The sequence below is a fragment of the Streptomyces mesophilus genome (assembly GCF_040300965.1).
Taxonomy (GTDB): Bacteria; Actinomycetota; Actinomycetes; order Streptomycetales; family Streptomycetaceae; genus Streptomyces; species Streptomyces mesophilus_A.
In genome coordinates this window covers 1-47,736 of sequence record NZ_JBEPEW010000058.1, presented here as the reverse complement: position 1 = coordinate 47,736, position 47,736 = coordinate 1, and the positions used below count along the sequence as shown (strand labels likewise).

45 protein-coding genes, 1 tRNA gene and 1 pseudogene are annotated in these 47,736 nt (G+C 69.9%); 29 read left to right on the top strand and 18 right to left on the bottom strand.

Going from position 1 to position 47,736, the window contains the following annotated elements:
- A pseudogene (locus tag ABT367_RS21160) lies at window positions 1–797 on the bottom strand (SCO7613 C-terminal domain-containing membrane protein); the annotation flags it as partial.
- 88 nt (window positions 798–885) lie between these two features.
- On the opposite strand from ABT367_RS21160, the gene ABT367_RS21155 reads away from it, so the two are divergent.
- Window positions 886–1,332 carry an SRPBCC family protein gene (locus ABT367_RS21155; RefSeq protein ID WP_352254621.1) on the top strand — a complete coding sequence of 149 codons (447 nt, stop codon included), beginning with the start codon at window positions 886–888 and terminating at the stop codon, window positions 1,330–1,332.
- A gap of 51 nt (window positions 1,333–1,383) precedes the next feature.
- Window positions 1,384–1,455: transfer RNA gene (locus ABT367_RS21150), tRNA-Val, on the top strand.
- A 52-nt stretch (window positions 1,456–1,507) separates the two neighbouring features.
- Here the strand turns inward: ABT367_RS21150 and ABT367_RS21145 are convergent.
- A complete protein-coding gene (locus ABT367_RS21145; RefSeq protein WP_352254620.1) occupies window positions 1,508–2,233 on the bottom strand; it encodes a 3'-5' exonuclease in 726 nt (241 codons plus the stop codon).
- A 219-nt stretch (window positions 2,234–2,452) separates the two neighbouring features.
- Here ABT367_RS21145 and ABT367_RS21140 point away from each other — a divergent pair, with 219 nt between their 5' ends.
- From ABT367_RS21140 to thrS, 3 genes are all read left to right on the top strand, one after another.
- Window positions 2,453–3,019, top strand: coding sequence for a DUF4365 domain-containing protein (locus tag ABT367_RS21140; RefSeq protein WP_352254619.1), 567 nt, complete (start codon window positions 2,453–2,455; stop codon window positions 3,017–3,019).
- Complete coding sequence (locus tag ABT367_RS21135) at window positions 3,016–4,236, top strand: hypothetical protein (RefSeq protein WP_352254618.1); 1,221 nt, start codon at window positions 3,016–3,018, stop codon at window positions 4,234–4,236. Before ABT367_RS21140 ends, ABT367_RS21135 begins: the two co-directional genes overlap by 4 nt.
- Window positions 4,237–4,351: 115 nt before the next feature.
- On the top strand, window positions 4,352–6,331 hold the full coding sequence (gene thrS / locus ABT367_RS21130; RefSeq protein ID WP_352254617.1) for a threonine--tRNA ligase: 1,980 nt from the start codon (window positions 4,352–4,354) through the stop codon (window positions 6,329–6,331).
- A gap of 98 nt (window positions 6,332–6,429) precedes the next feature.
- Here the strand turns inward: thrS and ABT367_RS21125 are convergent, their stop codons facing one another.
- Window positions 6,430–7,092 (bottom strand): potassium channel family protein, encoded by a 663-nt coding sequence (locus ABT367_RS21125; protein ID WP_352254616.1) that lies wholly within the window; start codon window positions 7,090–7,092, stop codon window positions 6,430–6,432.
- A gap of 67 nt (window positions 7,093–7,159) precedes the next feature.
- Between ABT367_RS21125 and ABT367_RS21120 the strand changes: the two genes are divergently transcribed.
- The gene (locus ABT367_RS21120; protein WP_352254615.1) at window positions 7,160–7,720 is read left to right on the top strand and encodes an HIT family protein; all 561 of its coding nucleotides are present in this window, start codon (window positions 7,160–7,162) and stop codon (window positions 7,718–7,720) included.
- Window positions 7,721–7,765: 45 nt separating this feature from the next.
- On the opposite strand, the gene ABT367_RS21115 is transcribed toward ABT367_RS21120, so the two are convergent.
- Window positions 7,766–9,442 (bottom strand): hypothetical protein, encoded by a 1,677-nt coding sequence (locus tag ABT367_RS21115; RefSeq protein WP_352254614.1) that lies wholly within the window; start codon window positions 9,440–9,442, stop codon window positions 7,766–7,768.
- A 229-nt stretch (window positions 9,443–9,671) separates the two neighbouring features.
- Window positions 9,672–11,879 (bottom strand): elongation factor G-like protein EF-G2, encoded by a 2,208-nt coding sequence (locus ABT367_RS21110; protein WP_352254613.1) that lies wholly within the window; start codon window positions 11,877–11,879, stop codon window positions 9,672–9,674.
- 285 nt (window positions 11,880–12,164) lie between these two features.
- On the opposite strand from ABT367_RS21110, the gene pgsA reads away from it, so the two are divergent.
- The 4 genes from pgsA to ABT367_RS21090 are packed head-to-tail and all read left to right on the top strand — an operon-like array spanning window position 12,165 to window position 15,297.
- On the top strand, window positions 12,165–12,890 hold the full coding sequence (gene pgsA, locus ABT367_RS21105) for a phosphatidylinositol phosphate synthase (protein ID WP_352254612.1): 726 nt from the start codon (window positions 12,165–12,167) through the stop codon (window positions 12,888–12,890).
- Window positions 12,890–13,819, top strand: coding sequence for a phosphatidylinositol mannoside acyltransferase (locus ABT367_RS21100; protein ID WP_352254611.1), 930 nt, complete (start codon window positions 12,890–12,892; stop codon window positions 13,817–13,819). The genes pgsA and ABT367_RS21100 overlap by 1 nt, the downstream gene beginning before the upstream one ends.
- Window positions 13,816–14,979, top strand: coding sequence for a glycosyltransferase family 4 protein (locus ABT367_RS21095; protein ID WP_352254610.1), 1,164 nt, complete (start codon window positions 13,816–13,818; stop codon window positions 14,977–14,979). Before ABT367_RS21100 ends, ABT367_RS21095 begins: the two co-directional genes overlap by 4 nt.
- A gap of 24 nt (window positions 14,980–15,003) precedes the next feature.
- Window positions 15,004–15,297 carry a DUF6980 family protein gene (locus ABT367_RS21090; RefSeq protein WP_352254609.1) on the top strand — a complete coding sequence of 98 codons (294 nt, stop codon included), beginning with the start codon at window positions 15,004–15,006 and terminating at the stop codon, window positions 15,295–15,297.
- 71 nt (window positions 15,298–15,368) lie between these two features.
- On the opposite strand, the gene ABT367_RS21085 is transcribed toward ABT367_RS21090, so the two are convergent.
- Entirely contained in the window at window positions 15,369–16,607 is a 1,239-nt protein-coding gene (locus ABT367_RS21085) for a thioesterase domain-containing protein (protein ID WP_352254608.1), read from the bottom strand.
- Window positions 16,608–16,680: 73 nt separating this feature from the next.
- Between ABT367_RS21085 and ABT367_RS21080 the strand changes: the two genes are divergently transcribed.
- The 12 genes from ABT367_RS21080 (at window position 16,681) to ABT367_RS21025 (ending at window position 29,119) form a co-directional block, all read left to right on the top strand.
- Complete coding sequence (locus ABT367_RS21080; protein WP_352254607.1) at window positions 16,681–17,226, top strand: hypothetical protein; 546 nt, start codon at window positions 16,681–16,683, stop codon at window positions 17,224–17,226.
- Window positions 17,227–17,381: 155 nt separating this feature from the next.
- Window positions 17,382–18,287 carry a pyridoxal 5'-phosphate synthase lyase subunit PdxS gene (gene pdxS, locus ABT367_RS21075; RefSeq protein WP_165330522.1) on the top strand — a complete coding sequence of 302 codons (906 nt, stop codon included), beginning with the start codon at window positions 17,382–17,384 and terminating at the stop codon, window positions 18,285–18,287.
- Between the two features lie 5 nt (window positions 18,288–18,292).
- Window positions 18,293–18,895, top strand: a complete 603-nt coding sequence (gene pdxT / locus ABT367_RS21070) for a pyridoxal 5'-phosphate synthase glutaminase subunit PdxT (protein WP_352254606.1) — start codon at window positions 18,293–18,295, stop codon at window positions 18,893–18,895.
- Window positions 18,896–18,943: 48 nt separating this feature from the next.
- A complete protein-coding gene (locus tag ABT367_RS21065; protein WP_352254605.1) occupies window positions 18,944–19,696 on the top strand; it encodes a YebC/PmpR family DNA-binding transcriptional regulator in 753 nt (250 codons plus the stop codon).
- Between the two features lie 120 nt (window positions 19,697–19,816).
- Entirely contained in the window at window positions 19,817–20,416 is a 600-nt protein-coding gene (gene ruvC / locus ABT367_RS21060; protein WP_352254604.1) for a crossover junction endodeoxyribonuclease RuvC, read from the top strand.
- Entirely contained in the window at window positions 20,413–21,021 is a 609-nt protein-coding gene (gene ruvA, locus ABT367_RS21055; RefSeq protein ID WP_199549808.1) for a Holliday junction branch migration protein RuvA, read from the top strand. Before ruvC ends, ruvA begins: the two co-directional genes overlap by 4 nt.
- Before the next feature lie 56 nt (window positions 21,022–21,077).
- The gene (gene ruvB / locus ABT367_RS21050) at window positions 21,078–22,157 is read left to right on the top strand and encodes a Holliday junction branch migration DNA helicase RuvB (RefSeq protein WP_352254603.1); all 1,080 of its coding nucleotides are present in this window, start codon (window positions 21,078–21,080) and stop codon (window positions 22,155–22,157) included.
- Window positions 22,158–22,320: 163 nt separating this feature from the next.
- On the top strand, window positions 22,321–22,779 hold the full coding sequence (gene yajC, locus ABT367_RS21045) for a preprotein translocase subunit YajC (protein WP_352254602.1): 459 nt from the start codon (window positions 22,321–22,323) through the stop codon (window positions 22,777–22,779).
- A 154-nt stretch (window positions 22,780–22,933) separates the two neighbouring features.
- Complete coding sequence (secD, locus tag ABT367_RS21040; RefSeq protein ID WP_352254601.1) at window positions 22,934–24,691, top strand: protein translocase subunit SecD; 1,758 nt, start codon at window positions 22,934–22,936, stop codon at window positions 24,689–24,691.
- A 1-nt stretch (window position 24,692) separates the two neighbouring features.
- Complete coding sequence (gene secF / locus ABT367_RS21035) at window positions 24,693–25,832, top strand: protein translocase subunit SecF (RefSeq protein ID WP_352254600.1); 1,140 nt, start codon at window positions 24,693–24,695, stop codon at window positions 25,830–25,832.
- Window positions 25,829–26,368, top strand: coding sequence for an adenine phosphoribosyltransferase (locus ABT367_RS21030; protein ID WP_165330531.1), 540 nt, complete (start codon window positions 25,829–25,831; stop codon window positions 26,366–26,368). Before secF ends, ABT367_RS21030 begins: the two co-directional genes overlap by 4 nt.
- Before the next feature lie 222 nt (window positions 26,369–26,590).
- The gene (locus tag ABT367_RS21025; RefSeq protein ID WP_352254599.1) at window positions 26,591–29,119 is read left to right on the top strand and encodes a RelA/SpoT family protein; all 2,529 of its coding nucleotides are present in this window, start codon (window positions 26,591–26,593) and stop codon (window positions 29,117–29,119) included.
- Window positions 29,120–29,191: 72 nt separating this feature from the next.
- On the opposite strand, the gene ABT367_RS21020 is transcribed toward ABT367_RS21025, so the two are convergent.
- Window positions 29,192–30,424, bottom strand: a complete 1,233-nt coding sequence (locus ABT367_RS21020) for a DUF349 domain-containing protein (RefSeq protein ID WP_352254598.1) — start codon at window positions 30,422–30,424, stop codon at window positions 29,192–29,194.
- A 153-nt stretch (window positions 30,425–30,577) separates the two neighbouring features.
- Window positions 30,578–31,369: a peptidylprolyl isomerase gene (locus ABT367_RS21015; protein ID WP_352254597.1), complete on the bottom strand. Its 792-nt coding sequence runs from the start codon at window positions 31,367–31,369 to the stop codon at window positions 30,578–30,580.
- 212 nt (window positions 31,370–31,581) lie between these two features.
- Here ABT367_RS21015 and ABT367_RS21010 point away from each other — a divergent pair, with 212 nt between their 5' ends.
- On the top strand, window positions 31,582–32,298 hold the full coding sequence (locus ABT367_RS21010) for an MBL fold metallo-hydrolase (RefSeq protein WP_352254596.1): 717 nt from the start codon (window positions 31,582–31,584) through the stop codon (window positions 32,296–32,298).
- A gap of 13 nt (window positions 32,299–32,311) precedes the next feature.
- Window positions 32,312–33,574 (top strand): histidine--tRNA ligase, encoded by a 1,263-nt coding sequence (hisS, locus tag ABT367_RS21005; protein ID WP_352254595.1) that lies wholly within the window; start codon window positions 32,312–32,314, stop codon window positions 33,572–33,574.
- Between the two features lie 93 nt (window positions 33,575–33,667).
- On the opposite strand, the gene ABT367_RS21000 is transcribed toward hisS, so the two are convergent.
- The 4 genes from ABT367_RS21000 to ABT367_RS20985 are packed head-to-tail and all read right to left on the bottom strand — an operon-like array spanning window position 33,668 to window position 37,198.
- The gene (locus tag ABT367_RS21000) at window positions 33,668–34,294 is read right to left on the bottom strand and encodes a response regulator transcription factor (protein WP_352254594.1); all 627 of its coding nucleotides are present in this window, start codon (window positions 34,292–34,294) and stop codon (window positions 33,668–33,670) included.
- Window positions 34,291–35,538 (bottom strand): sensor histidine kinase, encoded by a 1,248-nt coding sequence (locus ABT367_RS20995; RefSeq protein WP_352254593.1) that lies wholly within the window; start codon window positions 35,536–35,538, stop codon window positions 34,291–34,293. Before ABT367_RS20995 ends, ABT367_RS21000 begins: the two co-directional genes overlap by 4 nt.
- A complete protein-coding gene (locus ABT367_RS20990; protein WP_352254592.1) occupies window positions 35,496–36,338 on the bottom strand; it encodes an ABC transporter permease in 843 nt (280 codons plus the stop codon). Before ABT367_RS20990 ends, ABT367_RS20995 begins: the two co-directional genes overlap by 43 nt.
- The gene (locus tag ABT367_RS20985) at window positions 36,335–37,198 is read right to left on the bottom strand and encodes an ABC transporter ATP-binding protein (RefSeq protein WP_352254591.1); all 864 of its coding nucleotides are present in this window, start codon (window positions 37,196–37,198) and stop codon (window positions 36,335–36,337) included. Before ABT367_RS20985 ends, ABT367_RS20990 begins: the two co-directional genes overlap by 4 nt.
- A gap of 137 nt (window positions 37,199–37,335) precedes the next feature.
- Between ABT367_RS20985 and ABT367_RS20980 the strand changes: the two genes are divergently transcribed.
- Entirely contained in the window at window positions 37,336–37,986 is a 651-nt protein-coding gene (locus tag ABT367_RS20980; protein WP_352254590.1) for a vitamin K epoxide reductase family protein, read from the top strand.
- Between the two features lie 93 nt (window positions 37,987–38,079).
- Here the strand turns inward: ABT367_RS20980 and ABT367_RS20975 are convergent, their stop codons facing one another.
- The 3 genes from ABT367_RS20975 to ABT367_RS20965 form a co-directional block, all read right to left on the bottom strand.
- Window positions 38,080–38,349, bottom strand: coding sequence for a metal-sensitive transcriptional regulator (locus tag ABT367_RS20975; RefSeq protein WP_352254589.1), 270 nt, complete (start codon window positions 38,347–38,349; stop codon window positions 38,080–38,082).
- 24 nt (window positions 38,350–38,373) lie between these two features.
- Window positions 38,374–38,937 (bottom strand): rhodanese-like domain-containing protein, encoded by a 564-nt coding sequence (locus tag ABT367_RS20970; RefSeq protein WP_352254588.1) that lies wholly within the window; start codon window positions 38,935–38,937, stop codon window positions 38,374–38,376.
- Between the two features lie 147 nt (window positions 38,938–39,084).
- A complete protein-coding gene (locus ABT367_RS20965; RefSeq protein ID WP_352254587.1) occupies window positions 39,085–40,707 on the bottom strand; it encodes an FAD-dependent oxidoreductase in 1,623 nt (540 codons plus the stop codon).
- A gap of 127 nt (window positions 40,708–40,834) precedes the next feature.
- Here ABT367_RS20965 and ABT367_RS20960 point away from each other — a divergent pair, with 127 nt between their 5' ends.
- Both ABT367_RS20960 and ABT367_RS20955 read left to right on the top strand, forming a co-directional pair.
- On the top strand, window positions 40,835–42,214 hold the full coding sequence (locus tag ABT367_RS20960; protein WP_352254586.1) for a replication-associated recombination protein A: 1,380 nt from the start codon (window positions 40,835–40,837) through the stop codon (window positions 42,212–42,214).
- 27 nt (window positions 42,215–42,241) lie between these two features.
- Window positions 42,242–43,039 (top strand): HNH endonuclease family protein, encoded by a 798-nt coding sequence (locus ABT367_RS20955; protein WP_352254585.1) that lies wholly within the window; start codon window positions 42,242–42,244, stop codon window positions 43,037–43,039.
- A 6-nt stretch (window positions 43,040–43,045) separates the two neighbouring features.
- Here the strand turns inward: ABT367_RS20955 and ABT367_RS20950 are convergent, their stop codons facing one another.
- Window positions 43,046–43,987 carry an SMP-30/gluconolactonase/LRE family protein gene (locus ABT367_RS20950; protein ID WP_352254584.1) on the bottom strand — a complete coding sequence of 314 codons (942 nt, stop codon included), beginning with the start codon at window positions 43,985–43,987 and terminating at the stop codon, window positions 43,046–43,048.
- 111 nt (window positions 43,988–44,098) lie between these two features.
- Here ABT367_RS20950 and ABT367_RS20945 point away from each other — a divergent pair, with 111 nt between their 5' ends.
- Window positions 44,099–44,563: an Lrp/AsnC family transcriptional regulator gene (locus ABT367_RS20945; protein ID WP_352254583.1), complete on the top strand. Its 465-nt coding sequence runs from the start codon at window positions 44,099–44,101 to the stop codon at window positions 44,561–44,563.
- On the opposite strand, the gene ABT367_RS20940 is transcribed toward ABT367_RS20945, so the two are convergent.
- Window positions 44,544–45,233 carry a DUF2470 domain-containing protein gene (locus tag ABT367_RS20940; RefSeq protein ID WP_352254622.1) on the bottom strand — a complete coding sequence of 230 codons (690 nt, stop codon included), beginning with the start codon at window positions 45,231–45,233 and terminating at the stop codon, window positions 44,544–44,546. The genes ABT367_RS20945 and ABT367_RS20940 overlap by 20 nt on opposite strands.
- 224 nt (window positions 45,234–45,457) lie before the next feature.
- Here ABT367_RS20940 and rpsD point away from each other — a divergent pair, with 224 nt between their 5' ends.
- Window positions 45,458–46,072 carry a 30S ribosomal protein S4 gene (rpsD, locus tag ABT367_RS20935; protein ID WP_052577478.1) on the top strand — a complete coding sequence of 205 codons (615 nt, stop codon included), beginning with the start codon at window positions 45,458–45,460 and terminating at the stop codon, window positions 46,070–46,072.
- A 27-nt stretch (window positions 46,073–46,099) separates the two neighbouring features.
- On the opposite strand, the gene ABT367_RS20930 is transcribed toward rpsD, so the two are convergent.
- Window positions 46,100–47,736: ATP-binding protein (locus tag ABT367_RS20930; protein WP_352254582.1), on the bottom strand; the 1,637-nt coding region annotated here is incomplete at its 5' end.

Genomic DNA, 47,736 nt, shown 5'->3' with positions numbered 1-47,736 from the left:
GCGGCGTCCAGGATCAGGCCCGTGGCCGTGAGCAGGCCGAACAGGCCGACCGCCGCGGCACCCGCACCGGCCGTCACCCGTACCGGCATACGCGTGACATACAGCGCGGCCGTCGTGGACGCGGCCGAGGTCACGAGCAGGGCGGCGCTGAGCAGGTGCGGACCCGCATCCGATGACGCCCACCAGAGCAGCAGCGGGAGTTGGGCGGTGGCCACGCCCGCCGGAAGCGGCAGGTGAAGATCCCGTACGAGCAGGCCGTAGGCCGTCCAGAGCGCGGCGAGGAGGGCGCAGGCGGCGGCCGCGTAGGCGAGCGGGTCGGTGTCCGGCAAGGCGGCGGCGTGCAGGGCGTACGCGTCGAGGACCGTCAGGAGGAGGCCGACCGCCGCGATCACCTCGGCCGTCGCGGACAGACCGCGGCGCAGGAGGAGGACCGGCAGTGCCAGAGCGCCCGCGGTGATCGTGCCGAGTACCGCACTGCGCCCGCCGATCCCCATGGAGCCCCAGCTCACGAGGGTGAAGGCGATCGCCGCGATGGCCAGCAGGATGCCGCCCAGGGCCAGCAGGACGTTCTGCACGCCAGGGGCGGCGGTCTCGCGCGGACCCGCGGTCCCGGGCCGCCGTGCGTCCGGGCCCGTCGTGGCCGGCGTGCGCGCAGGCCAGGCCGGTGGCGTGCTCTGCTGCAGGACGCCGACCAGCCAGGCCCTGCGGGTCAGCAACTGGGCGCGGCGGGCGTCCAGTCGGGCCAGTTCGAGATCGAGGATGCGCAGTTCCTCGGCCGGCGGCGGAATGCTCGTCATGGCACGCAGTGTGGTCCGCGTCATACGGCCGCGGATGCGCTCAGGTACTCATCTCCCCCTGAGTACGTCCCGGGGCGACACTGGAGACATGGACTGGAGTCACTACCGCTTCCGGAGTGTCTGGGACCTGCCGGCGAGGCCGGACGCGGTGTTCCGGGTGCTCGAGGAGGTGGAGGCGTACCCCTCCTGGTGGCGCGAGATCCGCGAGACGATCCGGCACGACGAGGACACCGGGGTGGTGCGGATCCGGTCCTTCCTGCCGTACGAGCTGCTCGTCACTGTCCGCTCCGCACGGCGCGATCCCGAGGCCGGGGTGCTCGAAGTGGCGGCGAGCGGGGACCTGCAGGGGTGGGCCCGTTGGACCGTCTCCTCGTACAACGGCGGGTCGCGTGCCGTGTACGAGCAGGAAGTGCGGGTGCAGCGGGGCCTGATGCGGCGGTTCGCCGTGCCGGGGCGGCCGGTGTTCCTGCTCAACCACGCGCTGATGATGCGCAATGGGAGGCGCGGCCTGGTCGGATACCTGGGCCGACGGTGAGAACGGGTTTGAACCGGGGCCGTCCCGACCTGTATGGTTCAGTGCGTTCCCGGGCGATTAGCTCAGTGGGAGAGCGCTTCGTTCACACCGAAGAGGTCACTGGTTCGAACCCAGTATCGCCCACCCGGAAGAAGGCCGGTCCGTCATCGACGGACCGGCTTTTTCGTGTACGGGATCAGGCCGCGGCCGGCAGTTCCGGGCGCAGGGGCCAGGCCGGGTCCACCACCTCCACCGTGCCGCTGCGGGCGAACCAGGCCTGAAGGCCCCGGGCCTGGCCCGCGTGCCACACCGCCTGGAGCGAGTGCAGCTCGGCCGGGTTGAGGCGTTCGAGACGGGCCGCGAAGCGGCGGCCTATCGCGCGGATGACATCCAGGGAGGCCCGGGCGTCGGCGGCCGCGTCGTGCGCGCCCGTCAGCTCCACCTCGTAGTGCTCGCACAGATCGGTCAGGGTGCGACGGCCCTTGCGGTAGCGGTCCAGGTGCTTGTCGAGGACCCGCGGGTCGAGCACGCACAGCGGGTGGTTCTCCAGATAGCGGCCGAGCGACGACGCGCGGTGGCGGCGTAACTCGCGGTCCAGGAGCGTGAGATCGAACGGCGCGTTCATCACGACCAAGGGCCGTCCCGAGGCGTTGAGTTCGGCCAGCTCGCGGGCTATCTCCTCCATCACGGGGGAGGGCCAGCGGCCGTTGCGCTGCAGATGGTCGTCGGTCAGTCCGTGGACTTCCGTGGCGCCCGCGGGCACCGGTATGCCCGGGTTGACCAGCCAACGGGTCGTCCGTGCCCGGGCGCCCGCCGAGTCCTGGACGACGATCGCGGCGGACACGATGCGGTCGCTTTCCACGTCCACGCCGGTGGTTTCGGTGTCGAAGGCGGCCAGGGGTCCCTCGTACCAGCACGTCATAGTGATGCAACTCCCTGTTCACTCCTGGCAGATGATGCGCTACCCCTGCCCCGACCTGGTGATGCCCGGACCGTTTGCGGCGTATGCCGACCGGTCACAACACAAGTGACGGAAACGGGAGTTGACCGCCCGTCGCGGGAGAATCTCTACTTTTCGATCACTCCGGCTTTCCACGTGGGAGCCGGAGGCACCGGCCCCACCCCGGAAGGCTCGTCGATCATGGCGCTCGCGCAGCCCGAAAACAGTGGGCTGCTGCCCGAGCGGACTGCACCGCTGCGCGGCACCCTCGCCACCACCGCCTGCATGGAGACCCTGCAGGTGGGATATCTGCACGCCGTCGCCGCCGCCGCGGGGTGCTCGCTGTCGCAGCCCTTTCCGGACAACGGGATCGACTGGCACGTCAGTCACAGCGCGCCGGGGCACGCGATCGACGACGAGGTCACCATCAAGGTGCAGCTCAAGGCCACGTACCAGACAGCGCCCAACCCCCCTGGCTCCGCCTTCTCGTTCACGCTCGACAACGAGCATCTGGCGAAGCTGGCCCGTACCCCGGTGTCGGTGCACAAGATCCTGGTGGTGATGCTCGTGCCGCGTTCCCAGGAGGACTGGCTCAGAGCGAGCCACGACCGGCTCGATCTGCGGCACTGCTGCTACTGGGTCAACCTCGCCGGCCACCGGATCACCGGCAGGCGCCGCACGACCGTACGCATTCCGACGGCACGGATATTCGACGACCGGGCGCTCTGCGAGATCATGACGCGGGTCGGGACGGGAGGCAGGCCATGACGCCTTCGAGGCAGCACCGTCCGACCGATGAGCCGCTGAGGCCGCACCCGGTCGACGGGTTCGAAGCGGCCCCCGCTACGCGGGTAGATCCCGCCGTGCTCCGGGAGTTGCTCGACCGGCACGGCTGGCGGCGGCGCGGAGGCGCCGTCGGGCGCTATGCGCGTTGGACGCCGCCGGGTGGCTCTTCCGGTACGAGTCTGCTGGTCCCCGAGAGCCGGGCCTTCCCGGACAGTGAGGATCTCCTCGACGAGGCGCTGCTCGCGTTGTCGCGCAGCGCCGCTCCGTCCGCACGCGACGTACTCGTGGCGCTCGCGCTGCCGAGCGACGAGGTCCGCTGGTCGCGCGATGTGCCGGCCGGGCCCGCCGGTACCGCGCCCTGGGCGGTGGAGGAGGAACTGCGGGGCGCGGCGCGGAAGATGCTGATCGCCGGGGCGCTGGCCCTGCGCGGGCGCGCCGGGTACTACGGCGCCCGGCACCGCCGACCGGCCGCAGGATCGCTGCGTGAGCTCCTGGTCGGACCCGCGCCCGGCGGCCGTGAACTGACGGCGTTCGTGCCCGTCGAGACCGGCCGCGCCCTCGTCGTACGACTGCATCACGCGCTGTACGCGGCCAGGGAGGCCATCGACTATCAGCGGGCCACCGGCGGGATGGAGGCCTTCGACACCGCGATCGAGGCCGGGGTCAGCCAGGAGCTGACCGAGGCGGTCGTCGCGCTGGTGCGCGGCACGGAGGGGGCGCGGGTCACGTTCGCGTGGGCTCCGGCGGCCGGGGTGCCGGAAGGGTGTGCGCCACGGCCCGAGGCGGTGGAGTTCTCACCCGGTGATCTTCCGGTGCTGCGGGAGGCGGGGGCCCGGTTCCTGCGCGAGGAGCCCGCTCTGCCGGTACGGATCACCGGGACCGTCGTACGGATGCGGCGCAACGGGCCCCGCGGCACGGGCACGGTGCGGCTGCGGGTCATCGCGGGTGCGGACGTACCGCATGTGCGGCTGAGCCTGGACGAGGAGGCGTACCGGATCGCGGGCAGTGCGCATCTGGTCGGGCTGCCGATCCGGGTCAGCGGGCGCCTGGAGAGCCGGGGCGGGTTCCGGCGGCTGACCGGGGCGTCGGACGTGGTGCCGGTGCAGGTGGACGAGGCCGTACGGGACCGGATGATGAAGTCGCTGCAGGAGAACCTCGACTTCTTCGAGGAGGCGTGCAGCGGCGAGGACGGGGACTGAGCGCGGGGTGCGGGGGAGCGGGTAACCGTTTCGCGATCGGTGGGGTCGGCTCGGTACGATTCGATCTGCGTGGCCATTCGTACGGCGACGCGACCCCTTCAGCTAGGAGAGACCCGTGTCTGACGTCCGTGTGATCATCCAACGCGATTCCGAGCGGGAAGAACGCGTGGTGACTACGGGCGCTACGGCCGCGGAGCTCTTCGCCGGCGAGCGCACCATCGTCGCCGCCCGTGTCGCGGGCGAGCTCAAGGACCTCGCGTACGAGCTGCGCGACGGCGACGAGGTCGAGGCTGTCGAGATCTCCTCGAAGGACGGTCTGGACATCCTGCGGCACTCCACCGCGCACGTCATGGCGCAGGCCGTGCAGGAGCTGTTCCCCGAGGCGAAGCTCGGCATCGGCCCGCCCATCAAGGACGGCTTCTACTACGACTTCGACGTCAAGGAGCCCTTCACCCCCGAGGACCTCAAGCGCATCGAGAAGAAGATGCAGGAGATCCAGAAGCGGGGGCAGCGCTTCTCGCGCCGTGTCACCACCGACGAGGACGCGCGCGTCGAGCTCGCCGACGAGCCGTACAAGCTGGAGCTCATCGGCCTCAAGGGCAATGCCGCGCAGGCCGCCGACGGCGCCGACGCCGAGGTGGGCGCAGGCGAGCTGACCATCTACGACAACCTGGACGCCAAGACCGGTGACCTGTGCTGGAAGGACCTCTGCCGAGGCCCGCACCTGCCCACCACCCGTGTCATCCCCGCGTTCAAGCTGATGCGCTCGGCCGCCGCGTACTGGCGCGGCAGCGAGAAGAACCCGCAGCTGCAGCGGATCTACGGCACCGCCTGGCCCTCGAAGGAGGAGCTCAAGGGCTACCTGGAGTTCCTCGCCGAGGCCGAGAAGCGCGACCACCGCAAGCTCGGTGCGGAGCTCGACCTGTTCTCCTTCCCGGAGGAGCTTGGCCCCGGTCTCGCGGTCTTCCACCCCAAGGGCGGTGTGATCCGCAAGGTCATGGAGGACTACTCGCGGCGTGCCCACGAGACCTCCGGCTACGAGTTCGTGAACACCCCGCACATCTCGAAGGAGAAGCTCTTCGAGATCTCGGGCCACCTGCCGCACTACGCGGAGGGCATGTTCCCGCCCATCGAGTTCGACGAGCAGAACTACCGCCTCAAGGCGATGAACTGCCCGATGCACAACCTGATCTTCAAGTCCCGCGGCCGTTCGTACCGTGAACTGCCGCTGCGGCTCTTCGAGTTCGGCACCGTCTACCGGTACGAGAAGTCCGGCGTCGTGCACGGTCTGACCCGCTCGCGCGGCTTCACCCAGGACGACTCGCACATCTACTGCACCAAGGAGCAGATGCCGCAGGAGCTGGACACGCTTCTGACCTTCGTGCTCGATCTGCTGCGGGACTACGGTCTGACCGAGTTCGAGCTGGAGCTGTCCACCCGCGACGAGTCCGACAAGTTCATCGGCACGGACGAGGACTGGGCGGAGGCCACCGAGGCGCTGCGGCTCGCGGCCGAGAAGCAGAACCTTCCGCTGGTCGCCGACCCGGGTGGTGCCGCGTACTACGGGCCGAAGATCTCCGTGCAGGTCAAGGACGCGATCGGCCGGTCCTGGCAGATGTCGACCATCCAGGTCGACTTCAACCAGCCCAAGCGCTTCAACCTCGAGTACACCGCGGGCGACGGTTCGCGTCAGCAGCCGGTGATGATCCACCGGGCGCTGTTCGGCTCGATCGAGCGGTTCTTCGGCGTGCTGCTCGAGCACTACGCGGGTGCCTTCCCGGCGTGGCTCGCGCCCGTGCAGGCCGTCGGCATCCCGATCGGTGACGCGCACGTCTCCTACCTGGAGGACTTCGCGGCCAAGGCGCGCGAGAAGGGCCTGCGGGTCGAGGTGGACTCGTCCTCGGACCGTATGCAGAAGAAGATCCGCAACCAGCAGAAGGCCAAGGTGCCCTTCATGGTCATCGCGGGCGACGAGGACATGAACGCCGGTTCGGTGTCCTTCCGTTACCGCGACGGCTCGCAGGAGAACGGCATTCCGGTCGACGAGGCCATCGCGAAGATCGCGAAGGTGGTCGAGGAGCGGGCGCAGATCTGATTCCGATCTGCCGCTTTTGCTGTACGAGGCCCCGGGCGTGCTGCCCGGGGCCTCGTGCCGTTCCCGGGGTGTGCCTCGTGCCGTTCGCTGGATGCCGCTCAGCGCCGGCCGCGCTCTTCGCGCTTGTCGTCCTCCACCGTGAAGACCTGGATCAGCCACGACGAGAACGAACCCGTCACCGCGCCGAGCAGTCCGAGACCGCAGGCCATCATGCCCACCGCGACGAGGCGGCCGACGGGGGTGACCGGTGTCGTGTCCCCGTAGCCGACGGTGGACAGGGTGGTGCAGGTCCACCAGACCGCGTCGCCGAAGGTGCGGATGTTGGCACCCGGGGCCGCGTGCTCCTGGTGGTAGACCGCCAGCGCGCCGGCGAAGCCGAGCAGCACGGCCGACATCCCCGCGTAGACCATCACGCGTGCGTACAGGCTCAGGCGTGGTTCGCCATGTCGCAGCTGGACGGCCTCGTAGAGGCGCACCACCCGCAGGGGGCGCAGCAGGGGCAGCAGCATCACCAGGGTGTCCAGACCGTGGGTGCGGACGTACTTCAGGCCGAGCCCGCTCATCCGCCAGCGCACCGCGTAGTCCACCACGAACAGGGCCCAGCTGCCGAAGGCGACCACCAGGCAGATGTCGCGCCAGGGGTAAGACATGCCATGAGCCAGCACGCGGGCCGCGTACGCACCCAGGAAAAGGATCGAGGCGACGGCGAGGGGGATTTCGGTGCGCCTGCGCCAGCGCTCCTGAGGGCTGTCGTCTTCCATCCGGTCAGCTTCGCCGGAGCGGTCGGCGGTAGGGCCCCGGCGACACGCTCCGAACGGGCGAAGCCATATGCTGCACAGCATGACGAGTGAGCCGGAGCAGCAGATCGGAGTGGGGACCAAGGACGCGTTCCAGCGCCTGTGGACGCCCCATCGGATGGCCTATATCCAGGGCGAGAACAAGCCCACCGGCCCGGGTGCCGAGGACGGCTGTCCCTTCTGCTCGATTCCGGGGAAGTCCGACGAGGACGGCCTTGTCGTGGCGCGTGGCGAGCAGGTGTACGCGGTGCTGAACCTGTACCCGTACAACGGCGGCCATCTGATGGTCGTGCCCTACCGGCACGTCGCGGACTACACCGAGCTGACCGGCCCGGAGACCGCCGAACTCGGTGAGCTCACGAAGCAGGCGATGTCCGCGCTGCGTATCGCTTCGGGCGCGCACGGGTTCAACATCGGGATGAACCAGGGGACCGTGGCCGGCGCCGGTATCGCGGCCCACCTGCACCAGCACATCGTGCCGCGCTGGGGTGGCGACACCAACTTCATGCCGGTGGTCGGGCACACCAAGATCCTGCCGCAACTCCTCGCCGATACGCGCAAGATGCTGGCGGACGCCTGGCAGGTGGGCTGAACCCCCGCTCGGGCCCGGCCGCCGAAGCCGGGCCCGCCCTGACGGTCACGCGTCGTACACATCCGCCTTGCGCGGCGTCGGGTCCTGCACCAGTCCGCTGAGGATGAGGGAGCGGTTGTCCCAGCGCTCGGTGTCCACGCCGTTCTCCTGGAGCACCTTGAGCGCGGAGGCATGCACCACGCGCAGCACCGGCGTCGCCGTGCGCAGGGCGTCGTCGGCCATGAAACGGTGCCGCCACGGCTTGTCGGCCCACGCGTGCCGCAGACCGAAGGGCTCGGGCAGCACCAGCTTGCCGCCGAGGAAGTCGAGGATCGGCGGATACCAGGTGAAGGGCGCACGCGCCGCGAGCCGGACCACGTCGGTGGTGCTCACCAGCGGCTGCTTGACCTCCTTGGTCTCCCAGAACCTGACCGTCTTCGCGACTTCCTTGACCTTGGCCTTCGGCTTGGTGGTGAACAGGGCGTGCACCGGGCCCAGCGCATGCCCGGTGACCTCGATCCGCAGTGTGTGATGCAGCACGGTGACGGTGATCAGCATGGTGACCACCAACTGGCCGTCCCACAGCCGGAACTGCACGCCCAGATAGTGGCGGTCGCCGCTGCCGAACTGCTGCTCGTTGCAGATCCGCTGTATCTCATGGCCCTTGATCTGGTACGCCTCGACGTCGGTGCCCTTGGGGCGCGCGACCTCCTTGGCGTTCTCCCCGACGGGCGTGACGATCCAGTGGCGTATCGAAGGGGTGGGGAAACCGCCCGTGTGCAGTGGGCCGCGCTCCAGGAGCCGCAGCTGGTCGTGGATCGCGCGGATGACGTCCCAGCTGCGGAAGGGGTGGATCTCCGTGGCCGGTTCGCGTGGTGTCAGCTCCTCGGCGAGCTGCCAGCTGCCCCAGCGTGTGCCCATGCCGAGGATGCCTTTGGGGCCCGCGTAGAACACCGAGTTGGACTGCTGCTCGGCGGTGAGGTGGGCCAGGCCCTGGCGCAGGCGCTCGGCGGCCGTCTCGTTGGGGTTGGTGGGCACCGCCTCCGGGATCTTCGCGCCGATACCGCCGCCGGCGAGGAGGCTCTCCCAGCGCAGACGCAGGTCCTTGGCCGTGCGCTCGCATATCTGCTTGGCGAGCAGCCAGCCGATCACCGGCGCCACGATCATGGCACGCAGATAGAGACCGGCTATCCCCGTGAACGGCAGCCGGATCAGGAAGAGCAGCAGCAGGCCGCCGGCGCCCACGAGCACCGCCGTGGACAGCGCCTGGGCGCGCTTGTCCTTCTGGTCGCCGATCCACTTCCGGGCCTGGAAGATCAGCAGCCAGATCAGCAGTCCGGGCAGGAACAGTACGCCGAACACGCCCATCACCACGGTGAGTTGGGTGTCCCGCTGCTTGCGGATCCCGGTCGCGGCGAGACAGTGCTCGACCACTGCCTGCGGCTCGGTGCCGAAGGACTGGATCAGGGGCTTGCGTCCGCCGCCGAGCGTGCGCACCTGGACGGCCCGCGAGAAGGCCTCGCCCAAGTCCGGCTTGAAGAGCGACAACTTGCCCTTCTTTATCTCGGACTTGTGCCACTCGCTGTTCGCCTTGAGCAGCTCGTCGACATCGGTGTCCCGGTACGCGGCCGAGGCCAGGGCATGCGTCGCCGCGGTCTCGCCCGCGGCGCCCGAAAGAGGCACCTGGGCACCGGGCCTGAAATCGAAGGCCGAATCAAACTCGTTCGCCACTGCTGCCCCCATCGCCGCCTCGCTGCTTCTGCGGCCTTCCCGACTTCCCTGCTCGGCACACCTTTTGACTTGCCATCAGGTGGCGGTCCGCAGGTCGGATGCGCAGATCAACAATGTATCGGGCGGTGACAAGGGGTGTCCGGGCCTGTGGAAAACCTCTCTGCGGTTGTCCACAGGCTGCACGGACCGCCCGCGCCGAGAGGGGAACGGCGCGGGCGGCTGTCCACCGCCGGCCACGGCCTCAGCTCGAACTCTCCGCCTCCTCCCGCAACTTGGCGGCCTGCTGCGGCGGCATCGGCTCATGCCGCGCATAGCGCCGGCTGAAGCGCCCGGTTCCGTGCGAGAGCGAGCGCAGATCCACCGCGTACCGCCCGATCTCGATCTCCGGCACCTCGGCCCGTACGAGCGTGCGCCCGCCCGGCGACTGCTCGGTGCCGACCACGCGGCCGCGCCGACCGGACAGATCGCTCATCACGGCGCCCACATAGTCGTCCGCGACCAGGATCTGCACCTCGCTGACCGGTTCGAGGAGATGGATCGTCATCCCCGCCGCCGCCTCCCGCAAGGCCAGCGCGCCCGCCGTCTGGAACGCGGCGTCGGAGGAGTCCACCGAGTGCGCCTTGCCGTCCAGCAGCGTCACCCGTACGTCCACCAGCGGATATCCCAGCGCGACACCTCGGGTGGCCTGGGCCCGTATCCCCTTCTCGACGGACGGGATGAACTGCCGCGGCACCGCACCCCCCACGACCTTGTCGACGAACTCGATGCCCGCGCCGCCCGGCAGCGGCTCCACCTCGATCTCGCAGATCGCGAACTGACCGTGTCCGCCGGACTGCTTCACATGCCGTCCGCGCGCCGCCGCCTTGCCCGCGAAGGTCTCGCGCAGCGACACCTTGTGCGGGACGACGTCGACCTGCACACCGAACCGGTTGCGCAGCCGCTCGAGGGCGACATCGGCATGGGCCTCGCCCAGGCACCACAGGACCACCTGGTGGGTGTTCTGGTTCTGCTCGAGACGCATCGTCGGATCCTCGGCGACCAGCCGCGAAAGACCCTGCGAGAGCTTGTCCTCGTCCGGTTTGCTGTGCGCCTGGATGGCCAGTGGCAGCAGTGGGTCCGGCATGGTCCACGGCCGCATCAGGAGCGGCTCGTCCTTGTGGGACAGGGTGTCCCCGGTCTCGGCCCGGCTCAGCTTCGCCACACAGGCCAGGTCTCCCGCGATGGCCTTGGTGAGGGTGCGCTGCTGTTTGCCGAACGGCGAGGACAGGGCGCCGATCCGCTCGTCCACGTCATGGTCCTCATGTCCGCGGTCGGCCAGGCCGTGGCCCGAGACATGCACGGTCTCATCGGGACGCAAGGTCCCCGAGAAGATCCGTACGAGAGAGATCCGCCCCACATAGGGGTCGGAGGAGGTCTTCACGACCTCGGCGACGAGCGGGCCCTCCGGATCGCACGCGGCCACCTCGCGCGGCGCTCCGGACGGGGTGGTCACCTCGGGGGCCGGGCGCTCCAGGGGAGTGGGGAAGCCACCCGTGATCAGCTCGAGGAGCTCCACCGTGCCCAGGCCCTGCTTGGAGCCCTCGGCCGCGGGCGCCGCGGCGAGCACCGGGTGGAAGATGCCGCGGGCCACCGCGGTCTCCAGGTCCCCCACGAGGGTCTTGAAGTCGATCTCCTCACCGCCCAGATAGCGGTCCATCAGGGATTCGTCCTCGCTCTCGGCGATGATCCCCTCGATGAGCCGGTTGCGGGCCTCCTCGATCAGCGGTAATTCGTCACCGGACGGCGGGCGCTCCTTGCGCTCGCCGGAGGAGTAGTCGAAGACCTTCTGCGAGAGCAGCCCGATCAGCCCGTGCACGGGCGCGTGCCCATCGGCACCCGCCTCGCCGTGCAGTGGCAGGTAGAGCGGCAGTACGGCATCGGGGTCGTCGCCGCCGAAGGTCTCGGCGCAGGCCCGGGTCATCTGCTCGAAGTCGGCCCGTGCGGCCTCCAGGTGCGTGATGACGATGGCCCGTGGCATCCCGACGGCCGCGCACTCGTCCCACACCATGCGGGTGGCGCCCGAGATGCCCTCCGTTCCCTCCGCTGCCGAGACAACGAAAAGGGCCGCGTCCGCTGCTCGCAGACCGGCCCGCAGTTCCCCGACGAAATCCGCGTATCCCGGAGTGTCGAGGAGGTTGATCTTGATCCCGCCCCATTCGACGGGTACGAGGGACAGCTGGACCGAGCGTTGCTGGCGATGCTCGATCTCGTCGTAGTCGGAGACGGTGCCGCCGTCCTCCACACGGCCCGCCCTGTTCACCGCCCCCGCGCTGAGTGCGAGGGCCTCCACCAGAGTCGTCTTGCCGCAGCCGCTGTGGCCGACCAGCACCACATTCCGTACGGACGCGGGGTGGTCGGCCGTCAGAGCCCTGCCGGCGGCCCCAGGGTGTGCATTTGCCTTGTCGCCCATGCCTTGCCTCCCGGTTTTCTTGCACGGTGAGGAGAAGGGCGCGGACACGCGGAAACCGCGTGCTGGATCAGGCTCGAATGGGCCGGCGGCTTCGGCGACGCCCGCGGTGCCTTCGAGCTTTCCACTCAGGTCTTCCTGCGTCCATACGTCGTACGTGATCGCCCGGGTGCGCGTGCGACCGGGGCTCCGCGGGTGGAGCGGGCCGCCCCGTGACTACGATGGGCCAGCCGGTGGCCGCAGGGGCCGCGCGGCCCGCCACCCCCCTTGGGAAGAGGCTCGAAGGCCATGCTGAACAAGTACGCGCGTGCGTTCTTCACGCGTGTTCTCACGCCGTTCGCCGCGTTTCTGCTCCGCAGGGGGGTCAGCCCCGACGCGGTCACCCTGATCGGGACGGCCGGTGTGGTGGCGGGTGCGCTGTGGTTCTTCCCGCGCGGGGAGTTCTTCTGGGGCACCATCGTCATCACCCTGTTCGTGTTCTCCGACCTGGTGGACGGGAACATGGCGCGCCAGGCCGGCATCTCGAGCCGCTGGGGCGCGTTCCTCGACTCGACGCTCGACCGGGTCGCCGACGGTGCGATCTTCGGCGGCTTCGCACTCTGGTACGCGGGCAAGGGCGACGACAACATCCTGTGCGCGGTCGCCATCTTCTGTCTGGCGAGCGGCCAGGTGGTCTCGTACACGAAGGCACGTGGTGAATCGATCGGCCTGCCCGTCGCGGTGAACGGCCTGATCGAGCGCGCCGAGCGTCTGGTGATCTCGCTGGTCGCGGCCGGCCTCGCGGGTCTGCACGCGTTCGGCGTGCCGGGGATCGACGTCCTGCTGCCGATCGCGCTGTGGATCGTGGCCGTCGGCAGCCTGGTCACGCTCGGCCAGCGGGTCGTGACGGTACGCCGGGAGTCGGCGGAGGCGGACGCCGCGGCGGCCGATGCCTCCGTACAGGAGAGTGCGGCCCTGCAGGAGAGCACGGCACCGGAGAACGAAAACGCGGCACGGGGGAGCGAGACGGCCTGATGAGCAAGACGACGGAGAAGCTGACGGACGCGCTGTACGGGCTCGGCTGGGGGACGGTCAAGAAGCTCCCGGAGCCTGTCGCGGTCCGCCTGGGCCGGACCATCGCCGACATCGCGTGGAAGAAGCGCGGCAAGGGGGTGCAGCGGCTCGAGGCCAACTACGCGCGGGTGGTCCCGGACGCGAGCCCCGAGCGGCTCGCCCAGCTGTCCAAGGCGGGCATGCGCTCGTACATGCGGTACTGGATGGAGTCCTTCCGGCTGCCGGCCTGGCCCGAGGAGCGCATCCGCGGCGGCCTCGACCTCAAGGACGTCCACTACATGACCGACGCCCTTGCCTCCGACAAGGGCGTGGTCCTCGCGCTCCCGCACCTGGCCAACTGGGACCTGGCCGGCGCCTGGCTCACCACCGAGATGGAGACGCCTTTCACGACCGTGCAGGAGCGGCTCAAGCCGGAGTCCCTGTACGACCGGTTCGTGGCGTACCGCAGCAGTCTCGGCATGGAGGTCCTGCCGCACACCGGAGGCGCCGCCTTCGGGACCCTCGCCCGGCGGCTGCGCGCGGGAGGTGCGGTGTGCCTGGTCGCGGACCGCGATCTGTCCGCGTCCGGTGTCGAGGTGAAGTTCTTCGGCGAGACCGCGCGGATGCCCGCCGGGCCGGCGATGCTCGCCCAGCAGACGGGTGCGCTGCTGCTGCCGGTGACGCTCTGGTACGACGACACGGCTGTCATGAAGGGCCGTATCCACGCGCCCGTCGAAGTCCCCGAGACAGGTACCCGGGCCGAGAAGACGTCCTCGATGACGCAGGCCCTGGCGGACGCTTTCGCCACGGGTATCGCCGAGCACCCGGAGGACTGGCACATGCTGCAGCGGCTGTGGCTCTCGGACCTCGACCCCGAGAAGGCTCCACGCCCCGAGAAGGGCACTCAGTGAAGATCGGCATCGTCTGTCCGTACTCCTGGGACGTGCCGGGCGGCGTCCAGTTCCACATCCGCGACCTCGCCGAGCATCTGATCCGGCTCGGTCACGAGGTGTCGGTGCTCGCCCCGGCCGACGACGACACCCCGCTGCCGCCCTACGTGGTGTCGGCGGGCCGTGCCGTTCCCGTGCCGTACAACGGGTCGGTGGCGCGGCTCAGCTTCGGATTCCTGTCGGCGGCCCGGGTGCGCAGATGGCTGCACGACGGCACCTTCGACGTGATCCACATCCACGAGCCGGCCTCGCCCTCGCTCGGGCTGCTCACCTGCTGGGCGGCGCAGGGGCCGATCGTCGCGACCTTCCACACGTCCACCGCCCGGTCGCGGGCCATGGTCGCCGCGTATCCGATCCTGCAGCACGCGCTCGAGAAGATCAGCGCGCGGATCGCGGTCAGCGAGTACGCGCGCCGCACGCTGGTCGAGCACCTCGGCGGTGACGCGGTGGTCATCCCCAACGGGGTCGACGTGGACTTCTTCGCGCGGGCCGAGCCCAAGGCGGAGTGGCAGGGCGGGACGCTCGGCTTCATCGGCCGGATCGACGAGCCCCGCAAGGGACTTCCCGTCCTGATGAAGGCGCTGCCCAAGATCCTGGCGGAGCTGCCCGACACCCGGCTCCTCGTCGCGGGGCGTGGCGATGAGGAGGAGGCCGTGGCCTCGCTGCCGGCCGAGATGCGCTCGCGCGTCGAGTTCCTCGGCATGGTCAGCGACGAGGACAAGGCGCGGCTGCTGCGCAGCGTCGACGTGTACGTCGCCCCGAACACCGGCGGTGAGAGCTTCGGCATCATCCTCGTCGAGGCCCTGTCCGCGGGCGCACCGGTGCTCGCCTCCGACCTGGACGCGTTCGCGCAGGTCCTGGACCAGGGCGGCGCGGGCGAACTGTTCGCCAACGAGGACGCGGAGGCACTGGCCACGGCCGCGGTGAAGCTCCTCGGCGACGCCAACCGCCGCGCCGAGCTCAGCGAACGGGGCAGCGCCCACGTCCGCCGCTTCGACTGGTCGACGGTCGGCGCGGACATCCTCGCTGTGTACGAGACGGTCACGGACGGCACGACCTCGGTCGCGGCGGACGAACGGTCGACGGGGCTGCGTGCACGGTTCGCGCGGGCGCGGGACTGAGCGGTGCGGCACTGCTGTACGGCCATGTCCCGTCAGCTCGCGCACCAGTGCCAGGTGCATCCGGACCCGTACGCCTGCCCTGATGCGCTCGTGGGCTTCAACGCGAAGTTCGCCGAGTACGGCCTGATCATCCACGACGGCGGCCAGTCGAGCAGCACGATCGCCTTCTGCCCGTGGTGTGGAGCCCGGCTGCCGGCCTCCCAGCGCGACCGCTGGTTCGACGAGTTGGAGCAGGCCGGCATCGACCCTTGGCAGGACGAGATCCCGCCCGAGTTCGAGGACGGGCGCTGGATGCAACCCGTCCCAGGGGACGGCTAGCGGGCTGCCGCAGGTTCGCCGCCTAATGGGAGCGACTGCCGAGCCGGCTCACTTCGGCGCGAGCGGCGGCCTCACTTCGGCGTGAGCAGCGGCCAGACCTCGATGTCCGACTGTTCGCCCCAGACCGGGTCGCCGTGCCCGTAGCCCGGGACGACCTGGAACGTGACGTGGCGGTTGCCGTTGCGGCGGATCAGGTGCGCGCCCAAGGGGTGGTCGCCGCGGCCGAGTTCCATGTTGATCCAGACGACCTCGGCGCGGATCCGGTCCCAGGCGATGCGGTACGTGGCGTCGTCGCCGGCCCAGATCGCGCACAGGTCGCGCAGCAGGGCGTGCGGGACGAGGCCGCTGCCCAGGTCCCCGGTGGCCTCGCCCCACACCGGCAGCGGGCTGTGCGCGAGCGTGAAGCGGTCCTCGGCGGGGGAGGCCCCGAAGGTGTACGTGCCTGCGGCGTGGCCCTGGCGGTAGATCCAATTGGCCGGTCCCGGAAGGGTGTTGGTGCGGATCAAGGCGTAGTGGGCGAGACCGGCGTTCGTGAAGCGGGTCGTGGGATCGACGGGGCGCGGCACCGGGCTCGCCCCGTCCGGGTCGGACAGCGCGCGGGCGAGCAGGCCCTCGAGCCCTGGGTCGTTGGCGTACGAGCCCTGGTCGATCAGGGACTGGAACGCGTCGCGCGCCTGCCCGGCCCGCACAGCCGGTTCCCCTTCGTAGGGGCCGGTGGTGTCCAGGAGGACGACCCGCTCGAGACGCCTGCCGTCCCCGCGGCCTGCCAGGTCCAGCGCGAGCGCCGCGCCCGCCGAGTGGCCGATGAGCTGGTACGGGAGCCGGAGCGCCGCGTCCACGGCGTCGATCACGCGGCGGGCGTCCACGCGGTGCGCGGCCAGGCCCCATCCGGCGCCGATGTCGGCGGCCGTGGCGAGGTCCTCGCGCGGAGTGATGCCGATGACCAGGTGGCCGAGGCGGCGCAGATGGTGGGCGAGGTTGCGCTCGCGCGGGGTGAAGAAGTTCGCCGTGAAGTTCAGGCCGCCGCCGGGCAGCAGATAGGCGAGCGAACGCGGCCGCTGTGCCGTGTCGGCGACCACGTCCACGGCGTAGGGCACGCCGTCGTCCTCGATCAGGAACCTGGTGCGGGTCCAGCCGATGCCGCGGTCGACGACCGTGGGTGCGGCGCCCAGCGCATCGGCCATCGCACCGAGCCCAGCGGCCATCTCTCCGTGCACACCGCCGGATTGACCGGCGGCCGCCGTCCCGCTCCCCAACGCCGCCGTCGCCATGCCCACCGCGCCTGCGGCCAGCACCTGCCGCCTGTCCATGGAACCCCCCTGAAGTCGTCCGGGCCGTCCGGCGTGAAAGAGCGACGCCCTGGTCCCGGTAGCCTTTCCGCCCGTGACCGTAACGCTGATCTGGATCGCCGTAGCCCTGTTCGCCATCGGCTTGTATCTGAGCTGGACCGCCGGGCGCCTCGACCGGCTGCACGCCCGGATCGACGCGGCACGGGCGGCACTTGACGCCCAGCTCCTGCGCCGGGCCTCGGTCGCACAGGAGCTGGCCACGTCCAACGTGCTCGATCCGGCGGCCTCGATCGTCCTGTACGAGGCCGCGCACGCCGCGCGCCAGGCCGAGGAGGAACAGCGGGAGGTCGCCGAGAGCGATCTCAGCCAGGCGCTGCGCGCCGTGTTCGGGGACACCGACCAGGTCGAGGCGGTGCGCGAGGCGCCCGGTGGTGAAGAGGCGGCGGAGGAGCTGGCCCAGGCGGTCCGCAGGGTGCCGATGGCGCGGCGCTTCCACAACGACGCCGTACGCGCGGCCCGGGCGCTGCGGCGCCACCGCAAGGTGCGGCTGTTCCGTCTCGCGGGGCACGCGCCCTTCCCGCTGGCCTTCGAGATGGACGACGAACCGCCCACCGCGCTGGCGGACCGGCCCGGGTCCTAGGCCCCGTGCCACTGAGGGCCTAGGTCCCTGACCAGGCAGTACGTGGCCCTCGTACGGAAAAATGAGCCACCGGCTACCCATTGGCCCTTGTTGTGGACTGCTCCAGGGAGTTGCCTGTAGTCACACCGTCTTCCTTCACTCCAGTGAGGTCATCCGTGGCTACCAACACCCCCGAAACCCCCGCCACCGGCACCGCCCGCGTCAAGCGCGGCATGGCCGAGCAGCTCAAGGGCGGCGTCATCATGGACGTGGTCAACGCCGAGCAGGCGAAGATCGCCGAGGACGCGGGTGCCGTGGCCGTCATGGCCCTGGAGCGGGTGCCGGCCGACATCCGCAAGGACGGCGGCGTGGCCCGTATGTCCGACCCGAACATGATCGAAGAGATCATCGAGGCCGTCTCCATCCCGGTCATGGCCAAGTCCCGCATCGGCCACTTCGTCGAGGCGCAGATCCTGCAGTCGCTCGGCGTCGACTACATCGACGAGTCCGAGGTCCTCACCCCGGCCGACGAGGTCAACCACAGCGACAAGTTCGCGTTCACGACCCCGTTCGTCTGCGGCGCCACCAACCTGGGCGAGGCGCTGCGCCGTATCGCCGAGGGCGCGGCCATGATCCGCTCCAAGGGCGAGGCCGGCACCGGCAACGTCGTCGAGGCCGTCCGCCACATGCGCCAGATCAAGAACGAGATCGCGCGCCTTCGCGGCTACGACAACAACGAGCTGTACGCCGCCGCCAAGGAGCTGCGCGCCCCGTACGAGCTGGTCAAGGAGGTCGCCGAGCTCGGCAAGCTCCCCGTCGTGCTGTTCTCCGCCGGTGGCGTGGCCACCCCGGCCGACGCCGCTCTGATGCGTCAGCTCGGCGCCGAGGGCGTCTTCGTCGGCTCCGGCATCTTCAAGTCGGGCGACCCGGCCAAGCGCGCCGCCGCCATCGTGAAGGCCACCACCTTCTACGACGACCCGAAGATCATCGCGGACGCCTCCCGCAACCTGGGCGAGGCCATGGTCGGCATCAACTGCGACACCCTGCCCGAGACCGAGCGCTACGCGAACCGGGGCTGGTAGTCCCCATGGCAACCACTCCTGTCATCGGCGTCCTTGCTCTTCAGGGCGACGTACGGGAGCACCTCATCGCCCTGGCCGCGGCGGATGCCGTGGCCAGGGCGGTGCGGCGCCCCGAGGAGCTCGCCGAGGTCGACGCCCTGGTCATCCCGGGCGGCGAGTCGACCACGATCTCCAAACTGGCCGTCCTCTTCGGCCTGTTGGAGCCCCTGCGTGAGCGCGTACGCGGCGGGATGCCCGTCTACGGCACCTGCGCCGGCCTGATTCTGCTCGCCGACAAGATCCTCGACCCGCGCTCGGGCCAGGAGACGATCGGCGGCATCGACATGATCGTGCGCCGCAACGCGTTCGGACGGCAGAACGAGTCGTTCGAGGCGTCCGTGGACGTCCGGGGTCTGGGCCCGGTCGAGGGTGTCTTCATCCGCGCCCCGTGGGTCGAGTCCGTCGGCGCCGAGGTCGAGGTGCTCGCCGAGCACGGCGGCCACATCGTCGCCGTACGTCAGGGCTGGTCGCTCGCCACGTCGTTCCATCCGGAGCTCACGGGCGACCACAGGGTGCACGGGCTGTTCGTCGAGATGGTCCGGGAGAAGGCGGCTGCCGGATCCCGGTAGGATCTCTGTCGTTCGTACAGAGATTGGTTACGCGAAGGAGACAGGCAGATGTCCGGCCACTCTAAATGGGCCACGACTAAGCACAAGAAGGCCGTGATCGACGCCAAGCGCGGCAAGCTCTTCGCGAAGCTGATCAAGAACATCGAGGTCGCCGCGCGTACGGGCGGCGCCGATGTCAGCGGCAACCCGACGCTCGAGGACGCCATCCAGAAGGCGAAGAAGAGCTCGGTCCCGAACAAGAACATCGACTCCGCGGTCAAGCGCGGCGCGGGCCTCGAGGCCGGCGGCGCCGACTACGAGACGATCATGTACGAGGGCTACGGCCCCAACGGTGTCGCGGTGCTCATCGAGTGCCTCACCGACAACCGCAACCGCGCCGCGTCCGACGTCCGCGTCGCCATGACGCGCAACGGCGGCAACATGGCCGACCCCGGTTCCGTCTCGTACCTCTTCAACCGCAAGGGCGTCGTGATCGTCCCCAAGGGCGAGCTGACCGAGGACGACGTCCTCGGCGCGGTCCTCGACGCGGGCGCCGAAGAGGTCAACGACCTGGGCGAGTCCTTCGAGGTGCTCTCCGAGGCGACCGACCTGGTCGCGGTGCGCACCGCGCTCCAGGACGCCGGGATCGACTACGACTCGGCCGACGCCAACTTCGTCCCGACCATGCAGGTCGAGCTGGACGAAGAGGGCGCACGCAAGATCTTCAAGCTGATCGACGCGCTCGAGGACAGCGACGACGTGCAGAACGTCTTCGCCAACTTCGATGTCTCCGACGAGATCATGGAGAAGGTCGACGCCTGATCCGTACCGAAGCGGCGGGCCGACGGGAAACTTCCTGTCGGCCCGCCGCTTTGTCGCTCGCCGCAGTTGTCGGTGGCACCCGATAGCCTGCACAAACAGACGAGCGAAGGGAGGGGCGTTGTGCGGGTTCTGGGAGTCGACCCAGGTCTGACCCGGTGCGGCGTCGGCGTCGTCGAAGGTGTGGCGGGCCGGCCGCTCACCATGTGCGGTGTAGGTGTCGTACGGACGCCCGCGGACGCCGAGTTGGGCTCGCGCCTCGTCGCCATCGAGCAGGGCATCGAGCAGTGGCTCGATGAGCACCAGCCCGAATTCGTCGCCGTGGAGCGGGTGTTCAGCCAGCACAACGTACGGACGGTGATGGGCACCGCCCAGGCCAGCGCCGTCGCGATGCTCTGCGCCGCGCGCCGCGGCATCCCGGTGGCCCTGCACACACCGAGCGAGGTCAAGGCCGCCGTCACGGGCAGCGGACGGGCCGACAAGGCCCAGGTCGGCGCCATGGTCACCCGTCTGCTGCGGCTCGACGCACCGCCCAAGCCCGCCGACGCCGCCGACGCCTTGGCCCTCGCCATCTGCCATATCTGGCGCGGGCCCGCCAAGAACCGCCTCCAGGAAGCGGTCGCCGCGCAGACCCGCCTCCAGCAGGCCGCTGCCGAAAGCCGTCCGCCGAACCGTCTCCAGCAAGCCGCAGCACTGCACGCATCGAAAGGCCGAACCAAATGATCGCCTTCGTCAGCGGCCCCGTCGCCGCCCTCGCCCCCGACGCTGCTGTCGTCGAGGTCGGCGGGATCGGCATGGCCGTGCAGTGCACGCCGAACACCCTGTCCGGCCTGCGCCTCGGCCAGCAGACCAAGCTGGCGACCTCCTTGGTCGTACGGGAGGACTCGCTCACTCTGTACGGCTTCGCGGACGACGACGAGCGCCAGACCTTCGAGCTTCTGCAGACCGCGAGCGGAGTGGGACCGCGCCTGGCCCAGGCGATGCTCGCGGTGCACTCGCCGGACGCGCTGCGCCGGGCCGTCGCGACCGGCGACGAGAAGGCGCTGACCGCGGTGCCGGGCATCGGCAAGAAGGGGGCGCAGAAGCTGCTCCTGGAATACAAGGACCGGCTCGGCGCGCCTCTGGGCACGGCGTCCACGGTCGGCGCCCAGGCCACCGCCTCCTGGCGCGACCAGCTGCACGCCGCGCTGATCGGGCTCGGATACGCGACGCGTGAGGCGGACGAGGCCGTCACCGCGGTCACCCCGCAGGCCGAGGCCATGGACGGCACCCCGCAGGTCGGCCCGCTCCTCAAGGCCGCGCTGCAGACGCTCAACCGCACCCGCTGACCCTGCGCATCCCCGTACATCCGTAAGCACGAACCGAACTGGCGAGGCACTCCACCGTGAACTGGGACGACACCGCACAGCCGGCCGACGACACCACGGGCCGGCTGGTCGGATCCGCCGCGGACGGCGAGGACCAGGCCGTAGAGGCGGCGCTGCGCCCCAAGTCCCTGGCCGAGTTCGTCGGCCAGGAACGGGTGCGCGAGCAGCTCGACCTCGTGCTCAGGGCGGCCCGCCAGCGCGGCGCCACCGCCGACCATGTGCTCCTGTCCGGAGCCCCCGGCCTCGGCAAGACCACGCTCTCGATGATCATCGCGGCCGAGATGGAAGCCCCGATCCGCATCACCAGCGGCCCCGCCATCCAGCACGCCGGAGACCTGGCCGCGATCCTCTCCTCCCTCCAGGAGGGCGAGGTCCTCTTCCTCGACGAGATCCACCGGATGTCGCGGCCCGCCGAGGAGATGCTGTACATGGCGATGGAGGACTTCCGCGTCGACGTCATCGTCGGCAAGGGGCCCGGCGCCACCGCCATCCCCCTTGAGCTGCCGCCCTTCACGCTGGTCGGCGCCACCACCCGCGCGGGTCTGCTGCCGCCGCCGCTGCGCGACCGCTTCGGCTTCACCGCCCATATGGAGTTCTACGAGCCGGCCGAGCTGGAGCGCGTCATCCACCGCTCCGCCGATCTGCTCGACGTCACCATCGACACCGACGGCGCCGCCGAGATCGCGGGCCGCTCCCGTGGCACGCCGCGTATCGCCAACCGCCTGCTTCGCCGCGTACGGGACTATGCGCAGGTCAAGGCCGACGGCCGGATCACCCAGGAGATCGCCGCGGCGGCGCTGCGCGTCTACGAGGTGGACGCGCGCGGGCTCGACCGGCTCGACCGGGCCGTCCTGGAGGCACTGCTCAAGCTGTTCGGCGGCGGACCTGTCGGCTTGTCGACTCTCTCGGTCGCGGTGGGGGAGGAGCGCGAGACCGTCGAAGAGGTCGCCGAGCCCTTCCTCGTACGGGAAGGACTGCTGGCCCGTACCCCGCGCGGCCGCGTGGCCACTCCCGCGGCGTGGGCGCATCTGGGTCTCACGGCGCCGCAGAGTCACGGAACCGGCGGATCCGGACAAGGCGACCTGTTCGGGGCGTGACGGCGAGGGTGCTCGCTCCGTATGGAACCCCGGTGCCATGCTGAGCGTTGTTCCATCCGTGCGGACTCGCTTAGACTCCGCCGATGCCGCCCTTATCGGCGGTGTGCCCACCCCCATCCAGAAGGCCGCTCATCTGCGCGGTCGTGCGAAGGAAACCCGTCCCGTGAATATCTTGAGCCTCCTTCCGTTCATCTTGATCATCGGGGTCATGTTCCTGATGACCCGTTCTGCCAAGAAGAAGCAGCAGCAGGCGGCCGAGATGCGCAACCAGATGCAGCCCGGCACGGGTGTCCGCACGATCGGGGGCATGTACGCGGTCGTCAAGGAAGTCAGCGACGACGCCGCCACGCTCGAGGTGGCCCCGGGCGTTCACGCGATCTACGCGAAGAACGCGATCGGCGCCGTCCTCGACGACGACGAGTACAACCGCATCGTCCACGGCATCACCCCCGGCGACGTCGATGACGCCCCGGAGGTTCCGGACGACGCTTCCTCCCTGACCCAGGCCGACGAGCCCGCCGACGCCGATGTGTCGGCCGACTCGCCCATCGACCTCGGCAAGAAGGACGCCGACGGCGACGCCGAGCCGAAGAAGACCGAGGGCGAGGGCGACACGAAGTAGTCACGGCCGAGGACCGCGGTGCGCCCCAGGCGCGGCGCGGTCCTCGGAACGTGCGGCTTCGCGTCGCCTCCCGACACCACTTCATGGCCGCCCAGGGCCCGCTGACCGGCTACGAGCCGGCTGCCCGGGCGGTTGGACAGGGAGAAACGAGAAGGTGGCAGCACCGAAGAAGGCCAGGAGGCAGAGCGGCCAGCCCAAGCCGGGACGCGCTCTGGCCCTGATTCTCATCATCATGGTGGCGCTCACCGGGGGCATGTTCCTGTCCGGGCACACCACCCCGCGACTGGGCATCGACCTCGCGGGCGGCACGAGCATCACGCTCGAGGCCAAGAATGAACCGGGCGCGAAGAACGCGATCAACCCGACCAACATGAACACCGCGGTCAGCATCATTGAGCGCCGTGTCAACGGTCTGGGCGTTTCCGAGGCCGAGGTTCAGACCCAGGGCGAGAAGAACATCATCGTCAACATCCCCAAGGGGACTGACGAGGAGCAGGCGCGCGAGCAGGTCGGCACGACCGCTCAGCTCTACTTCCGCCCGGTGCTCCAGCTCGCGGCCGGCGACCCGAAGGCCGACCCGGCGGCGTCGCCGTCGGCGACGCCCTCCGCCTCGGAGAGCGGCAAGGACAAGGACAAGGACGAGAAGGCCTCGCCTTCCGCCAGTTCCAGCTCCACCCCGCAGGGGCGCGCCGTCACGGACGCCCTGAAGGACACCACCCCGTCTCCCTCGGCGAGCGACTCCGGCGACCCCAAGGCGTCCCCGAGCCCCAGCGCCAGTGAGTCCGTGGACCCCGCGACCAAGGACCTCGCCGCCAAGTTCGCCGCGCTGAACTGCACGGACAAGAAGCAGCGCACCGAAGCGGCCCAGGGCACCAAGCCCGAGGACACGATCATCGCCTGCGGCACCAACAACCTGGGCCAGTGGGAGAAGTACGTGCTCGGCCCGGCCGCCGTGGCCGGTAAGGACGTCGACGACTCCAAGGCCGTGATCGACCAGCAGCAGGGCATCTGGAAGGTCACGATGGACTTCTCGAGCGGTGGCTCGAAGAAGTTCGCGAAGATCACCGGTGAGCTGTCCAAGCAGCAGCCCCCGCTGAACCAGTTCGCCATCGTGCTCGACAACAACGTCGTCTCCGCGCCGACCGTCAACCAGACGCTCAGCTCGAACGCCGAGATCACCGGTTCCTTCACGCAGGAGTCCGCCGAAGAACTGGCGAACATGCTGAAGTACGGTTCGCTGCCGCTGACCTTCTCCGAGCAGAGCGTCGACACCGTCACCGCCGCGCTCGGCGGCGAGCAGCTGGAGGCCGGTCTGATCGCCGGCGCCATCGGTCTCGCCCTGGTCGTGATCTACCTGGTGGTCTACTACCGGGGCCTCTCGCTGATCGCGCTGCTGTCGCTCGCGGCCTCCGCGGTTCTCACGTACACCCTGATGTCCCTGCTCGGCCCGGCCATCGGCTTCGCGCTGAACCTGCCGGCCGTCTGCGGCGCCATCGTGGCGATCGGTATCACCGCGGACTCGTTCATCGTGTTCTTCGAACGCATCCGGGACGAGGTGCGCGAGGGCCGTACGATCCAGCCGGCCGTCGAGCGTGCCTGGCCGCGTGCGCGGCGCACGATCCTGGTGTCCGACTTCGTATCGTTCCTGGCCGCCGCGGTGCTGTTCATCGTGACCGTCGGCAAGGTGCAGGGCTTCGCGTTCACGCTGGGTCTGACCACGCTGCTCGACGTCGTGGTGGTGTTCCTGTTCACCAAGCCGCTGATGACGCTCATGGCGCGCAAGAAGTTCTTCCGCAGCGGCCACCCGTGGTCGGGGCTCGACCCCAAGCGTCTGGGCGCCAAGCCCCCGCTGCGCCGTTCCCGTCGTACCACTGGCCCTGCCGCCGGTACCGTCGACCCGAAGGAGGCGTGAGATGTCGAAGCTCGGCAACCTCGGCGCCAGGCTGTACCGCGGCGAAGTCGGCTATGACTTCATCGGCAAGCGGTTCATCTGGTACGGCGTCTCGGTCCTGATCACCATCACGGCCGTCGTGGCCCTTGCGGTGCAGGGCCTCAACATGGGCATCGAGTTCAAGGGTGGCGCGGTCTTCAATACGCCGAAGACATCCGTCTCGGTCGAGAAGATCACGGAAGTGGCCGAGAAGGCCTCGGGTCACCAGGCGATCGCCCAGAAGCTGGGCAAGGGCGGCACACGCGTCCAGATCGCCGGTGTGGACGTCGCCAAGTCCAGCGAGATCAAGCAGGCGCTCGCCGAAGAGCTCGGCGTCCCCGCCAAGTCGATCAACTCGGAGCTGGTCGGCCCCAGTTGGGGTGAGCAGATCGCGCAGAAGGCATGGACGGGCTGCATCGTCTTCATGATCCTGTGCGTGATCTATCTGGCGATCGCGTTCGAGTGGCGGATGGCGGTCGCGGCCCTGGTGGCCCTGATCCACGACATCACGATCACCGTCGGGATCTACTCCCTCGTGGGCTTCGAGGTCACCCCGGGCACGGTGATCGGTCTGCTCACGATCCTCGGTTACTCGCTCTACGACACGGTCGTGGTCTTCGACTCCCTCAAGGAGGGCTCGAAGGACATCACGAAGCAGACCCGCTACACGTACAGCGAGATCGCCAACAAGTCGATCAACTCCACGCTGGTCCGTTCCATCAACACCACCGTGGTGGCGCTGCTCCCGGTCGCGGGTCTGCTGTTCATCGGTGGCGGTGTCCTGGGCGCCGGCATGCTGAACGACATCTCGCTCTCGCTGTTCGTGGGTCTCGCCGCCGGTGCGTACTCCTCGATCTTCATCGCCACCCCGCTCGTCGCCGACCTCAAGGAGCGCGAGCCGGCGATGAAGCAGCTGAAGAAGCGGGTGCTCGCCAAGCGCGCGGCCGCCGCCGCCAAGGGCGAGTCGTCCGAGGGCCCGGACGCCGCCGGCACGTTCGACGACGCGGTGCCCGCGGACGCGGCCCCGGCTGTCGTCGGCCAGCGTGGCGTCGAGCCGGCTGCCCGCACCCAGCCCTCGTCGCGTGCGCGCGGCAAGGGCCGTCCCTCGGGGAAGCGCCGATGACCGGGGCGGCGGAGCTGCTGCTCAGCCGTATCCGCGACGTACCGGACTATCCGCAGCCCGGCGTGGTGTTCAAGGACATCACGCCGCTGCTCGCGGACCCGGCCGCGTTCACGGCCCTCACGGACGAGCTCGCCGAGCTGTGCGTACGGCACGGCGCGACGAAGATCGTCGGCCTGGAGGCGCGGGGATTTATCCTCGCGGCTCCGGTCGCCATCCGCGCGGGCCTCGGCTTCATCCCCGTACGCAAGGCGGGCAAGCTCCCCGGAGCGACGCTCAAGCAGGCGTACGACCTGGAGTACGGCAGCGCCGAGATCGAGGTGCACGCCGAGGACCTGGCCGCGGGCGACCGCGTCATGGTCATCGACGACGTCCTCGCCACCGGCGGCACGGCCGAGGCCTCGCTGCACCTGGTGCGGCGGGCGGGCGCCGAGGTCGCGGGCGTGGCCGTGCTGATGGAGCTCGGTTTCCTGGGCGGCAGGGCCCGCCTGGAGCCGGCCCTGAAGGGCGCCCCGCTGGACGCGGTGCTCGTCGTCTGAACCAGTCCGACCCAGCTGCAAACCCTGCGAGGGCGGGTTTCCGGAGACTTCCGGGACCCGTCCTCGCGGCGTTTCCCCCAAGGCGCGGCTGCGATGCGGCGACGTCCGACGCACGTGCGACGGACCACAGCGTGAACGGTCGGGCACGAGCGGAAGCCCCAGGGTCGATACCATGGCAGTCCGGACCTGATCGGGGGGCCGGATCCTGCCTGAGGAGCGCTCTTGCCAGACGAGGCCCGACAGCCACTCACCGCCGCGAAGTCCCAGGCCGACCAGCCTGCCGACCCCAAGGCCGCGGCGGCCGCTGCCCTGCCCGCCAAGAGTGACCCGGCGGCCGAAAAGCACTCCCCGAAGCCGGCGACGCCCGCCGAGCGGCCCGCGGCGCCTCCGATGCGCCCGGCCGGTACCGCGCCTGCCCGTGCGGGCTCGACCGCGGCGTCCGGCGGCTCCCGGTCGAATTCGTCGTCGAATCGCGTACGGGCCCGTCTCGCCCGCCTCGGCGTACAGCGCTCCAACCCGTACAACCCGGTCCTCGAGCCCCTGCTGCGGATAGTGCGCAGCAACGATCCCAAGATCGAGACCTCCACGCTCCGCCAGATCGAGCGCGCCTACCAGGTCGCCGAGCGCTGGCACCGGGGTCAGAAGCGCAAGAGCGGCGACCCGTACATCACGCATCCGCTCGCCGTGACCACCATCCTCGCCGAGCTCGGCATGGACCCGGCCACGCTGATGGCCGGTCTGCTGCACGACACCGTCGAGGACACCGAGTACGGCCTGGACACCCTGCGCCGCGACTTCGGCGACCAGGTCGCGCTGCTCGTGGACGGCGTGACCAAGCTGGACAAGGTCAAGTTCGGCGAGGCGGCGCAGGCCGAGACCGTACGCAAGATGGTCGTCGCCATGGCCAAGGACCCGCGGGTCCTGGTGATCAAGCTCGCCGACCGCCTGCACAACATGCGCACGATGCGCTACCTCAAGCGGGAGAAGCAGGAGAAGAAGGCCCGCGAGACGCTGGAGATCTACGCTCCGCTGGCGCACCGCCTGGGCATGAACACCATCAAGTGGGAGCTGGAGGACCTCGCGTTCGCGATCCTCTACCCCAAGATGTACGACGAGATCGTGCGGCTCGTCGCCGAGCGGGCCCCCAAGCGCGACGAGTATCTGGCCATAGTGACCGACGAGGTCCAGGCCGATCTGCGCGCGGCCCGTATCAAGGCCACCGTCACCGGGCGGCCGAAGCACTACTACAGCGTCTACCAGAAGATGATCGTGCGAGGCCGGGACTTCGCCGAGATCTACGACCTGGTGGGTATTCGGGTACTTGTCGACACGGTCCGCGATTGCTACGCGGCGCTCGGCACGGTGCACGCGCGATGGAATCCGGTCCCCGGCCGGTTCAAGGACTACATCGCGATGCCCAAGTTCAACATGTACCAGTCGCTGCACACGACGGTGATCGGCCCCAGTGGCAAGCCTGTTGAGCTGCAGATCCGTACCTTCGACATGCACCGCCGTGCCGAGTACGGCATCGCCGCGCACTGGAAGTACAAGCAGGAGGCCGTCGCCGGCACTTCGAAGGTGCGCAGCGACGTACCGAAGAAGACCGGCAAGGACGACCACCTCAACGACATGGCGTGGCTGCGCCAGTTGCTCGACTGGCAGAAGGAGACCGAGGACCCCTCCGAGTTCCTCGAGTCCCTGCGCTTCGACCTGTCGCGCAACGAGGTCTTCGTCTTCACGCCGAAGGGCGACGTCATAGCGCTTCCGGCGGGAGCGACCCCGGTCGACTTCTCGTACGCCGTGCACACCGAGGTCGGCCACCGGACCATAGGAGCACGGGTGAACGGGCGGCTCGTACCGCTCGAATCCACCCTGGACAACGGCGACTTGGTGGAGGTCTTCACCTCCAAGGCGGCCGGCGCGGGCCCGTCCCGCGACTGGCTCGGCTTCGTCAAGTCGCCGCGGGCGCGCAACAAGATCCGTGCGTGGTTCTCCAAGGAGCGCCGCGACGAGGCGATCGAGCAGGGCAAGGAAGCCATCGTCCGCGCGATGCGCAAGCAGAACCTGCCCATCCAGCGGATCCTGACCGGCGATTCACTCGTCACGCTCGCGCACGAGATGCGCTACCCGGACATCTCCTCGCTGTACGCGGCGATCGGCGAGGGCCATGTGGCCGCGCAGAACGTCGTGCAGAAGCTGGTCCAGGCCCTCGGCGGCGAGGACCAGGCCAACGAGGACATCGCCGAGACCGCACCGCCGACCCGCGGCCGCTCCAAGCGCCGCTCCAGCGCCGATCCCGGCGTGGTCGTCAAGGGCGTCGACGACGTCTGGGTGAAGCTGGCGCGCTGCTGCACACCCGTGCCGGGCGACCCCATCATGGGCTTCGTGACGCGCGGCAGCGGTGTCTCCGTGCACCGCAAGGACTGCGTGAACGTGGACTCTCTCTCGCAGCAGCCCGAGCGGATCCTCGAGGTCGAGTGGGCACCCACCCAGTCCTCGGTCTTCCTGGTCGCCATCCAGGTCGAGGCCCTCGACCGCTCACGGCTGCTCTCGGATGTCACACGCGTCCTGTCCGACCAGCACGTCAACATCCTCTCCGCGGCGGTGCAGACCTCCCGCGACCGGGTGGCCACCTCCCGCTTCACCTTCGAGATGGGCGACCCCAAACACCTGGGGCACGTCCTGAAGGCGGTACGGGGCGTGGAGGGCGTGTACGACGTGTACCGCGTGACGTCGGCGCGGCGGCCATAAGTCCAGGCATACGAAAGGGGCTTGCGTACCGAGGTACGCAAGCCCCTTTCGTATGACGAGGGTTGGGGAGTGCTAGCCGCCGAACTCCTCAAGCCCCTTGAGCGCCTGGTCGAGCAGCGCCTGGCGGCCGTCCAGCTCGCGCTGGAGCTTGTCCGCCTTGGCGTTGTTGCCCGACGCACGGGCGGCCTCGACCTGGTCGCGGAGCTTGTCCACCGCGGCCTGCAGCTGGCCGGTCAGACCCGCGGCACGCGCACGCGCCTCCGGGTTGGTCCGGCGCCACTCGGTCTCCTCGGCCTCCTGCAGGGCGCGCTCGACCGCGTGCATCCGGCCCTCGACCTTCGGGCGGGCGTCCCGCGGGACGTGGCCGATGGCCTCCCAGCGCTCGTTGATGGCACGGAACGCGGCACGGGCCGACTTCAGATCACCGATGGGCAGGAGCTTCTCGGCCTCGTCGGCCAGCTCCTCCTTGAGCTTGAGGTTCTCGCCCTGCTCCGCGTCCCGCTCGGCGAAGACCGAGCTGCGGGCCGAGAAGAACACGTCCTGGGCGCCGCGGAAGCGGTTCCACAGCTCGTCCTCGTGCTCGCGCTGCGCGCGGCCCGCGGCCTTCCACTCGGTCATCAGATCGCGGTAGCGGGCCGCGGTCGGCCCCCAGTCCTGCGAGTTCGACAGCGACTCGGCCTCCGCGACCAGCTTCTCCTTGGCCTTGCGGGCCTCCTCGCGCTGCGCGTCGAGCGCGGCGAAGTGGGCCTTGCGGCGCTTGGAGAAGGCGGAGCGCGCGTGCGAGAAGCGGTGCCACAGCTCGTCATCGGACTTGCGGTCCAGACGCGGCAGACCCTTCCAGGTGTCCACCAGGGCCCGCAGCCGCTCACCGGCATGGCGCCACTGCTCGCTCTGGGCCAGCTCCTCGGCCTCGACGACCAGCGCCTCCTTGGCGTGCCGCGCCTCGTCGGTCTGCTTGGCCTTCTGTGCCTTGCGCTCCTCACGGCGCGACTCGACGGACGCGACCAGCTTGTCCAGACGCTTGCCCAGGGCCTCGAGGTCACCGACCGCATGCGCATCGGTGACCTGCTCGCGCAGGTGCTCGATGGCGGTCATGGCGTCCTTCGCCGACAGATCCGTCGTCTGCACCCGGCGCTCGAGGAGGCCGATCTCGACGACGAGACCGTCGTACTTGCGCTTGAAGTAGGCCAGCGCCTCGTCCGGAGAGCCTGCCTGCCACGATCCGACGACTCGTTCACCGCCGTCGGCCGTACGCACGTACACGGTCCCCGCCTCGTCGACGCGTCCCCACGGGTCGCTGCTCACAGCGCCTCCTCCACATGATGCGCTCGCGGGCACTCGGCCCGGGGCATCGTCCACAGTTTCCTCAGGGCAGCCGCACACAGCGCCCTGCACAACGCCAACATAGGCGACGAGCAGGGCGGCTGTCCGCATCCAGCGCTACAGAATCCCCGGCGATCAGCTCTTCTTTACCGTCGCCTTTTCGAGGGTGACGGCCTTCTTCGGGGCGCCGTCGCCCGGGCTCTGACTGCCCTCGGCGACACCGGCCTTGCCGACCGTCTCGACGATCTCGAGCCCGCCCTTGTCCATCTCGCCGAAGGGCGTGTACGCGGGCGGCAGCTTGGAGTCCTTGTAGACCAGGAAGAACTGGCTGCCACCGGTGTTCGGACCCGCGTTGGCCATCGCGACCGTGCCGGCCGGGTACGTCACCGAACCGTCGGCGCCCGGCTTGCCGAGACCGTCGAGGTTCTCGTCGGGGATCGAGTAGCCGGGGCCGCCCGCGCCGGTGCCCTGCGGGTCGCCGCACTGCAGGACGTAGATGCCCTGGGTGGTGAGCCGGTGGCACTTCGTGCCGTCGAAGTACCCCTTGTCGGCGAGGTGCTTGAACGAGTTGACGGTCTGCGGCGTCTTCGCCGCGTCCATCGCGATGGAGATGTCACCCTCGTTGGTCTTGATGTCGAAGGTGTACTTCGCCTTCTTGTCGATGGCCATCTTCGGGGCCGGCGACTCCTTGGGCGTGGGCGTGGGCGTCGGGGAGGGAGTGGAGCCCGAGGTGACGTCCTTCTTGTCGTCGCCCTTGAACGCTCCGGCCGCCCAGGCACCGCCGCCCGCCGCGAGCACCACCACGAGGGTGGTCGCGATGATCGCGTTGCGCTGCTTTGCCTTGCGCCGTGCCGACTCGCGCCGCTGCTGCTGACGCAGGAACTTCTCCCGCGCGAGCTGCTTCCGCCGCTGTTCGTTGCTGACCACCGGGTCTCTCCTCGTACGTGTTGATCTGCCAGTCCGAAGCCTGCCCGTACCGTATACGGGTTCGCTGTGAGCCGAGCCGCGCCGGTACGCTTTGATCCGCAGCCGTTGTACGGCGTTGACCTGCGGCTGCTGGAATCATCCGGATTCTTCGGAATTCTGGTTTCTTTCCGCAGCTTTCCGCTTCTCCCGTCGGACCGAAGGTAAGGACGATCGTGCTGATTGCCGGGTTCCCCGCAGGGGCCTGGGGGACCAACTGCTACTTGGTCGCCCCCGCCGCAGGCGAGGAGTGCGTGATCATCGACCCGGGCCACCAGGCCACCGAAGGGGTCGAGGAAGCGCTGAAGAAGCATCGGCTCAAGCCCGTGGCCGTCGTTCTCACCCATGGCCACATCGACCATGTCGCCTCGGTCGTCCCGGTGTGCGGAGCCCATGACGTACCGGCCTGGATCCACCCCGAGGACCGCTACATGATGAGCGATCCCGAGAAGGCGCTCGGCCGCTCGATCGGGATGCCGCTGATGGGCGAGCTGACCGTGGGGGAGCCCGACGACGTCCGTGAGCTGGCCGACGGCGCCACCCTGGACCTCGCGGGCCTGGAGTTCTCCGTCTCGCATGCCCCTGGGCATACGAAGGGGTCGGTGACCTTCCGGATGCCTGAAGCCCCCGGCGGTGCTGACATTCCGTCGGTGTTCTTCTCGGGCGACCTGCTGTTCGCCGGCTCCATCGGGCGTACGGATCTGCCGGGCGGCGACATGGACGACATGCTCGCCTCCCTCGCGCGGGTCTGCCTGCCCCTCGACGATTCCACCGTGGTCCTGTCCGGACACGGTGGCCAGACGACCATCGGCCAGGAACGCGCCACCAACCCTTATCTGCGGCAGGTGGCCGCCGGCCTCGGGAGCGCCGACGCTCCCCGACGAGGAATGTGACGAGAGTTTTCCCGTGAGCACTTTTCAGGCCCCCAAGGGCACGTACGACCTGCTTCCGCCGAACTCGGCGACCTATCTGGCGGTGCGCGATGCCATCTCGGCGCCGCTGAAGAACTCCGGCTACGGCTATGTCGAGACCCCCGGTTTTGAAGCCGTCGAGCTGTTCGCGCGCGGTGTCGGTGAGTCCACCGACATCGTGACCAAGGAGATGTACGCCTTCGAGACCAAGGGCGGCGACAAGCTCGCGCTGCGTCCCGAGGGGACCGCTTCCGTGCTGCGCGCGGCCCTGGAGGCGAATCTGCACAAGGCCGGCAACCTGCCGGTCAAGCTCTGGTACTCGGGCTCGTACTACCGCTACGAGCGCCCGCAGAAGGGCCGTTACCGCCACTTCTCGCAGGTCGGTGCCGAGGCGATCGGCGCGGAGGACCCGGCGCTGGACGCCGAGTTGATCATCCTGGCCGACCAGGCGTACCGCTCGCTCGGGCTGCGGAACTTCCGTATCCTGCTCAACTCGCTTGGCGACAAGGAGTGCCGCCCCGTCTACCGCGCCGCGCTGCAGGAGTTCCTGCGCGGGCTCGACCTGGACGAGGAGACGCTGCGCCGCGCCGAGATCAACCCGCTGCGGGTGCTCGACGACAAGCGCGCCGATGTCCAGAAGCAGCTCACGGGCGCGCCGTCGATGCCCGACTACCTGTGCGACGCGTGCACCGCGTACCACAAGGAAGTACGGGAGCTCCTGGACGCCGCCGGTGTGGTGTACGAGGACGACCCGAAGCTGGTGCGCGGCCTCGACTACTACACCCGCACCACCTTCGAGTTCGTGCACGACGGCCTCGGCTCGCAGTCCGCGGTGGGCGGCGGCGGTCGCTACGACGGTCTGTCCGAGATGATCGGCGGCCCCTCGCTGCCGTCCGTCGGCTGGGCGCTCGGCGTGGACCGTACGGTGCTCGCCCTGGAGGCGGAGGGCGTGGACCTCGAACTGCCCGCCGCCACCAGCGTGTTCGCGGTGCCGCTCGGTGAGGAGGCACGGCGGGTGCTGTTCGGCAAGGTCACGGAGCTGCGCAAGGCCGGGATCGCCGCCGACTTCTCGTACGGCGGGAAGGGTCTCAAGGGCGCGATGAAGAACGCCAACCGTTCGGGTGCGCGCTTCACGCTCGTCGCCGGTGAGCGGGATCTCGCCGACGGTGTCGTCCAGCTCAAGGACATGGAGTCCGGCGAGCAGGGGCCGGTCGCGCTCGACGCCGTCCTGGAGACGCTGAAGGCGAAGCTCGGCTGATCACGGTCGTGTGGTGAAGGCCCCGGAGGTGCGCCTCCGGGGCCTTCCTCATGCCTTCGGCAGCCCTGCCTCGTGCCTCCAGCAGGCCGATCCTCACGCCTCCAGGAGCCCGAGGCGCATCGCGCTCGTCACCGCCGACGTACGGTCGTCGACTCCCAACTTGCCGAACGTACGCAGCAGATGGGTCTTCACCGTGGACTCACCGATGTGCAGCCGCCGACCGATCTCCGCATTGGTACAGCCCTCGGCGACCAGCCGCAGCACCGCGGTCTCCCGCTCGGAGAGACGCGGCCGCTCCGGCCGGGTGCGCAGCTGGTCCACGAGGCGGGCGGCGACGGAGGGCGCGAGCACCGTCTCGCCGCGGGCCGCCGCCCGTACCGCGTCGGCGAGTTCACCACGTGCCAGGTCCTTGAGCAGATAGCCGGCCGCGCCCGCCTCGACCGCCCGGAGGATGTCGCGGTCGGTCTCGTACGTGGTGAGCACGATGATCCGGCAGGTGAGTCCGGCGGCCGCCATCCGCTCGATGGATTCGACGCCCCCACCGCCCGGCATGCGCAGATCCATCAGGACGATGTCGGGGGCGAGCCGGGCGGTGAGCGCCTCCGCCTGCGGTCCGCTGGAGGCCTCGGCCACGACGTCCAGATCGGGTTCGGCGCTGAGCATGGCGCGCAGGCCCTCGCGTACCACCGGATGGTCGTCGGCCAGCAGGATGCGGATCATTCGGCGCTCCTCGCGAGCCGGGGCAGCGGCAGTCGTACGGTCACGGTGGTGCCCTCGCCGGGCCGGCCGCTGACCTCGGCGGTGCCCTGCACCTCCTGCGCCCTGGCGCGCAGACCGCGCAGCCCGTACCCCTCGTCGAGGGCGGTGAAGCCGCGCCCCGTGTCCCGTACCGACAGCACCAACTGCTCCTCGCCATAGCTCAGGCATACGGTCGCGTCGGCGTCCGGGCCTGCGTGTTTGCGTACATTCGCGAGCGCCTCCTGGCAGGAGCGCAGGGCCACGACCTCGAGTACGGGCGACAGCTCGCGCGCCGCGCCCGTGACGGTCAGGGTCGCGTGGTGGCGGTCCGCGAGCCGGCGCAGGGCGTCCGCAAGGGAACCGCCGTCGTCGAGGTCGGCGGGCGCGCGGCCGGCCACCAGGGCGCGGGCCTCGGCGAGGTTCTGCCGTGCAGTCTGTTCCATGAGGGCCAAGTGCCGCCGTGCGCCAGGCAGATCGTGCTCCAGCTCGGAGTCCACGGCCTGGACCAGCATCAGGAGGCTGGTGAAGCCCTGGGCGAGGGTGTCGTGGATCTCGCGGGACATCCGCTCGCGTTCGGCGAGTGCGCCCCGTTCCGCGGAGAGCTTGGCGATCTCCTCGCGGCTCGCGTCCAACTCGGCGATCAGCGCGGCTCGTTCCTTGCTCTGCTCGATCACCTTGATGATCCAGCTGCCGAAGACGAGCGAGAAGACCAGGGTCACCGCCGCCGAAACCACGTTGAAGAAGAGTTCCCCGGCCGGCGGCCGCCAGACCGCCGCCCAGCCCACGACGGGCAGGACGTTGATCAGCGCGACGGTGATCATCGCCCGTTCGTACCGCAGCACCATGAAGCACTGCGGTACGAGCGCGAAGGTGGCGAGCCGGCTCTCGGGCAGCATCCAGGTCGTCGCGGTGAACAGGACGGTGGCCACGACCACGTAACGCATCGCGGCCCGCTCGTCCGCGCCGTCCGTGTGCATCGCCGGACGCCCGAGCCACAGGTACCAGGGCACGAGCAGCGTGAACAGGCCGCACGCGGTCAGCCGTACCGCGAGCGGGGCGAGGGAGGCGCCGCCGAGCACGAACAGCACCGTCCCCGCCCACACCACCGCGAAGTAGGCGTCCCAGCCGAGCCAGACCCGGCTGTGGACGTCCACGTCGATCTCGCGCGGTCCGGCCGGTCCGGTCAGCCGTCGCGCCGGCGCTTCCACCGGAAGGTTCCCAGGCACAGCAGCAATCCTCCGATGCACCAGGCGCCGAGCACCAGGGCGATGCGCCCGTACTCCCAACTGTCCGTCATCTCCAGGACCTTGGCCGACTCCGGCAGGAACACCCCGCGCAGACCCTGGCACATCCACTTGAGCGGGAACAGTGCGCCGAGGTTCAGCATCCAGTCCGGCAGCGTGTCGATCGCGATGTAGACACCGGAGATGAACTGCAGGACCAGGAAGGGCAGCACGACCACCGAGGTGGCGCTGCGGCCGGACTTCGGCACGCTGCTGATCGCGATGCCGAGCAGGGCGCAGCCGGTGAGGCCGAGCAGGAACACCCAGCCGAAGGTGAGCCAGGCCGTCGTGTCACCGGGCAGGTCCACGTCGTAGAAGACCGTTCCCACGATCAGCAGTGCGACGGTCTCCAGGAATCCCGTGACCAGGACGAGCCAGATCTTGCCGAGGAAGTACACGCTCGGCGGCATGGGGGTGCCGCTCAGCCGGCGCAGCACCTTCTCGTCGCGTTCGATCGCGATGGAGATGCCGAGGGACTGGAAGCTGGTGGACATGATGCCCGCGGCGATCATGGCCGGTACGTAGAGCTGCGAGGCGGTGATGCCGGCGCCCTCGACGTCGTCGCTGAAGATCGACGCGAACAGGAAGAGGAACACGATCGGGAAGGCGAAGGTGAACACCACCTGTTCGCGCTGGCGGAAGAACTGCCGTAATTCCAGGGCGCCTTGGTGCAGTCCGAGGTTCCAGACCCCGGGCAGCCGCTCGTCGGCGGTCTTACGGGTGGGTGCGGCCGTGGTCGTCATCGCGCGCTCTCCTGTCCGGTCAGCCGGAGGTAGACGTCCTCGAGCGTGGGGCGGCTGATCCGCAGACCGGGGATCTCCCCGTCGAAGCGCCCGGTGAGTTCCGCGACGGTGCGGGTGGGCGTCCCGGTCCGCTCACTGCGCGGTGAACCGTCCGCCTCGGTCCACTCGACGGTGGCCTCGCCGCTGTGCGCCTGCCGCAGAGCCACCGGTGTGCCCTCCGCGGCGATCCGGCCGCCCGCGATGATCGCGAGCCGGTCGGCGAGCGCCTCGGCCTCTTCCAGGTAGTGGGTGGTGAGCAGGATCGTGGTGCCCTCGGCCGCGAGCTGCCGGATCAGTCCCCAGAACTGCCTGCGGGCCGCCGGATCGAACCCGGTCGTCGGCTCGTCGAGGAGCAGCAGCTCAGGGCCGCCGATCACACCGAGCGCGACATCGAGCCGCCGCCGCTGACCACCCGAGAGAGCCTTGATCCGGCTGCCGGCCTTCTCCTCCAGGCCGACCAGGGCGATGACCTCATCGGGGTTCCGGGGCCTCGGGTAGTAGCGGGCGAAATGCCCCACTGTCTCCCGTACCGTCAACTCGGCGGGCGCCGACTCGTCCTGCCAGACGATGCCGACCTTGGCCCGCCAGGCGCGCGAGCTCCTCGACGGATCGCTGCCGAGCACCTCGACCTCGCCGGCATCGCGGGCGCGGTGGCCCTGGAGGATCTCCACGGTGGTGGACTTTCCTGCGCCGTTGGGTCCGAGCAGTCCGAAGACCTCCCCGGTCCGTATCGACAGATCGATACCGTCGACCGCGTCGATGTCTCCGTAGCGCTTGCGCAACCCGGCAGTCCGGACCGCGAGTTCTGTGGTGGTCGTCATGTCACTCAGCGTCGTCGCGAGCCGAACGCCGCGGCACCACCGTCCGTACCGGTCCGTGTCCACCGAATGACGGACACCAAGGTTCGTACGGCACAATGACCCCACCGCAGACTGCCGACAGTGATGGAAACGGTGCGATGAGCAAGACGACCACGGAACGCGACAGCGGCATCGACGAGCACGACGGTCCGCGGTCCGCACCGGCCGGAGAGGGCGTCGGCGGCAGCCGCGCCTACGCGATCCTGCTGGTGATCACCGGCCTCGCCGGACTGCTCGCCTCCTGGGTGATCACCCTCGACAAGTTCAAGCTCCTCGAGGACCCGAACTTCACCCCGGCCTGCAGCCTCAACCCCGTGGTGTCCTGCGGCAACATCATGAAGAGCGACCAGGCCTCGGCCTTCGGGTTCCCCAACCCGATGCTCGGCCTGGCCACGTACGCGATCATCGTCTGCGTCGGCGTGAGCCTCCTTGCCCGCGCCCGCTTCCCGCGCTGGTACTGGCTGACCATGAACGCCGGGATGCTCTTCGGCGTCGGGTTCTGCACCTGGCTGATGTACCAGTCCCTGTACAACATCAACTCGCTGTGCCTGTGGTGCTGCCTGGCCTGGGTCGCCACGATCACCATGTTCTGGTACACGACCTCGCACAACATCCGGCACGGTCTGCTGCCCGCGCCGCGCGGCCTGCGCGGCTTCCTCGACGAGTTCACCTGGGTGCTGCCGGTGATGCACATCGGCATCATCGGCATGCTGATCCTGACCCGCTGGTGGGACTTCTGGACCAGCTGAGCGTCCTGGTCGGGCCCGCGCCGGGAATCCGGTCAGCCCAGTGGCCCGGTCAGGCCGGCGCCAGGACCTGGTCAGGCCGGCGCCAGGACCCGGTCAGGCCAGCGCCAGGAACAGCTTCTCCAGCTCCTCCTCGGTGAGCGGCGCCTGTTCGCCGGACTCGGCGGCGCCCGCGCAGTCCCGCATCCCCGAAGCGATGATCTTGAACCCGGCCCGGTCGAGCGCACGCGATACGGCGGCGAGCTGGGTCACCACGTCCTTGCAGTCCCGCCCGTCCTCGATCATCGCGATCACCCCGGCCAGCTGACCCTGGGCGCGGCGCAGCCGGTTGAGGACGGGGGTCCGGGTGTCTTCGTTGACCTGCATGTGCGGATCCTTGTCGCTCGGATGTCAGGCGATCTGCAGCGCCTCGCGCACGGGCGCGAGAGCCGTGGGGCGCGGACGGTTGAAGGGGAGCTTGCCGAGCATGACGGCCATCCCGCAGGTATTGCTCACGCCCGAGTAGACGAGACCGCCCGCGATCCCTGCGGACAGCAGCGCCGCCCAGGGCGTGACCAGCGAGCCGGCGAGCCCGATCAGCACAAGGGATCCGGCGGTGAACCGCACCTGCCGGTCCATCGCCCATACGTTCCGCTCAGGCAGCGCGGCGGTCTCCACCGGCAGGCCGGCCGCGCGCCAGGCGTCGGTGCCGCCGTCGAGGCCGCGCGCCTCGATCCCCGCCGTGGCGAGCTGCGCGCAGGCGGTCGCCGAGCGCATCCCGGCGGCGCACACGACGACCAGCTCGCGCCGGGCGGCGGCCGCACGCACCTCGTCGAGCAGCTGGGGAAGGCTGTCGAGCGGCAGGTTGAGTGCGCCGGGAACATGTCCGGCGGCGTACTCGCCGGGACCGCGGACATCGATGATCAGCGTCCCGTCTTCGGCGGCGAGTTCGGTGGGGCTGAGGGTGCGGGTCATGGGGGAGTGCTCCTTTGGTCGTTGGGCTGGGGCTCTCGGGCGGGCTGTGGTTCTCGAGTGGGCCGGGGTTCTCGGGCGGCCTGAGCTTCTGGGGCGGGTTGGGCGTCCTGCGCCGGTACGGGAGTCAGACGCACCTGTCGTACGAGATCACGAAGCCGTGGCCGACCGCCCCGCGGCCCATGTCGCGTATCCGCCGTCGAGGTTGACCGCCTCGCGGCCGAGCCCGGTGAGCAGACGCTGGGCGTTGTGCCCGCGCAACCCCACCTGGCAGTGGACGATGAGTTTGCCCTCGGGCAGCTCGGCGGCGCGGTCGCGCAGCTCGTCCAGGGGGATGTTCACGGCGCCCGGAATGGCGCCGGCGGCGTGCTCGGCGGGGGAGCGGACATCGATGAGTGCCCCTTCGGCGTCGCCGAGTTCGTGCCACTGGACGGTGCGGGCGGTGCCCTTGGTGAGGTTCTCGGCGATCAGCCCGGCCATGTTCACCGGGTCCTTGGCCGAACCGTACGGCGGGGCGTAGGCGAGCTCCAGATCCGCCAGGTCGGAGACGGTCAGGCCGCCGGCCATGGCCGTGGCGATCACGTCGATGCGCTTGTCGACACCGTCATCGCCGACTGCCTGAGCTCCCAGGATCCGCTGGTCGCGCGGGTCGAAGAGCACCTTGAGCGCGATCGGCGAGGCGCCCGGGTAGTAGCCGGCGTGCGAGCCCGGGTGCAGATGGAGGGCCTGGTACGGGTGGCCCGCGGCCCGCAGTCGCTTCTCGTTCCAGCCCGTGGCGGCCGCGGTGAGGTCGAAGATCTGGACCACGGCTGTGCCCGTGGCCGCACGCGCCCGCACCGCACGCCCGGTGATCGCGTCGGCCACGAGCCGGCCGTGGCGGTTGGCGAGGTTGGCGAGCGGTACGAGCACGGGGTCGCCGGTCAGGGCGTCCCGCTTCTCGGCGGCGTCGCCGACGGCGTAGATGTCGGGGTCGCTGGTGCGCTGCGTCTCGTCGACCGCGATGCCGCCGCGCGGGCCGAGGCCGAGTCCGGCGTCACGGGCCAGGGAGGTCTCGGGACGCACCCCGATGGAGAGCAGGACGAGGTCGGCGGGCAGGGACCGGCCGTCGGTGAGCTCCACACTGCCGGCCGGCACCTTCGCGGCCTGCGCGCCGAGCTCGACCCGTACGCCATGAGCGCGCAGCCGGTCCGCGACCGGGGCGGCCATCTCGGGGTCGAGCGGGGTGAGGACCTGGTCGGCGAGCTCCACGAGTGTGACGTCCAGGCCGCGTTCGCGCAGGTTCTCGGCCGCCTCGACACCGATGAAACCGCCCCCGATGACGACGGCGCTGCGGACGTCGCCGTCGAGCGCCTCGGCGATCTGATCGGCGTCGCTCACGTCCCGCAGTGTGTGGGCCCGCTCGATGCCCGGCACGTCCGGGACGAAGGGGCGCGCGCCGGGGCTCAGGACGATGCGGTCGTACGACTCCTCGTACGTCCGCCCGGTCGCCAGGTCACGGACCTCGACCGTGCGGGAGGCGCGGTCGATCCGGACCGCCTCGTTGCGCACCCGCACGTCGATACGGAAGCGCGCGGCGAGGGACTCGGGGGTCTGCAGGAGCAGGGCGTCGCGCTCCTCGATGGTGCCGCCCAGGTAGTACGGCAGCCCGCAGTTCGCGTAACTGACATGCGCGCCGCGCTCCAGGACCACGATCTCGGCCCGCTCGTCGAGCCGGCGCAGCCGCGTCGCCGCGGACATTCCGCCGGCGACACCACCGATGACGATCACCTTCATTGCAGCCACTCCTGACACTTTCCGCTCCGCTGATCCCCCTTTGCCCAATACCCCCCACCGTATCACAGGGTACCCCCGGGGGTATTTTCCGGCCGGGTTGTCAGACCCGTGACCTAGGGTTGGCGTCGTGGAGCCCGATCTGTTTACCGCTGCCGCCGAAGAGCGCCAGGAGAAGGACCCGGCCGGCAGTCCCCTCGCCGTGCGGATGCGTCCGCGCACCCTCGACGAAGTCGTGGGCCAGGGGCATCTGCTGAAGCCCGGATCACCGCTGCGCCGACTCGTGGGCGAGGGCAGCGGCGGTCCCGCAGGCCCCTCGTCGGTGTTCCTCTGGGGTCCGCCGGGAATCGGCAAGACGACCCTCGCCTATGTCGTCTCCAAGGCCACCAACAAGCGCTTCGTCGAGCTCTCGGCCATCACCGCGGGCGTCAAGGAAGTGCGCGCGGTCATCGAGGGCGCGCGCCGCGCGACCGGGGGCTACGGCAAGGAGACGGTCCTCTTCCTGGACGAGATCCACCGCTTCAGCAAGGCCCAGCAGGACTCCCTGCTGCCCGCGGTGGAGAACCGCTGGGTCACCCTCATCGCGGCCACCACCGAGAACCCGTACTTCTCGGTGATCTCCCCGCTCCTGTCCCGCTCGCTCCTGCTCACCCTCGAACCGCTCACGGACGACGACCTCAAGGGTCTGCTGCAGCGCGCCCTCACCGAGGAGCGCGGTCTGGGCGGTGCGGTCACCCTGCCCGAGGACGCCGAGGCCCATCTGCTGCGCATCGCCGGCGGCGACGCCCGCCGCGCGCTCACCGCGCTGGAGGCCGGTGCCGGTGCGGCCCTCGCGAAGGGCGAGCGGGAGATCACGCTGCAGACCCTCGAGGAGTCGGTCGACCGGGCCGCGGTGAAGTACGACCGCGACGGCGACCAGCACTATGACGTGGCCAGCGCGCTCATCAAGTCCATCCGCGGCTCCGACGTGGACGCCGCACTGCACTATCTGGCCCGCATGATCGAGGCCGGCGAGGACCCCCGGTTCATCGCGCGCCGCCTGATGATCTCCGCGAGCGAGGACATCGGACTCGCCGATCCCACCGCACTGCCCACGGCAGTGGCCGCGGCCCAGGCCGTGGCGATGATCGGCTTCCCGGAGGCCGCCCTCACCCTCAGCCACGCCACGATCGCCCTGGCCCTCGCTCCCAAGTCCAACGCCGCGACGCTCGCGATCGGCGCCGCGATGGAGGACGTACGCAAGGGACTCGCCGGACCCGTACCGCCGCATCTGCGCGACGGGCACTACAAAGGTGCGGCCAAGCTGGGCCACGCCCAGGGCTACGTATATCCGCACGATGTGCCGGGCGGTATCGCCGCCCAGCAGTACGCCCCCGAGGCGATCAAGGACAAGCGCTACTACCAGCCGACGCGTTACGGGGCCGAGGCCCGGTACGCGGATGTGGTCGACCGCGTGCGCGAGCGGCTCGCCGGCGAGAAGGGCCCGGAGGGACCGGCCGACGGGCGATAGCGGTCACCCCCGCCTACGCTCGGCGACATGGCAGGCAGCACGGCAGGGCGACGCGGGCGGCTCCGCGCCCTGCTGCTCGCCGCGTCCGCGACGCTGACCGTGGCCGCGGGCTGCACCCCGCTCCAGGTCGAGCGGGCCGACGGCCGCTTCAACACCGCGTCGCCCACCGGGAAGACGCCACCGACGAAGCCCCAGGAGCCCACGCCCACCCCCACGCCGTCACCGTCCCAGACCCTCGCGAGCAAGGGCTTCCCGCCCGACGCCAAGACGGCCCGGGCGCAGCTGGCCAAGCTCGCGGTGGCCTGGGGGAAGAACTGGGAGACGTACAAAAGGGCGGAGTTCGGCGAGACCTGGTCGGACGCGGTCGACGTCCCCGGCGGCCGCAACGGCTGCGACACCCGCGACGACGTCCTGCGCCGGGACCTGAAGGACCTGCGCGAAGGCGACCGCAATCCGTGCGTGGTCGTCTCCGGCACCCTGGTCGATCCGTATTCGGGCAAGGAACTCCCGTACTACTACCGCCGCGCCTCGCAGATCGAGACCGACCACATCGTGGCGCTCGGCGCGGCCTGGCGCGCGGGTGCCTGGGCCTGGACTGCGCAACAGCGCCTGAACTACGCCAACGACCTCGACGTACTCCTTGCGACGGACAAGGAGACGAACACCGCGAAGAGCAGCCAGACACCCGACAAGTGGAAGCCGCCGCGGCAGGCGTACTGGTGTGAGTACGCCCGCCGCTGGACCGGCATCAAGGCCAAGTACAAGCTGACGGTCACGGCCCCGGAGAAGCTCGCCCTCCAGGACCTCCTCGCGACCTGCAAGTAGAGCCCGTCAGCGGTACGGCCGGTACCCGGGCCCGGTCGGATGGATGCCCGTGACGCCCATGACCACGGAGTAGAGGCTGGTCTCCGCCGTGATGAAGAGACGGTTGCGCTTTGCGCCGCCCCAGGAGATGTTCGCGACGTCCTCGGGGACGACGAGCCGGCCGATGAGGGTGCCGTCCGGGTCGTAGCAGTGCACCCCGTCGCCCATCGCGGCGGCCCACAGCCGGCCGCCGTCGTCGAACCGCAGATTGTCGAACCGGGCGCCCGGCCGTGCCTCGGCGAACACCTTGCCGTCCGAGAGGGTGCCGTCCTCTCGTACGTCGAAGACGCGGATGAAGCCGGCCCTGGTGTCGGAGACGAACAGCTGCCGTTCGTCGGCCGAGAAGACCAGCCCGTTCGGCGCCCCGAAACAGTCGGCCACCAGGCGCACTTCACCGGTGTCCGGATCGATCCGGTAGACGTTGTTGGCCCCGATCTCGCTCTCGGCCCGGTAGCCCTCGTAATCGCTGGTGATGCCGAAGTCCGGGTCGGAGAACCAGACCGAGCCGTCGGACTTCACCGCCGCGTCGTTCGGACTGTTCAGCCGCTTGCCCTGCCAGCGGTCGGCCAGGACCGTGACGGTCCCGTCGTGCTCGGTGCGGGTCACCCGCCTGTTGCCCTGCTCGCAGGTGACCAGCCGCCCCTGCCGGTCGAGCGTGTTGCCGTTGGTGTGCCCGGCGCCGCGTCGGAAGACGCCGACGGCTCCGGTCTCCTCGTCCCAACGCAGCATCCGGTCGTTGGGGATGTCGCTCCAGATCACCTGACGCCAGGCCGGTACATAGAGCGGCCCTTCCGCCCAACGGCATCCGGTGAACAGGACCTCCAGATCCGCGTCCCCGTTCATGCACCGCCCGGTGCGGAACCGCTCGTCGAACATCTCGTACAGCGAAGGACGCTCATCGACTGCCATGGGACCCCTCCCGGTCTGCACCGAGCCGCTCCTCACTGAACGGCATTCGGTTCGATGGGCAGATTGCAGGATGAGCTATGGTCTCGACAAGGGAACGCCGAAGGGAGAGTTGTGGATCACATTGACCGCGCGCTGCTGGTGCAGCTGCAGCAGGACGCCACGCAGTCCTACGCCGCGCTGGGGGAGGCGGCCGGCCTCTCCGCGGGCGCGGCTCATGAGCGGGTACGGAAGCTGCGGGCACGCGACGTCATCCGCCGTACCACCGTGGACGTCGACCCGGCGGCGGTGGGAGCCGGTGTGCTGGCCTACGTCATGGTCGACTCGGCCGCATGGATGGGGGATTCGGGCGCGGACTTCGCGGCGATCCCCGAGATCCTGGAGGCGCACATCATCGCCGGCAGCGCCTCTGTTCTGGTCAAGGTCAGGACCGCGACCACCGAGCAGCTCCAGGACGTGCTGCGCCGGATCTATGCGATCGACGGCGTCAGCGGCACTCAGGCCACGGTCGCCCTGGAGACCTTCTTCGAGCGTCCGGTGTCCCCGCACGCCGGTGACTTCAGCTCGCCGCAGCCGTGAACAACTGGTGCATCGCGCGGCGCAGATCCGTGACGTCCCGTACCGGCTCGGGGAAGTCGAAGCGCGCGTCGAAGCACTGACCCTCGCCGGTGAAGCGGATGCGCAGTCCGAACCGGTCGAGCGCCAGCGGCACCGCCCGCTCCGTACGCGTCAGGCCGACCCGGGTGCCGAGCAGGGAACCGAGGAGCTGGACCTGGTCGCCGTGCGCCGAGTGCAGGTGCTGCAGGAGCTCCGCCTCGTGCTCGACCAGGGGGTCGGCGGGCGCCGTGGTGAACGCCTCCGGCTCGACCCGGTCCGAGCCCCACAGGTCGTCGACCGAGATCTCGCCGATCTCGAGCCGCAGCATCATCCGCCCCGGCTCTGCCTGCGCGGGTACGCGCGTCAGCCAGCCCGACAGCCAGGCCCGCCCCCGGATACGCTGGGGGACGGCGACCGGGGCCACGTCTGTGAGTTCCAGCACGGCCGAGAGCTCGTCGGCCTGTGCGTGGGTCGCCGCACGGACCGGCGGTGCGTCCGCAGGGAACAGCAGGTGGATGTCGCCTTCCGGCGTGATCTCCCGGGCCAGCGGCATCAGCAGGTCCTGCGGTGCGCGGACAGAGCCCGGGACGAGCAGCACCGCCGAGCATGTACTCTGTACGAGAGTTCGTGTGCGTTCGGCTGCTGACGGCAGTCGGGCGATCTCAAGCCTGCTGGGATGCGGCTGACCACGATCTGATCGGCCCGCCGTCATGTCGATGCCTTCGACGCCCTGGTCCTGTGATTGCGCAGGTCCCTCAGGGGCTGCATCGGCGTTCTTCGTGCTGTCCGTGATGGGTGTGGTTTTCCCTGGGCGAGACATGCGGTCTCCTTAAGTAAGGTGAGCCTAACCTAACCTATTTCGGAGGTCTGGAGAACGTGCCTAACCAGTCGCGTCCCAAGGTCAAGAAGTCCCGTGCGCTCGGCATTGCGCTGACGCCGAAGGCCGTCAAGTACTTCGAGGCCCGTCCGTACCCGCCGGGCGAGCACGGCCGTGGCCGCAAGCAGACCTCGGACTACAAGGTCCGTCTGCTCGAGAAGCAGCGTCTGCGCGCCCAGTACGACGTCTCGGAGCGTCAGCTCGTCCGCGCCTACGAGCGTGCCGCCAAGACGCAGGGCAAGACCGGTGAGGCCCTGGTCATCGAGCTCGAGCGCCGTCTCGACGCCCTGGTTCTGCGTTCGGGCATCGCCCGCACCATCTACCAGGCCCGTCAGATGGTCGTGCACGGTCACATCCAGGTCAACGGTGGCAAGGTCGACAAGCCGTCGTTCCGCGTCCGTCCCGACGACGTCGTGACCGTCCGCGAGCGCTCGCGCGAGAAGCCGCTGTTCCAGGTCGCGCGTGAGGGTGGCTTCGCCCCCGACGGCGAGACCCCGCGTTACCTCCAGGTCAACCTGAAGGCCCTGGCCTTCCGCCTGGACCGTGACCCGAACCGCAAGGAAATCCCGGTCATCTGCGACGAGCAGCTCGTCGTCGAGTACTACGCCCGCTGATCCAGCGCGCGTAGGACCCTTCAGCGGTCAGCCCGCCGCTTCCCCGCCCTTGGTGGGGGAGCCGGCGGGCTTTCGCGTTTCGCGGCCCGGGCGGGGCACGTTCACCCGCGATGCGTGCGGGGCCGAGGGCTCGTGCGAGGCGAGCGCGCGCTCCACGGCCTCGTCGAGGGTGAGGGCCTTGCCCTTCGCGATGCACCGCTCGTAGCGCGCCCGCCCGAGCGACTCGCCCGCCTGCTGCTGGCACAACGCCCGCGGCGAGCTGAAGTAGCCCGAGCCGAACAGCGGCAGACCCACCGAACCCCACACCGGCTCGGCCGCGCCCTGCAGTACGGCGGCCTCCGCGGGGTCGCCCTCGCTGGCCGTGACCAGCGCGAGCAGCTCGATTGCCAGCACCAGGCCCACCAGATCGTGGAAGGTGTGGTCGATGGTGATGCACTCGCGCAGCAGTTCACGGGCGCGTACGAACTCGCCGCGCGTCCAGGCCGCATAGGCCAGCACGTACAGCGCGTACGCCCGGGTCCAGCGCTCGCCGTGCTCGCGGCAGATCTCGTCGACCTCCTCGCAGAGCCTCAGCGCACCCGCCAAGTCCCCTTGGAAGACCAGGGACATGGCCAGCTCGACCTGCCCCATCAGCACATTGCTGTTGAGCTCGCCGAGTTCCCGGTAGCGCGCGATGGCCTCGCGGATCAGCACCTCCGCGCGCTCCATATCGTCGGAGATCAGCGCGAGACAGCCGGTGCGATGGATGGCGTACGCGGCGGCCAGCGGGTTGCCGGTGCGGTCGGCCTCGTCGCGGCACTCCTGCAGCGCGGCCAGCGCGTCCACGGTGTCGCCCTGCAGGATCGCCACGTATCCGAGCACCCATAGAGCCTTGAGGCGGGACTCCGGATAGTCCTCGGCGCCGTCGAGTTCGACACTGCGGTCCAGCCAGTGCCGGCCTTCCGCGAGCCGGCCGCAGCCGACCCAGTAGAACCAGAGCGTGCCCGCCAGGTACTGACCGAGATGGGTCTCGCCGGGCTCGGTCAGGCAGAACTCCAACGCGGTCCGCAGGTTGGGCAGTTCACTCTCGATACGGGTGGCGACGGCGGCCTGCCGCGGTGAGAACCAGTCGAGCTCGCACCAGGTGGCAAGGCCCATGTACCAGTCGCGGTGCCGGCGCCGCATCCGGCCGCCGTCCCCGGTCGACTCCAGCCACTCGCCGCCGTACGCCCGCACGGTGTCGAGCATCCGGTAGCGCACCCCGGTCGGTGACTCCTCGCGGGTGAGGACGGACTGGTCGAGCAGGTCGCCGAGCACGTCGAGGACGTCCTCGGAGGGCAGACCGTGACCGCCGCAGACGTACTCCGCGGCATCGAGGTCGAACGGGCCGGAGAACACGGACAGACGCGACCAGAGCAGACGCTGGACGGGGGAGCAGAGCTCGTGGCTCCAGCCGATCGTCGTCCGCAGGGTCTGGTGACGGGGGAGCGCGCCGCTGCCGCCGCCGGTCAGGAGCGCGAAACGGTCGTCGAGGCGCTCGAGGAGCTGCTCGGGGGACAGGGCGCGCAGCCGGCCCGCGGCCAGTTCCACGGCCAGCGGGATTCCGTCCAGGCGCCGGCAGACCTCGACCAGAGCGCCGTCCTCGGCGGCGGGGCCGGTCAGAGCCGCACGCTCGGCGAGCAGGG

Coding starts and splice junctions, on each gene's coding strand:
- ABT367_RS21155 (WP_352254621.1), top strand. CDS start 886: ATGGACTGGAGTCACTACCGCTTCCGGAGTGTCTGGGACCTGCCGGCG.
- ABT367_RS21145 (WP_352254620.1), bottom strand. CDS start 2,233: ATGACGTGCTGGTACGAGGGACCCCTGGCCGCCTTCGACACCGAAACC.
- ABT367_RS21140 (WP_352254619.1), top strand. CDS start 2,453: ATGGCGCTCGCGCAGCCCGAAAACAGTGGGCTGCTGCCCGAGCGGACT.
- ABT367_RS21135 (WP_352254618.1), top strand. CDS start 3,016: ATGACGCCTTCGAGGCAGCACCGTCCGACCGATGAGCCGCTGAGGCCG.
- ABT367_RS21125 (WP_352254616.1), bottom strand. CDS start 7,092: ATGGAAGACGACAGCCCTCAGGAGCGCTGGCGCAGGCGCACCGAAATC.
- ABT367_RS21120 (WP_352254615.1), top strand. CDS start 7,160: ATGCTGCACAGCATGACGAGTGAGCCGGAGCAGCAGATCGGAGTGGGG.
- ABT367_RS21115 (WP_352254614.1), bottom strand. CDS start 9,442: ATGGGGGCAGCAGTGGCGAACGAGTTTGATTCGGCCTTCGATTTCAGG.
- ABT367_RS21110 (WP_352254613.1), bottom strand. CDS start 11,879: ATGGGCGACAAGGCAAATGCACACCCTGGGGCCGCCGGCAGGGCTCTG.
- pgsA (WP_352254612.1), top strand. CDS start 12,165: ATGCTGAACAAGTACGCGCGTGCGTTCTTCACGCGTGTTCTCACGCCG.
- ABT367_RS21100 (WP_352254611.1), top strand. CDS start 12,890: ATGAGCAAGACGACGGAGAAGCTGACGGACGCGCTGTACGGGCTCGGC.
- ABT367_RS21090 (WP_352254609.1), top strand. CDS start 15,004: ATGTCCCGTCAGCTCGCGCACCAGTGCCAGGTGCATCCGGACCCGTAC.
- ABT367_RS21085 (WP_352254608.1), bottom strand. CDS start 16,607: ATGGACAGGCGGCAGGTGCTGGCCGCAGGCGCGGTGGGCATGGCGACG.
- pdxT (WP_352254606.1), top strand. CDS start 18,293: ATGGCAACCACTCCTGTCATCGGCGTCCTTGCTCTTCAGGGCGACGTA.
- ABT367_RS21065 (WP_352254605.1), top strand. CDS start 18,944: ATGTCCGGCCACTCTAAATGGGCCACGACTAAGCACAAGAAGGCCGTG.
- ruvA (WP_199549808.1), top strand. CDS start 20,413: ATGATCGCCTTCGTCAGCGGCCCCGTCGCCGCCCTCGCCCCCGACGCT.
- secF (WP_352254600.1), top strand. CDS start 24,693: ATGTCGAAGCTCGGCAACCTCGGCGCCAGGCTGTACCGCGGCGAAGTC.
- ABT367_RS21030 (WP_165330531.1), top strand. CDS start 25,829: ATGACCGGGGCGGCGGAGCTGCTGCTCAGCCGTATCCGCGACGTACCG.
- ABT367_RS21000 (WP_352254594.1), bottom strand. CDS start 34,294: ATGATCCGCATCCTGCTGGCCGACGACCATCCGGTGGTACGCGAGGGC.
- ABT367_RS20990 (WP_352254592.1), bottom strand. CDS start 36,338: ATGACGACCACGGCCGCACCCACCCGTAAGACCGCCGACGAGCGGCTG.
- ABT367_RS20985 (WP_352254591.1), bottom strand. CDS start 37,198: ATGACGACCACCACAGAACTCGCGGTCCGGACTGCCGGGTTGCGCAAG.
- ABT367_RS20980 (WP_352254590.1), top strand. CDS start 37,336: ATGAGCAAGACGACCACGGAACGCGACAGCGGCATCGACGAGCACGAC.
- ABT367_RS20975 (WP_352254589.1), bottom strand. CDS start 38,349: ATGCAGGTCAACGAAGACACCCGGACCCCCGTCCTCAACCGGCTGCGC.
- ABT367_RS20970 (WP_352254588.1), bottom strand. CDS start 38,937: ATGACCCGCACCCTCAGCCCCACCGAACTCGCCGCCGAAGACGGGACG.
- ABT367_RS20965 (WP_352254587.1), bottom strand. CDS start 40,707: ATGAAGGTGATCGTCATCGGTGGTGTCGCCGGCGGAATGTCCGCGGCG.
- ABT367_RS20955 (WP_352254585.1), top strand. CDS start 42,242: ATGGCAGGCAGCACGGCAGGGCGACGCGGGCGGCTCCGCGCCCTGCTG.
- ABT367_RS20950 (WP_352254584.1), bottom strand. CDS start 43,987: ATGGCAGTCGATGAGCGTCCTTCGCTGTACGAGATGTTCGACGAGCGG.